Raw genomic sequence first — 57,671 nt, 5'->3', positions numbered from 1 at the left:
ACGTTATTAACGGATGATGGTCAATGGTCACACCGTATTACGTCACCACGTCATGTGTGTGAAAAAGTGTATTTGGTAGAAACCGCTGATCCTATTGTTGCTGAGAATATTGAGCAATTTAAAGCGGGTGTACAATTAAATGGTGAAGAAGGACTTACTCGACCTGCTAAATTAGAGATAGTCGGTGAACGTGAGGGTGTATTAACCATCACTGAAGGTAAGTATCACCAAGTGAAGCGTATGTTTGCAGCGGTAGGTAACCACGTTGTTAGTTTACATCGTGCGCGTGTAGGTGGGCTTGAATTGGATGAAGATCTTGAACTTGGTAAATACCGCCCATTAACAGCTGAAGAGATTGCATCATTTTTAGCTAAATAATCTTAGCGATTGTTTTAAATACCCAAAAAGCATAAATTTTATTATTTATGCTTTTTTTATAACGATTATTATTCTCTTATATTAAGATAATTTATATTTCCTATTAGGAAAGAATGATTACCATTTTTTAGCGTACAATGGATTATTGTTGTTATTTTTATAAAAAGAATATTTATGACTCAACCCGCTTCATCTAAATTGAGTTTACAGCTCATTCTCATTCTTGGTGCGATTGCTGCTTTAACCCCTTTTGCTATTGATATGTATTTGCCGGCAATGCCTGATATTGCTAAAGATTTTTTAGTGTCTCCGAGTGCTGTTCAGGTAACACTAACTGCTTATACGGCAGGTTTTGCTTTTGGTCAGTTAATTCATGGGCCGTTAGCGGATAGCTATGGTCGACGTCCAATGTTGATCGCGGGCACTATCAGTTTCTTGGTGTTAACCATTTTAGGTGCGTTGAGTACCAATATTACCGAGTTAACCATTGTGCGTGTAGCGCAAGGTTTTGCTGGTGCTGCGGCTGCCGTTATCATTGGTGCACTTGTGCGTGATATGTTTGAGCGCGAAGAGTTCTCTCGCACCATGTCATTTGTGACGTTAGTGATGACTATCGCACCGTTAATAGCCCCTGTTTTGGGTGGTCATCTTTCAGTTTGGTTTGGTTGGCGTGCTGTCTTTTGGGCGTTAGCTGTTTTTGCCGTCATTGTTTTGATCTCGATTTTATTTAAAATTAAAGAAACACTGCCGAAAGAAAAACGGATCCCGTTTCATGTATCATCAATTATTAAAAACTATAAACGGTTATTATCAAATCCTGTTGCCTTTGGCTTAGTGTGTTGCAGTGGTTTTTCTTTTGCTGGCATGTTTACGTTCTTAACCGCAGGTTCGTTTGTATACATTGATATTTATGGTATTAGTGTTGAGAATTTTGGTTACTACTTTTGTTTAAATATTCTTTGTATGATTTTATTTACTAGCATCAATGGTCGTTTTGTGAAGCGAAAGGGCACTCATTGGATGTTACGTTTTGGCTTAACTATACAATTAGTTGCTGGCATACTGCTACTTATTGGGCAATGGTTAGATCTAGGGTTGTGGGGTGTTGTTATTCCTGTGGCCTTGTTTATTGGTACACTGTCCACGATTGGTAGTAATACCATGGCGTGTTTATTATCGAGTTATCCTCAGATGGCGGGTACGGCTTCTTCTTTAGGTGGAACGTTCCGTTTTGGGATTGGTTCGATTGTTGGTGGCCTTGTTGCGTTAATGCCAGATGGTAATGCATGGCCAATGGCGTTGACGATGGCGTCATGTGCTATATTATCAGCTGGTTTTTATTGGTTCCTTGCACGCACAGCTTAGAGGCTGTGTTGTGGTTTGATATTTTTGGATTGTTTGAAATAAATCATGACCATTTTTTTTAATGAAATTTACAATGTAGTTAGTAGTGGGTTAACCGCTTTACAAGAAGCGCAAGCAACAGGTAAAGCACAAAAAAACCCTGTCAGTGAAAGTATATTTTTAAGTGCTTGGGTAACAAAAGTACTTAAACAACATAGTTTTGATCGTTGCGTAGTGAAAACATTACAAGAATGGCAGCAACAATCACGTACTATGGGTAAAAATGCACAACTAAAACTGCATTTTGAGCACTTAGCTGAAACCTATGCCAAAGTGACTGATGACAAAGGACTATCAACGGTTATTACACCTGTTGTAATGACAACGTTTTATGCGGCATTAGAGCAGCAAGATTGGCTAGTGACTAATGAATACGAAGTGAATCGTAAAGTTAGCCACCATACTGATGGTAAAGCATCGTTAGTGGTCTGTTCCGCTCAGTATGCTGCGTCAATGAATGAGGATGGCGAGCTAGCAAAACCATTATCTTTATATATCCGTGGTAATGTGCAGCAATTTATTGATATTGCTTATCAACATGGAATCTTGCTGTATAAAATAACTGATTATAAATCGAAAGTTAAATTTCATGGGGAATATATTATTTACCCATCAAATACAGGTACTCACTTGCCAGAGTTACCGACTCGAATGTTATAACTTACGTTGAATTACACACTAAGCCGCATTATTGCGGCTTAGTTGTATTTGATATAGATAAAAGGGGGTATAGATAGCGTTAGGTTGTTATGGTGATCGCTTTATTGACGTTGTTTATTGACGTTGTTTATTGACGCGATGAAAGAACGTTAGTGTTATCGCAAGGATGGCACAGACTAAAAGTGTGAGACCAAGATCGCCCACGATTGCTGCTTTATGTAAACCCGCGCCAATGACGAGATAATAAAATAACCCCAGTAATGCACCCGCACTGCCTAAATGATCACGATAGTTATTTAATGCGGTACTTAACAAGTTAGGTAAAGCTAAACCAAATGACAATGATATAAAGATCATTGGCAAGAAAAACCAAATAGAGGTTTGTAATAGATAAACGCCAACACTACTCATGAGCAGTATGACCGATGCAATGGTGATGATAGTTTGTGACATGACGTGTCGACGCAGTAATCGCATATTAAGCATTGCGCCAAGGATTGAGCCTAAGGCCAGTACAGCGCTGGTATAGCCAAATAATTTAATGCTGACATGTAATTTTTCAAACATAAAAGGAGCAAGGCTGTAATAGGAAAACAATGCAATATTAAAGATAGCAACCATCAACATGATGTACCAAATATGAAGATCTTTCAGCATTTTAATACCAACAGAGAGCAAACTATCTCGTTGGGTTTGAGTCGGTTTTGTTTCGGGTAATTGCAATAAGCTCCAGCAGAGTAATCCACTGGTTAGTATTATCATGCCGATAAACACCCATTTATAGCCGCCATTAACGGTTAACCAACTGCCTGTTATCATGCCAATAATAGGACTGATCCCAATGGATGTGCCAATAATAGAAAATACCCGTCCCAGCTCTGCACCTTGGAAACAATCACGAAGGATAGTTTGGGTACAGACTGAGCCAACCGCCGCACCAAAGGCACAACAACCAAAGCCGATAAGAAGTAAGGTAAATGTTGATGCAAATAAAGTGAGAATAGCGGAGCCAATAAAAACGATTAACCCAATAAGTGTGGCATAACGTCGCCCAATGATGTCGCACATTCTGCCCCAAAAAACGACCCCAATAGCAAAGGCGATAAAGAAAACAGACATCCCTTGCGCTGCGGTTGAACCAGTGACGCCAAAATGGGTTTTAATGGAGGTTAATGCGGGGCTATACATGGTTTCGATGATCTGTGGAAACATTAATAATGTCACCGCTAATGGTATTGAAATTTTATTAATATTGTTATTCATATGATTTTTTATAAATTCCATGATGTTGTTCTAAAAATAGAAGATAAAACTATTCTTTTTATTAATGAGTTGTGTGGTTAGGGTGAATATACGTATTGTTTCATCATGGTAATTATTATAAGGTGCTCATTTTTGAACTTATATTAATATAAAGACTATATATATTAAATTAAGGACAGGTGGCGTGAGTAATGGCATATATTGAACATGGTCAACAATTTTGTCCCAATAACCTTGACGGTTTAGTGATTGGCCTTGCGGCTGATGTTGGTGATCATAATTCTGGTGAGCATCGACACGATAAAGATCAGCTATTATTCTCCCATCATGGTTGTATGGTGATCACCCTTGAAGGGGTTAAGTGTGTTTTACCCCCCATGCGTGCAGCTTGGATCCCAGCAGGCATGTTGCATAATGCGCAGATGACCAATGTTACACATTACCGTTCGTTGTATTTTGATCCATCATTACAGTCACAACTTAGTCGTGAAATGAAGATTATTGATATTAATCCATTGATGGCGATACTGCTTGAAAGAATGGCGATGTGGGCGTTTGATAAGCCCAACAAAGAACAACTAAATTCAGTTAACTTATTGATAGAAGAACTTAATTCTGCTACTGAAAGTCATTTTAATTTGCCGTTGCCTAATGATGCCAGATTAGCTAAGTGGCTTGAAGAGATTAATTGTCCCGATTTTATCGCTCCGACGTTAGCTAATCTTAGCCTGTTGGTGGGGGCGAGCCAGAAAACGATCACACGTATTTTTAATAAAGAAACGGCAATGCCATATCAAAGTTGGCGTCAACAATGGCGGTTGTTAGCTGCAATTGAATTATTATCACAACATCAGCGTATTTCTGATGTTTCATATCGATTAGGTTTTGCGAATGATAGTGCTTTTATTAGTTTCTTTCGTCAAAAAACAGGATTTACGCCGCTTAATTTTATGATTGAATTTAAATCGTAATTTTTAAACACACTATATTTTAATAATAACTGCTATAAGGTGAATATTTGCGCTAATTAATACATTGTTTATCGAAAATTTAACTTCGAATAAACATTTAAATAACCAACAATATTGTAGAATATATATTCTATGTAAAGCTCTCATCTTGATATTTTTTAAGTTGAATATTCATATTAATAAGTCATGATAGGCTTAGTAATTACTACAATAACGCTGTTAATACTGAGATAGCTATTATTGTTATTATGAGGGAGGAATAACAGATTAATAGGGACATCTATGCCTGTTTGTTGTACTGAACATCAGTCTACTCATATTTCAACACCATTGATCTTATCGTTTGATGAGACATTGACTTTCTTTCCATTTGTTCTGGAATTTTACGATTGGCGAGATGGTCTTATTATGTACCGCGCTTATCGTGATGGTCACCGTGAGTTATTAGAAGGCAGTTGTTCGTTTTATATCGAACATATTGAATCACTGGCTGGCGGCAAGGCGTGGATTGAAAGTATTCCTGTCGGGTTAGTTGATAAAGCCCGTGCTTACGCTGATCTTGGTGTGTATATGCTCAAGATGGCAGCGATGAGTGATAAAGCTCGCCATTTATTAGCCCAACGACCAATATTACTTTACCTGATGTGCGAACGTTATCCATTAGATCAGGAACAGGTGTTAGCTTTATGCGAGCTAGGTCAACGTCAAATTTTAGCTCATTTAGGCTTAGCATCGTGTCGATCTGCATTGCGTTTTATTGATCGTATTCAAAGCGATTTTTCTACCCGTTCAGTGATTATTGTTATTCATCGATTATTAGATCCAGAAACGATGATGTTTACCTTATTTCGCCATTATTCAGTAATCACTACCGTAACGTTACAAGTTTATTTACAGTGGCCAACATTAACAGGCACAAAATTAGGCTTTTATTTAATTAAAGCGTCACCGCGAGAACGACTGCGAATTAATCAGATATTATCGGATGTATTTCAGTTAGGTTATCGTGTGCTTGATGTTGATTCAGTGCGACGTATTCATGCTGTTACATCGTATGATGAATTGAAAAAGTTACATGATCGATGGCTAATTGCTCAAAAAACAGCGAAATTTGTTCCTGATCCAAGTTGTGATAAGGCGTATGACATTCCTTTTGAAGGTAATAGTAATATTGTACCGATTCGAAATTATCAGCAGCTTGAGCTTGAAGGAATTGAACAAAGTCATTATGTTGCTATTTATCATCACCGGATTATTAAAGGTGAATATTTAGTGTATAAAATGCATATGCCAGAGCGCGTCACCATAGGGTTAAAGCGGCACTATTTAGCCAATGGACGTGCAAGTGAAACGTATACTGTCGATCAAATTCAAGCGCGAAATAATCGTTTACCGTCTTATGAAACCTTAGAAACTGTGTATAGCTGGCTTGATCGCGTTAGAAAATAATGCTGTGATTATTGTTAGTATATTAACCAAGAGATTTAAATCGCATATCATTTTATTGTGAATATGCGATTTAAGATTTGGGCCGTTGATTTTTAATCAAGATCAGAGCATTTCAGTATCAAGTTAGGATTGGGGCAGTTACGTAGGTAAAAATCTAACTCAGCGGGATCAACAACGCCAATATAGTCGTCAGTGTTGGTTCCCATATCCTCAATAATCTGTAAATGAAGATGCGGAGCCCAACCGCCATTTTCTGCTGTGGTGCCGATTGCCGTAAATTGTTGACCTGCTTGTATATGATCGCCCACGTGCAATTGCGTATGTGCGGCTTGGTGAAGATGACCATATAAAGTAAAAAAGGCTATTCCCTCAAGCTGGTGGCGTAAAATAATAGTGGGGCCGTAGTCTCCTTCACCTTGGTGATTAGCAATACTATGTATTTCGCCATCAAGCGGTGCAAAAACCGGTGTTAAAGAGGGAACACCTAAATCGATTCCCATATGAACGGTACGATTTTTACTGTTACTAAAATTCGCTTTATCTTGATAAATCAGCCGTTGTTCTGCATAACGACCAATCACTATTTGTGCGTTCATTGCTGTTGCCTGATAGGCTATTTCATCAGCAAAATTGTGGGTTGACGTTACTTTATTCCAAAGCTCACTAGCAGGGGAAAGATCAACAATGAGCCCGCGACCAAATTGAAGCGGTTCTGGAATCACTGCATGAAACTGATGAGCTTGAAGTACACTGGTTAATGGTGTCATGTCTGTTGTCCTATTCATCATTTTAATTAGCCGCCGTAACGAGCGTTGCTGCCTTTTTAGGGACGATAATCATCGCAATTACATAACCGATGGCAGCAATCGCTGTCGGTAGAATTAAATCAATATTGACAAATACACTGGTTAAATAGCCACTTAATGTCCACGCTAAACCCACCATGGCACTCGACATTGCCATAACCCAACCTTGATCCGCTTCACTGGCTCTATCTGATAATGCCGTAATATAAAAAGGAAAGGAGATCGCCACCATAACGGCGGTAAAAATCATCGCGGCAATGTGAGTGTTTGGCGTTGGCGTGATCGCTAATAAAATCATTCCAATAGCAGCAAATAGGGTTGTGATCCGTAATGCTGATAGTACATTAATACGCGCTAGAATCAGCCGAGGAAGCAGTAATAGCGAACAGATCATCACCACGCCAATCGCCATCATAAAATATTGGTAGAAGCTGCTTTCTACACTAATGCCCCATTTTTGAGGGAAAATAAACGCGATATTTTGAAAGTATAAACTCCAACTAAACTGACAAATAAAAACGATCGCTAAACAAGCCAATAAGCCCGGTTGGCTCCGTTTTAATGGGGCAACAAAAGAGAGTGGATTTTCATTGTGTAAGGTGATTTGCGGCGGTAACCGAACAAGATTTAGTAGTATTAAACAAAAGATAGCAATAATAAGACAAGCATAAAATGGTGCTTGAGTGCCATAGGTTGCTGATAATTTACTGCCTAATGCTGGACCAAATGACATGGCAGCTGTCATTACGATTGCCACCATACTCATTAATGTCGCTTTGGTTTTGCCTCGGCTATTATCAGCAAGAATCGCTTGTGCAATCGGCTGGCTAGCAGAGCCAAGGCTATTGATCATGTTACCTGCAAATAATAATGCAATAGATCCGATAACAATGGCATAAATTGGCATCGCAAAACCAATAGCGGCAATAATTAAACATAGGACCATAGTTACTTTACGGCTAAAGCGGTCAGCAAAACGGGCAATGAGGGGGGTGAAAAACATGGAGATAAAAGGAGCGGCTGACATCACCGTACCAAACAAAGTACGTCGTTGTTCTATTGGCATATTTTGTGCAATGGCAAGCGAGTGATCAGTTAGAAATAAACTCACATAAGCGGGAATAGTAATAAAAAACCCGGCAGAGCCAAGGAAGATAATACTGTAAAGGGTAAATAGGGTAGTGGGTTTTAACGCCAAAGGTTGGGTCAAGGTTGGCATGAGGTGTGAAGTTCCTGTCGACGATAATAATCGACTATTTTAATCAGGTATTATCATGAATCAAGTTATTATACGTTATGTCACGATAGCAGGAGGTAAATAGGAACGGTATTATCACATTATGATTTACATCATGCGATTATAGATAAAGAAACGCCCTGTGTTAACACGTTGGTAGTCTACACAAGGCATTACTTTAGTTTTTAATCAGCATCATAAGCTGATTGTTCTAGAACAATGTCAGTCTCAAGATTTTTTAATGCCATTTTCTGGATGTTAATACCAAACATCATCAGAATCAGACACCAGTTTAAGTAAGGCATTTTACCGAGACGTAAGCTTTCATTAAAATAACCAGAACTCCAATTATATAGCTCTGAAAGGCTTTCAGTCGTCATTTCTTCAAATAAACCACTATTAATTAACTTAGCAAAATGGCTACTTGTCGGGCAGATAAATGTATCTTGGGCACCGAATGCAGAAGGCTTAAATAAATGTAATATTTGCTTAATTTCTTCCACTTCAATTACTTTACCGTTGGTTGCGATATTTAATCGGCCAACGAGGGCTGAAATAAAGCACCAGCATGGGTAAGGGATTGTAGAAACCTCTAATGGTTCTTTTTTATACTTCGCTGTCCACTTACAGATATTTTTTTCTTTTAAGCCAGTAGCTAATGTCAGTTTTTTGGTGTCATAACCGTTATTTTTCAATAAATTAATTACTTCAGCAACTTCAGAAACTAAAGGTTTTTCCCAAGATGCAAATGGGGTAAATACATTTTCTCTAATCAAAATGTTATTCCAATTGACAGTGTTATATAGGTGTTTTGCATAACTAATGTTGCTGATCATACGTATTCGGTGCTGTATGTCTATTAATATCCGTCGTTATAAATGAGATAGAAAGAAGATATTTATTACAAGCCGTAACGACGCTATTTAAAATAATGGAACACAAGACTAGACGACTGGTCTAGTCGAGTTTATAGTTATCGCATGAAAATAAAAACAAACGATACACGTCAGCATATTTTAGATATTGGTTACCAACTTGTGGTGACCAAGGGATTCACAAATGTTGGCCTGTCTGAAATTTTAAAAACAGCAGCGGTACCAAAAGGTTCTTTTTATCATTATTTTAAGTCAAAAGAGCAATTTGGTGAGGCGTTAATTCAACACTATTTTGAACAATATTTAGAACACGTTAGCGCTATTTTAGTACAAGGTACTGGAACGGGTTTTGAGCGTGTAACTGATTATTTTTCACGTTGGTTAATCATCGATAATGGCACTTGTAATGCCAATAAATGTGTTGTTGTTAAACTCAGTGCTGAAGTCTCTGATTTGTCTGAACCGATGCGTGAGGCATTACGAATAGGGGCTAATAGAATTGTTAGCTTACTTGCAAACTGCATTGACGATGGTATTAAAGATGGTTCAATTACGATAACCGATAGTCAATTAACTGCACAAACGCTGTATCAATTATGGCTTGGTGCGAGTTTGTTTTATAAGCTTAGTCAAGATTTAAACGTATTACAACAAGCGTTAGTAACAACAAAAGCTCAGCTACAACCCGTGGTCTAGTGGTGGTTACTTATTAATTATCCCATTATTTTATGATGGGATTTTTTAAAGCCCTAAGCTAGACGACTGGTCTAATGTTTAATAAAAAAGAAAAGGATAGCTCAATGACAAACGTAAACCGCAAAATCGTATTAGCATCTCGCCCTGTTGGTGCTCCAACAGCTGATAATTTTCGTTTAGAACAAACCGCTATTCCAACGATAGCTGAAGGGGAGATTTTACTGCGTAGTGTGTATTTATCATTAGACCCTTATATGCGTGGTCGTATGAGTGATGCTAAGTCTTATGCTGAGCCTGTTGCGATCGGTGAGATTATGGTTGGTGGTACGGTATGTCAAGTTGAGCAGTCTAATCATGTTGATTTTGCACAAGGTGAGTGGGTGTTATCTTATTCAGGTTGGCAAGATTATGCCGTTTCAAATGGTGACGGCTTAATTAAATTGGGTATGCAGCCAACACATCCATCTTATGCGTTGGGTGTGATGGGAATGCCAGGTTTCACCGCTTACATGGGTTTGCTTGATATTGGTAAACCTAAGCAGGGTGATACCATTGTTGTAGCAGCAGCAACTGGCGCTGTGGGTTCAATGGTGGGTCAAATTGGTAAAATTAAAGATTGTCGCGTTGTGGGTGTTGCTGGTGGCGAAGAAAAATGTCGCTATGCCAAAGACGTGCTAGGTTTTGATGATTGTATTGATCACAAAGCTGATGATTTTGCGGTACAGCTAGCAGCTGCTTGTGATAACGGCATTGATATTTATTATGAAAATGTCGGTGGTAAAGTCTTTGATGCAGTATTACCACTACTTAATACGGGGGCTCGAATTCCACTATGTGGTTTGATTTCTCAATATAATGCCACTGAATTACCCCAAGGGCCTGATCGCATGTCGATGCTAATGGGTACGCTATTAGTTAAGCGTATTAAGATGCAAGGCTTTATTATCTTTGATGATTATGCTGATCGTTATGATGAATTCGCAATAGAGATGAGCCAATGGTTAGCGGAAGGTAAAATCCATTATCGTGAAGATTTAGTGCAAGGATTAGAAAATGCACCTCAAGCGTTTATTGGCTTATTAGACGGTAAGAACTTTGGCAAACTTGTTATTCAAACCAATCAAGCTCAATAATACGGCAGGTATATTATGATCACACTACATCACTTAAATAAATCACGTTCAAAACGCATTATTTGGTTATTGGAAGAGCTTGGCTTAGCGTATGAGGTTAAGCCTTATTTACGTGACGCGGTCACTTTTTTAGCGCCGCCAGAATTGAAAAATATCCACCCGCTTGGAAAATCGCCAGTTATTGAAGATAATGGGACGGTGATTGCTGAATCTGGCGCTATTACTGAATATTTAATTCAGACCTATAACCCTAATTTAGCACCTAAAGCAGGAACGCCTGCTTATATTGAATATTTACAATGGCTTCATTTCGCTGAAAGTTCGGCTATTCTACCGTTATTATTAAAGATGTTTGTTGCTAAAGATGGCGCGAAAACTAATTTCTTAGAAGGCTATGCTGACGTTGAAGCTGAAAAGGTTATTGGTTATTTTGAGCAGAGCCTTGAAGGCAAAACCTATTTAGTTGAAGAGCGACTTACTGGTGCTGATATCATGATGTCGTTTATTGCTGAAATACTGCAAAATAACGGCATGATCGTTAATTATCCGAATATTCAACGTTATCAAGCTCAATTAGCAACGCATGATAAGTTTATTAAAGCGGATCAGATTGAGCAGCAATTGGGTTAATTGTTATTATGGTTTATTAAAGGTCACTTTCGAGTGGCTTTTTTTTATAATTGTTTAAAATTGTGATCTTATTAATCGTATGATTTAGACCTTACTTTTGTTTCTGTATTGAGATATATTTATTCTTCATATTTAAAAGCAGACAGATTATGCATTTTAAAGCCAATATTATGGGGTTTGATACGGATCTATACCCACAAAAGGTACTAGCATTACGGGTTGTAGGTATTGAAAAAGAAGAAGAAGCGCCATTCCACCAGCACCATAAAGGCCAATTAGTTATGCCGTTAACCGGGTTTGCTAAATGCTATATTGATGATGCTGTGTGGATGGTGCCAGCGCATTGCGCCGTTTGGATTTCAAGCCAGATTCCACATAGTATCTGTATTTCACCCGATGCCGATGTATGTATGCTGTTTGTTGATCAAGATATTATTGGAATGCCTAATAAAGCGTGCACACTTTCTATCACACCGTTATTGCGAGAATTAATTATTCGTCTGGCACAAGAACGTCAAGACTATGATAAAGATGGCGCGGTAGCACGTTTAGTTGATGTATTGGTAGATGAATTGATATTAATGCCAACTGAACAGTTTGATTTTCCCATTCCATCCGAGCCGCGATTACATCAAATTGCGCAGCGTTTATTAGCTAATCCTGGTGATAGAAAAACCGTTAGTGAGTGGGCGACACAATTTGCGATGAGTGAACGTACGTTAGCACGTTTGGTTAAACAAGAAATTGGATTAACCTTTGGTCGTTGGCGTGGGCAGCTACATATTGTTGTTGCATTACAAAAGTTATCAATGGGTGAATCCGTACAACGAGTAGCCGAAGATTTAGGCTATGAATCTGTCAGCGCGTTTATTTTGTTTTTTAAAAAAACGTTAGGGAAACCGCCAAAACAATATATGAAAGAACGAGAATAAACTTTGTTTACGATGGTGATATGTATCAACAGTGATATGTATAAATAAGTAGGCGGTAACGAACAATATAAGCATAGAGATCACGTCTAGTGCGTGATAAATTAGGTTACTTATTCAGTCTATGTGTTTTATTAAGTAAGGAATATGCTATGTCCCGATGGTTAGCCTATCATGGTGATAGTATCTATTTGGATGAATTGATTTATCAACCTGAACATTCATTAATTCAGCAAAGTGTCGAATCAAATAAAAAACGCATCGTTCGAGCTAATGGTGATGGTTTTGGTTTAGGGTGGTATTCGCACCGTGCGTTACCCGGCTATTATCATGATATTTTACCCGCATGGGGTGATGAGAATTTACGCTCGCTAGCGCATCATATTAGTTCACATCGTTTTATGGCACATATTCGTCAGTCAACAGGCTCGCAGGTTTCACGAGTCAATTGTCATCCGTTTGTACTTGATAATTGGATGTTTTTGCATAATGGTCAAATTAGTGGTTTTGATCAGGTAAAATTCACGTTAGTACGTCAATTAACTGAAGAGTTATTCTTAAAGCGGGTCGGAACAACCGATAGCGAATTGATCTTTTTAATGATGATCAAAAATGGTTTAAGAGTCGATCCTATTGCTGCTATTAATCAGACTTTGTATGAAATTGAACAAGCAATGGAAGATAAATCTATAACTGGCCCATTAAAAACGTCACTTTGTATTTCTGATGGTGAGCAATTTTGGGTGGTTCGCTATAGCTCTGATCATCAACCGCCACCGGTATTTATTCAGTGTTCAGCACATAAGACGATCCTTGCTTCTGAACCTTTAGATCATTCTGATTCATGGCAAAAAATCCCTCGCCAAACTATTACTCACATTGTGAATAATCACTGCACTCAATATGATTTAATTATTGATTAACCTGTAGTGTGTAATATTGAAAAGGCAGCCTTTAATAGGCTGCCTTTTTAATATCTGCGGTAATCATAACCAGCGATGTTTGCTGTTCTATTCTATTTTCTGTTTTTCGCTATTATAAATAATCAATAGCGTTAATTAAGCACCTTTGAATGGGTAAGTTGCATTGGTGTCTGATGTCATCTTGGTAATAATTCTATTTTGGAGATTACTTGCTGTTGCCATTGCTTGATGAGTAACAGTTAATTCAAAATTGTTTAATAGCGCCTGTGCTTTTTGAGGCTCAGTTTTATAGATTGCTAAATAGTTTTTTTGCGTTTGTGCCATGAGTGCGGTTTGTTTCTTTTCAAATTCGGCATAAGCTTTTTTCACCATTGGCGCAAACTGATTATAGTCAGTCATCGCAAGGGTTTGTACTTTACGTAATTGCCAATAGGCTGACGTATTATCGGCCATGGTGCCGACGCCTGTTTTATAAATAGCAGGAATTTTCGCACCCTGATAAAACGCGATATAAGGGGTAAGATCGGTCATGCCCCAACCTATATAAGCAATTTCTCCAATAGCTTGAGGTAATGTGGGTTTAATTTGCAGAATATGAGATTGGTAGGTTCTAAATACAGAGATTGGACGATAAGTTTCTTTAGGGTTGACGTTCGCATAAGGGTCATGTGAAGAACCTTGATAATGATTTCGTAATCCTTGTTTTACATCATTCACCGATAACTTATGAGTTGGAACCGCAAAGACAGGGAAAGCTAATGGATTGGTTAAGGTTGTTTTAATACCATTACTGTACATGTGTTGTAAGGTATAAACGCGTGGATAATTATAAAAACGATCGTTGCTGTTATCGATGGAATAGGCGTTATGAAAATTAAACTCACCGTCTTGTTTTGGTTTGTATACACCCTGAGCAATAGCAAAACTGATTAGTGTTGGGCTTGAAAGATATTTATCAGTATTGTTAGCATCAAAATGTTGTAATCGCCCTTGATTGGCAGAAACAAAATAATCGTTATTATCGAGTTTGGTTGCCATCCATTGGTGACCACTGCCTGTTTCTAAATACCAGATCCCTGTTTTATCAACAAAAGCGACCCCAAATCCTTCTGCTGCTCCTTGTTTTTCAATAATGTTACCTAAGAGTTGAACTCCCTCTTTGGCTGAGTGCGCCCGCGGTAAAATAACATTAACAATCGAATCTTCATTGATGCCTGTTTGTTCATTATAAGGATCGACCGCAAGTATCACGGGATTATTATAAATAGATTCAGTGGCAGACATTCCAATACCAAGTTCATTAAAGCCAGCAGAACCAAAAGAAGTATCATGTGTTTTTGCTTTGGAGAAGCTGCTATAAGCAAGGCTGGTTGCAGGTAACGGGTAAGTAAAAGCATTGCTGTTAGATGAAAACTTACCTTTAGTATTAGTTTGATGAGGGTGATTAAACCAATGAGGATTAACTAATGGGCTATGATCTGCATTTCTCGCAATAATATAACTGCCATCGGTTGTGGCTTGATTACCAACTAAAATAGTGGTGCAGGCTAAAACTGATGGGGAAAGGGTGGCTGCAATCGCAGCATAAATTAACGTGGACTTCATGGATACCTCTATAATGCAGTTAAAAATCGGCTATTACTATAGGGCATTGAAATAGGGGTGTTTGCGTGAAATGTCACACTCGTTAATGTGTATAAAAGAATAAAGTGATAACTAAGTTTTCAATAGTTAATCTTAATATTGTTTGTTCAGTAACTATTTTTTTAAGTGTTAGACGAGAAGGTTAATGAGTAAATTTAATGGTTATGATTATTTTTATTTGTCGTTATTGGCTTTTGTGTGACAATTTATAAGTTTTTGTTTTCAAATTATAAACCAATGAAATCGTATGTTTATTTCCTTTTTTATTGAAAATCATAGAGAAAATTTAACTAGCGTTAAAGTTTACATGCTGATAGTGTGTCTTCCCTCACACACAGCGTGAGACATTTATGCAACGCAATACAAGCGAAATTAGTAATAATATAGTACCGAACATAGTTATGGGACTTAAAGGTTTAGATAATAAACTCGTTCCAGCTCTAACGATTGGGTTTATCACCTTATTCGTTCTTTCTGCTTTAATTGATATGCCCGCATTTAGCGCAATGATTCAAACTTCTTTTAGCTCTGCAGCAAAAACTTTCGGTTCAAGTTGGCAGTGGCTGATGCTGATTAATTTCGTCCTAGCATTAATTGTAGCGATTAGTCCGCTAGGTAAAAAAGTGATGGGTAGCGTTGCTAAACCAACGATTGGCACATTTCGTTGGTTAGCTATGATCATGTGTACGCTGCTTGCTGGTGGTGGTGTTTTTTGGTCTGCAGCTGAACCTATTTATCACTTTATGACACCATCTCCATCATTTCCTGGTGTCGAAGGCGGCACGCTTGCTGCTGTTACTCCAGCATTAGATCAAGCCTTTTTGCATTGGGGCTTTCTTGCATGGGCTGTATTAGGTACGCTCTCTACTATAGTGTTAATGTATGCCCATCATGAACATGGGATTAAATTACGTCCACGTGCTTTATTATTTCCACTTTTTGGGCATCGCTTAGAAAATCATTGGCTAGGTAGTGTGATTGATGCATGTTCAATTATTGCTGTAGCAGCGGGCACGATTGGTCCGATTGGTTTCTTAGCGTCACAATTAGGCTATAGCTTAGAATTATTAACGGGCCTAGAAAATAATACTCAATCTCAGTTGGTTATTTTAGCCATTGTTGTTGCTATTTATTCGGCTTCAGCCGCATCAGGTATGGATAAAGGCTTACAGTGGTTATCTCGCCTTAATGTTATTGGCGCATTTGTACTTTTAGCCGCTATGTTAATTTTAGGTCCAACGACATTTTTATTAAAAGAATTTGGATCTGCTTTTGGCAGTTATTTACAGAATATGGGAACGATGAGTTTGACTACGGCTAAGCCTGAGTGGAATTTATGGTGGACATGGTTCTTCTGGGGCTGGTTTATTGGTTTCGCCCCTATGATGGCTATCTTTATTGCCCGTATTTCAGAAGGTCGTAGCATTCGAAGCTTAATCTTATGTGTAGCTGTTGGCGCACCTATTGCGACAAATTTTTGGTTTGCTGTATTAGGTGGAACGGGTATTTCATTAGAGCTAAATAATCCTGGTATGATTTCAGGTCCATTGCATGATGGCGGATTGCCTTCAGTATTATTAGCAACACTGTCTAATTTACCATTGAGTTATATTTTATTACCTGCATTTTTAGTGTTGACCACAACCTTTGTGGTAACGACAGGTGATTCAATGGCGTACTCAATTGCGATGGTGGTTTCTGGCGATAATGAACCTAGTAGTAAGCATCGTTTATTTTGGGCTATTACCATGGGTGTAGTGGCTGCGGTCTTATTACTTGCTGGTGATGGTGGTTTGAAGGCTCTGCAGTCCTTTATTGTTATTACCGCAGTACCTGTTTCATTGCTGATTGGATTAACACTATTAAGTGGTCCTATTGCGGCATGGAAGATGACATGTGCATCTAAAGCAGCCAAGGCGGCTTAATATATGTGATGTGATTTTCACATTCAGTTAATAATATAAAAAACCGAAAGTGCCATGCTTTCGGTTTTTTTTATGTCTCTATTTTGATAACTATCTAATCATCATCATATTGATAATAGCGATAAGTAATGTGGTTGATAATTAGATAAGCCGTATTATTTTGTTTCGATATTGCCTTGTTGTATTTTTGCTTTACAACGTTTAACTAAAGCATGGGTCATGCCACGGAAAATAAATAAATGCGCTGGCATCATTGCAAACCAATACAGTAGTCCCATAAAGCCTTTAGGGTGCCACCACGCACGAATGTCTATAGTACGATGATCACCACAATCTTCAATGGTAAATTCTAATCGACCTAAACCCGGGGCTTTCATACCAAATAATAACGATAGGAAGTGATTTTTTTCAAGGCTGATCACTTTCCACGAATCAATTTTATCGCCTAGTTGTAATTGCTGAGGATCACGTCGATAACGCTTGAGGGCATTACCACCAATCATGGCATCCATCCATTCTCGCACTAGCCATAATCCATTGGCATAAAAATACCTTTCTTCACCGCCAATCAGCTGTACTTGACGCCATAAGTCTTCACAACTGGCATCTGTTTTAAGTGTGTAACCTGCTTGTTTAGGGTAATAGCCATAACCTGTTTGCCAGCGTAATAGGGCATCTGGATCAAATCCCCAAATATCACTTTTAACCACTTCGGTATTCATGGCTAATGCTTCTTGGATCGCTTCTTCATAATTGATTAAATGTTGAGGAATACGTCGTTGAAGTTCACTGCCATCTGCGGGAAGATCACAACTTAATCCACCAATAAGTGCTCGTGCAATATTGGTTGGAACGGAGGTAATAAAACGGAGCCAATAGGTCGCCATTTTGGGACTTAACCATTTTAATGGGATGACGCGAATATTTTTACCATGCACTTTACTTAATCGGACCATTTGATCTCTATAAGTCATCTGTTCTGGCCCTGCGACATCTAAAATAAGGTTATGATCTGGCGGGCATTCGATAAGTTCTGTTAGGTAGTAGAGTAGGTTGCGTAATGCAATCGGTGAATTACGAGAAGTAACCCAACTTGGGGTTAACATTACAGGTAAGTGATAAACAAAGTCTTGCATGACTTCAAATGCTGCAGAGCCTGGACCGATAATAATACCTGCACGTAACTCGGTAACGCATTTATCACTATTGCGAAGAATATTTCCCGTTTCTTTGCGGGCACTTAAATGTTTTGATTGGCTAGTTTGTGACTGTAAAGCACCTAGATAAACAACATGTTCAACATCACTATGGCGAAGGTAATGGCTAAAGTGACGGGCGCAATCAAGTTCAAATTCAATAAAATCATGGCCATGATTCATGCCATGAACGAGAAAATAAACAGTATCGATATCTGTAAACAGATCAGTTAAGTCTTGGTCAATGTCTAGATCTAATTCAACTAACGTTAGATTATTAATATTTCCCCAACCACGTTTTTCTAATAGCTTAAGGTTCCGTCCTGTTGCGGTTACGTGATGGCCTAAGTTTAGTAAGTTAGGCACGAGGTGGCTGCCAATGTAACCAGAGGCGCCGACGACAAGAATATTTCTGCTCATTAAGTAACCACTCTAAATTCCGTGTTGCGATATAAAGATGCAAAAAATTCCGTTCTTAAAATTTTTAATATCGCCTTTAAAGATAATGGCTTTTTATTGATTAAAAGCAATAATAAACTACAAAAGATGATAGTTTTTGCTGGTTAATATGATTATTATCACCACGTTTATTATGGGTTTTTATGCATATGCGGAAGATAATTCCATAATAATAAAATGCAGATGTCATTTATCTAAATCAAATCAAAGCTTAAACCGTGAGTATGGTTGTTGGTAAATTATATATGTGACTTTATCTCATAGTTATTAAATTCAAATATAAAGACATGAAAATTGTTTCTTAATAGTAGTTTATTATGCCTAGTTGGTAGCTATTTGTTGTTAAAGAAGAATATCTCAACAAGATAAGTATAATAAATAGTAATACTTATATGGCTAAGCTGTTATATGAGGAATAAAATAGGTAATATTGAATAATTATTTATTTTAATTGGATGAATATTAAAATAAATAGTGATTAACTTGTCATGTAAGCAAACGTTGGTGATTGAACATGTTACGACTATCTAAACTCTGCAAAGGGTATCTAGACGGTACCGAGTTTCATTCTGTGCTTCAGGGCGCTAATTTATCTTTAAATTCTGGAGAGCAATTGGCTCTCATGGGAGAAAGCGGCTCAGGGAAAAGTACATTACTGAATTTAATTGCGGGGCTTGATAAACCTGAATCAGGTGAGATATGGCTCGGGGATACGGCGATGCATGCAATTTCTGAACGTGAGCGAACGGCTTATCGTCGTAAAAATATTGGTCTTGTTTTCCAGCAATATAACTTATTACCGACCTTAACCGTGGCCGATAATATTCGTTTTTGCCGTCAGTTAAAGGGATTGCCAGATGATAAAAAATTATGGTTAAAGTTGGTTTCTGCCTTGGATCTGATGTCATTATTATCACGTTATCCTGAAGAAATTTCAGGTGGTCAACAGCAACGTGCTGCTATTGCGCGAGCTATTTATATGGAACCTGCACTGTTATTAGCAGATGAACCGACAGGTAGTCTAGATGAACGTAATGCAAGTGCTGTTATTCGATTACTTCTTTCTTTAACGAAACAACTTCATTGTACGTTATTAGTTGTTACCCACAGTGAGAAGGTTGCGTCGTATATGCAGGGATGTATTCGCTTACAAGGAGGTCAGTTACATGTTACGCCCCGTAGCTAGTGCGCTTTGGGGACACTATCGTCGTCACCCATTACAAATTGTTTTAGTGTGGCTTGGATTAACATTGGGTATTGCATTACTAGTTGGTGTAATGGGTGTTAATCAGCAAGCAAAAGAAAGCTATCGTAAAGGCGAACAACTTTTTTCTAATCCTTTTCCTTATCGTATACGTCATGTTCAAGTTGGTATGAATGTACCGCAAGGTTTTTACATTCAAATGCGTCGAGCAGGGCTTAAAACCTGTGCGCCATTAGTTGAACATCGCATTATTACAGAAAAACAACGTGATTTTCAACTTTTAGGCATTGATCCTGTTGCGATTTTGGGCGCAGTACAAAATAACGTAATTGATGAAAGTAAAATCAACTTATTACAATTAATGCGACCACCGTACCCGATTATGTTAGGTGAGCATTTAGCTAATTATATGGGTCTCAAAAGCGGAGATATGCTGACGCTTAATTCTGGGCGTAAAATTGGCCCGATGAAAGTAGTTAATGATAGTCGTATGAATGATTCTCGTATGATTGCAGACATGGCTTTGTTACGCGAATTACAACCTAGTTCTGGTTTTAGTGCGGTTGTTTGTGGTGAAATGAGCAGTAAACAGTTAATGAAATTGACGCATATTTTACCGCCAGGGTTAACGCTTGAACGGCAACAAAACGCAAAATTAGAGCCATTAACGAAGGCCTTTCATTTGAATCTGTTTGCTATGGGAATGCTGGCGTTTGTGGTTGGATTGTTCATTTTCTACCAAGCAATGTCGCTTTCTTTAGCGCAACGACAACCATTAGTTGGCATTTTACGTCAATTAGGTGTTAGCGGTACCCAACTTGCTGGAGCCCTCATCGGTGAATTGTGTTTATGGGTATTAGTTGGACTGGTTGGCGGTAATCTTATTGGATTGCTATTAGCACAGCAATTATTACCATCTGTTGCTGCATCATTGAATGATTTATATAACGCCAATGTTGGCTTACAAGTGCACTGGAATTGGCAGTGGGGTGCTGCGAGTTTAGCGATTGCGATTTTTGGATGTGCCTTTGCCTGTACATGGCCAGTTGTACGTTTAATTAAATCGCCACCCGCGCGACTAGCGACACATTTGTCTTTAGTGCGTTTTAGTGGTCGAGAATTTGCATGGCAAGCCTTGTTTTCTTGTGTTTTTATCATTGGTGCTGTGGTTGTTTATAAGCTTTCTCATGGACAGTTAACTGGCTTTGTTTTAATTGCCTTTATTCTTATAGCCTCTGGCTTAATGATGCCTTATTTGCTTTGGTTGCTGTTCCATTTTCTCGGTAATATCAGCAGTAAAGCACGTATGCGATGGTTTTTCTTTGATGCTGCTGCAAGTTTAAGTTATCGCGGTATAGCAGCAATGGCGTTTATGTTGGCGTTAGCTTCTAACATTGGTATGGAGACTATGGTTGGCAGTTTTCGTAATACAACAGAAAACTGGCTTGAACAGCGTTTAGCTGCGGATATTTATATTCGTCCATCAATGAATATGGCCCCTCGTATTTCAAAATGGCTTCAACAACAACCTGAAGTGGATCAAGTGTGGTGGAGCAGACAAAAAGCCACTCGCTCAAATAATGGCACAATCCAAGTTATGAGTATTGGTCAAACCGCAGGTGAACAAAAAGCCTTGTCAGTAAAAGTGGGTCTTAATAATTATTGGCAGCAACTGCACCATGATCGTGCGGTAATGGTCAGTGAGTCTATGGCGCTGAAACATCATTGGCAACCAGGAGATATTATTAATCTTCCTGCTCCCATGAATCAAAAATGGCGAGTGGTGGGTATTTATTATGATTATGGTAATCCTTATGGACAAGTCCTAATCTCACAACAAAAATGGCAGCGTTTTTGGCCTCATTCTGGACAAGTAGGATTAGCGATTCATTTGAAAAAAGGAGCAAAGTCAGAATTGCTATTAGCAAAATTAGGTGAGCGATTCCTTTTGCAACCAGAGCGAATACGTAATAATTCTGCGTTAATGAAACAAGCGATGACCGTGTTTGATCGTACGTTTGTCGTGACATCGACATTAGGTAATTTAACGTTATTTATTGCTGTTTGTGGTCTGTTCTTCGCGACTATCGCGGGAGAGATTTCTCGGCAACGACAATATTCATTATTACGTTGCATGGGAATGACAAGCATTGAATTATCGTTATTGGGTGGTGGTCAATTGTTGGTTATAGGACTTATGACTGCATTGATAGCATTGCCATTAGGTCTACTTTTAGCGCAATTATTAATTGATGTTGTGTTGAAATATTCTTTTGGTTGGACAATGCAAGTTCAATACTTTCCTTTCGATTATTTTATGACGTTAGGTACGGCTTTATTAGCACTGCTTGTTGCTGGAGCGTGGCCTGTATGGCGTTTGGTTCATCGATCTGCAATTTTATCTTTACGAGAGTCATTTTAATGAGAGTTTCAATTATGCAATCTCGTTGGTATTTGCTTTATTTAACTATAATGTTATTTGGGACGATGGTATTGAGTGGTTGTGATCAGCAACCTATTCGCAGTAATTCAGTGAAAATATTAACGCAATCTCAAAATTTCGTGTTTGAACCCGTCGTTAAAGGCGAGGAAATAACATTTCCTAAAGATCATGGCGAGCATCCTGAATATCTTGCAGAGTGGTGGTATTTAACAGCTAACCTTAAAACAGAAACGGGCAAAGAAATTGCGGTGCAATGGACGATATTTCGCATGGCAACCAGTGATGAAGATTTGAGTGGTTGGAAAACACCCCAGATGTACATGGTGCATGCGGTAATAACAACAAAAGAGAAAGTTTGGGCGGCGGAAAGATTTGCTCGTGGTGGAATTGGTCAAGCAGGGGTAAGTCTTAATCCTTTTCATGCATGGTTAGATAATTGGTCATGGGATGCAGCAACCAGTGATCCTTTTCCTGGGCGGCTTGAGTTTTCAGATGATCACATGTCTGCGCGATTAAACATCAAGCAAAAAGGGGCCATTGTTTTACAAGGTGATAAAGGATATAGCAAAAAACATCCATTACTGAGTATTGCTTCTTATTATTACAGTGTTCCATTTTTAGATCTTGATGGGACGATCACTCTGGATGGAAAACCATATAAAGTGAGTGGTCGTGGTTGGTTTGATCGTGAGTGGAGCAGTAGTATGCTCAGTGCCAAACAACAAGGTTGGGATTGGTTTGCAATCCACCTTAATGATGGCAGTGCTTTGATGGTATCGCAATTACGAGAAGAAGGACAAAGACCCTATTTTATTGGTTCGCGTTCATGGCCTGATGGTCGAGTGGTTAAATTAGATAATAATCAAATTCGAATGAAACCTATGCACTTTTATAAAGTGAGTGGAATTTCATTTCCATTAAATTGGTTAATTGAAGTGCCATCACAAGGATTAAAGCTCCAAACAAGTGTTGTCCGTCAAGATCAATGGCTACATTTTATATTTCCCTATTGGGAAGGGCCAATTAATGTCACAGGGACTCACAGTGGAAAAGGGTTTATGGAACTTACTGGTTATGAAGATAAATAAGGAATATTGATAAATGTTGAGTAAAAAAGCCCAACGTATAAATAATCAAAATAATTTTTTCTACTTAACCTTAGCATTGGTCTTTTTATTGATTAGTGCATCATTAGACAAAGTGATTACGTCTGGTTTTTTGCAATATATACTAGAAGTTTTCACGTTTATCACTTTTGGCATTTGTTTATTGAGTTTACGCTTTGATAAGAATTGGTTCCGTTTTTTATTATTATTAGTGGTTGCATGGCTGATAGCGGTGATTACTCGAACGGTGTTAGGCATTGAAGAAATAGAAATTATTATGCTGTTATTGATGTTTACTTTCTTCTATGGCACATTTTGCTCAATTATGCGCCAAATATTATTCACGGGTTCAATTACTGCCAATAAAATCATTGGTTCAATGGCATTGTTTTTGTTGCTTGGTTTAATGTGGGCCATTGGATATTTGATTTTAATCCATTTTTTACCGGGATCATTTCAAGGCATTAATAAAGGGCCGTGGCATGAGAATTTTGCTGATGCCGCTTATTTTAGTTTTGTTACTTTAACGACATTAGGGTATGGCGATATTTTACCAATATTGCCCATTGCTAAAGTTCTTGCTTATCTTGAAGCGATTGTTGGCGTATTTTATATGGCAATTGTAGTTTCAAGTTTAGTGAGTTCAAGTCGAGAACAATATTTTATTGAGCATGTGGATGATTAATTTGTAGTCATTGACTCTGATTACTGGCTTATAAATAAGAGAATAATCATTAAGGTTATTCTCTTTTTTTCATTTAGTGCTATTTTGCTAGTATTGATTAAATAGCCATATGTGCAGATTTGATGTATGGCTTGCTTGTTATTTGCGATATGAAGGTAATATGAATCGCTTCTTTAAGAAAATTTACCAATATATAAATCCCTCTATGAATCCTGATTTAGCCCCAGCGTTTGATGAATGGCAGAAACATATTCCAACGTTATGGCTGTTAGGTAAAACAGGGGCAGGAAAATCAACTATTATCCAAACGCTTACTGGGAATAGTTTGGTTGAAATAGGCAATGGTTTTCAGCCATGTACTCGTACCGCGCATCATTATCTCTACCCTGCAGAAAATCCATTAGTGTGTTTTTTAGATACACGAGGATTAGGTGAGGCGGATTACGATCCCATTGAAGACATTGCAATGTGTAGTGGTAAAAGCCATGCATTAATGGTGGTGATGAAAGCGGAAGAGCCAGAACAATCTGGGTTATTAACGGCACTAAAACAAATTAAACGTAGCGGTGCGATCAAACATTTATTGGTTATTCATACTGCCGTGAACAGTATTGTGGATGCTCAAGAACGCCAACGTGCGATTGAATATAATCATCAGCGAGTGATGGATGTGTGGGGTATAAAACCAGCCCAGTGGCAATCAGAAACGGCTACCACCTATCAGCCGATTGTGGTTGATTTTATTCCTGAGGATCAACAGTTTATTGGTGTTGATATCTTACACCATGCTTTAACGGATGCGCTTCCAATGTTGAGTTTGTTATCTAATCAACAAGCCCATACTAATCGCGAAGAACAAAATTTTTACCAGTTACGTCAAGAGGTTCTCTGGTATGCAGGGGCAGCGGGGGCGAGTGATGCCATTCCTGCGGTTGGGTTATTCAGTGTGCCTGCTATTCAAGGGAAAATGCTGCATAGCCTTGCGAATCAATATGGCGTTAGTTGGAATAAAAAAGATTACGCAGAATTTGTGGGTATGTTAGGTTCTGGCTTTTTGTTGCAATATTTATCTAAATTGGGGCTTAACCAGTTAGTTAAATTTATTCCAGCATACGGTCAAACGGTGGGGAGTGCGACCGCGGCTGCGATGAGTTTCTCATCAACTTATGCGATTGGTCGTGCAGCTTGTATGTATTTATATCATCGTAGTAAAGGTGAGTCGATTTCAAAAGACCAAATTAAACTGGCTTATCAACAAGCATTTAAGACGGTAAAGCAGGTTGCTGATCGACAGCAGTTAAGTAAATCGGCACCTAAAAAGGATCACGAATGAAACGGGTGAATAAAAGTTATCAGCTAATTAATCAACTTTCTGAAGGTTTCTTACCATTATTGATGTTGGCAGTGTGTTTGCCCATTATGGTATTGGCGGGGTTTGGTGTTGTTGATCTGATTCAACAAGGGCAGTGGCTATTATTTTTCGCCATTATTGCTGGTGGTTGTTTATTGGCTTTCCTACCTTATTGGTGGTTACGTCGTAAACGTGTCGTGGCGGATGCTGTTATGGATGATATTGCACCATTACATGTGGCAGCTAATCCACAGTGGAGTGAGCACGATCAGCAAGTCTGGCAACAAATGGCATTGGTGATTGATAAACAGTTAGCCGAGGATGCTGCATGGGAAAGCCTACAAGCACATGCTTATGTCTTGGTTGCTGATGTTGCTGCGCAGTACCATCAACAATCGAGCTCGCAAAAATTGGCTTTTACTGCGCCTGAATTTTTAATGATGGTTGAAGAGGTAAGTCGTCGTTATCGTCACTTTCTACAACAACATGTTCCTTTTTCTGAGAAGATCACGCTAACGAGCCTTAAACAAGGTTACGCGATTAAAGATAAGATGGGATATGCAAAAAGTGCTTATGATGTCTATCGATTATTCCGCATAGCCACACCGACAGGCTGGTTAGCCGAAGTACGCGGTTTAGTTGTCGGTAAGTTGTTTGATGATGTTAGTGCTGAAGTTCAAAGCAAATTAAAAGCGACGTTATTACAAGAAGTCGCATCAGTAGCGATTGATTTATACAGTGGTCGCTTTAAGCTTGATGATGCAGCAGTTCCACACAGTCAACTTCAAGATCACGATCAGCAAGCAACCGCCATTGCCGTAGAACCATTGCGGGTAGCCGTTGTTGGTCAAGTGAGTGCGGGTAAGTCATCGGTTATTAATGGGTTATTGGGTGAGATTGCAGCTGAAGTAAGTGCGTTACCATCAACAGACAAAGCTACAACCTATAAATGTGAAGTTGAAGGGCTCGATTTAATCAATCTGATTGATTTACCCGGCATTGATGGCAGTGCTGAGACTGAGAAAAAATTACTGAAACAAATGACTGAAAGTGATGTGGTTATTTGGATATTGAAGGCCAATCAATCGTCACGCCAATTAGATGTTACTCTAAAATCGGCATTTGATTTGTTTTATAAGCAACCTGAAAATCAGCAACGAAAAGCACCGAAAGTGATCATGTTGGTTAACCAAGTTGATAAACTTAAACCGGTTGATGAATGGTTACCACCGTATGATCTTGAGTTACCACAAACGGACAAAGGGCAAATTATTAGTGATGCAGTGAAGTATAACCGTGAGGTAATGCACGCTGAGTATATTCTGCCATTTTCCGTGAGTAGTGATCGTATTCCGTATAATCTTGATAGCTTGCAATCACAGTTACAACAGGTATATCAAGATGGGATCAATACCCAGTTAAACCGTCGTCGCGCGCAAGGTGAAACGATTGATTATAGTGAGCAAGCAAAACGGTTATATCGCTTAGGTAAACTGGTGTTTGATGCGGCAACGAAATAATAGTTATTGCTAAAATAATTAAGCCCTTATGATTTAGTGATTATAAGGGCTTTAAATTATTAGTTTAACGTACTAGATATCTTGTTATTGATGTTTTACGTAGACAACGAACGATTATTATCGAAACGGTTAATACTACGGGCACCGCAAAAAGGCTAGCAATAATCGGATTAATATTCAAAATACTGATGATATTGAGGTAATAAATCACAATAAGTAAATGGCAGAGATATATACCCAGAACATCTTTGCTTAATGAGTGAATGATTTTATAGTTACCTAAGTTAGGTTTTGCTAATAAAATAAAGAAAATACCTAATGCCCATAACGGTGTACCAAATAGGAAATCGTGGAAAAAAGTTCCATTTTCTTGCAGTGAAAGGTAATTAGCTTCACCGATAAATAAGCCAAATCCAACGAGCATCATTATTATGCTGTTTTTCAGACTAACGCTAATATTACGGCGGCGAACTTCAAATCCAAGCATGATCATAAAAGTACTGAAAAATGGACCATTACGCGTAAAAATCGGTGAACTTAATTCTGTTATTTGAGCATAGCTACCTGCCATTAAGCCAAAAATAAATAACAGAGTAGCCACTGGAATAATTAAGCGAGATAACTTCAAACGAAGTAAAACGGTAATGATAGTTAAACCGCTGAGTAACCCTGGAATATACCAAAGATGTACTAATCCACCTTCAAATAAGGTATTTAATGGTGCTGTAAGCAGTTTTTGCCAATAAAAAAGACGTTCAGTAAAATATCCTTCAGTTGCCACAATATGAAAGTTAAACGGTAAAATTAAGTAAATAATGCTCCATGATACCCACATGATGAGTAATGGGCGAGCATAGCGCCATAGATAAGGGATCCGTTCGGTTGTTAAACGTGGTTGAATAAAATAACCCGCTATAATAAAAAATAACGGTACTGCAAACCGACTGACTTGATTGAGTCCCATGCCTAACAAGGGTTGATCATCAAATAATGGCGCTTGCATGAATATTTGGCTATGCAAAGCAATAATGGCAATCGTGGCAATAACTCGACCAAATTCAAAGCTGGCGATACGATGTTGAGACATGACGATAAACTCACAAACGAAAGTGGTGTCGAAATTATATGGAATTAAGGATTTTGTAAATTGTATTATGGAAGTGAATTATGTTATTGATCACAGAATTAAATTTATGATCAATAAAAGTAAATACTTTAATTAAGAATGGAAGGTAAAGAGGTAACAATATGTGTATTAAAGTTACCTAACTATTCAAATTAAGGCTGCTTTTACAGTCCAAGTTGATCCAGTAAATCTTGATTGGCGTGATTGTTTTCTGTGTTTTTATTGAATGAAATTACTGGGTTTTGTTGTTGTTGAGCGTCATAAGCCGTTTCAAAAATAGCATCAGGATCTTGCTCATCAATCTCAAATTCTTCTAATTGAATAAATTCAGTTTTATCCATTGCTAATTCAAGATAGAAAATATTATTTTTTGCAGTTGTAAAACTAACACGACGTACTTGAGGACGATCAAGATTAGTATCAACAGAAAGAATAATTTGTTTATGCAGAGCGAGCATTTTTGGCTGGTTTTGGGTAATTGAGATGTTTAATTCTCTGCCAATTTTCCCCGTAAAATCACCAACAACTTGATTCATTAATTCACCTAAAATATTAGCGACATCATCAGCAGTATGATGAATAGCAATATCTGTGTCAGGAAAGCCCATTCTGAGCATATAATTTTGATAAAGTTCCATTGCGGCAGTAGCGGAAAAATTAGTGACGACTAATCCTGTGAAGCCACCATCAAATAAAACAAAGCAACCAATATCAGGTTTTAAGCTTGTTTTATTGATTTTTTGTACCATAGGAGAATATTTAATGTGGCTTTCTGTTGCACGTGATAATACATCAGCTAGAGAGTGACATAATTTAATTAAAATATCGTCGGTAGTTATCGTATGATTTTTTTGCATATACAGCCCTGTAAAACGTATTTGTAACCAATAAATAAAAATTCAGTAGTTAAAAGCCGATAGCTAGGTCGCTTTTATACTACAACTTTAAAGTGTAATAAAAGCTATCGGCTTATACGGTAAGGACTTAAATGGTTATTTGAGTTTATTGTGTGAATTATTGGTGATCTTATGCGAAACGTTTATCTAAGTACGCAATAATATCGTTTGATTCATACATCCAAGTCACTTGGCCATTTTCTTCAATACGTAGGCAAGGTACGGTACGTTTTCCACCTTGTTCTAATAGTTCTTGACCCCATGGTGAAATTTTTGCATTACGAGTTGCTAGTGGGATATTTAGACGTTTAGCATGGCGACGTACTTTTACACAAAACGGACAGGTTTCAAATTGATAAAGTTGCATATTAGCGACAGCAGTATCAATTTCTTGTTGAGCCGTTGCTGACCGCTCTATACCACGCGGAGAAAATAGTGAGTTAAGTAAAAGAATGATTTTACCTACGAACCAACGAAGTGCTTTCATGTTTTATCCTATGGCTGATTATAAAAATTATATCGTGATTCTATTATAAAAATGTCAGCGGGTAACTATATTGTAAGATATATCGGTGGGTTATTACCTTGCATTAACTGTTAGAAAGATTATCAGTACATGTTAATCAATCGATATTGATGGTTAATAATACGATTTTATTTTTGTTTTAGTGATAATTAGTGGAACTAAGATCAATATTTAGATGTATGTCACTGAATGCATAAGTTTAAGGTGCGGCATAATGTTGCTTTGCTTTATACTTGATTAAGGTTTGGTGGGTAAGTGATTAATCTGATGATTAATAATATAAATATTCTCATTTGTGATGATTCAGTATTAGTTCATAAATCAATTACACGTCTATTACAGTCATGCAGTAATGCGACTTTTTTCTATGCCGAGAATGGAAAAGAGGGCCTTGATTGTCTAAAAAATAGTGATATTGATATTATGTTTTTAGACTTAACTATGCCTGTAATGGATGGTTTTAGTGTAATGAAATCCTTACCTGTCCGTGAATATAACACCACGATCATTGTATTATCCGCTGATGTACAATTAACCGCTGTGGAAAGAAGCCTAGCATTAGGCGCTGATTATTTTTTATCTAAACCATTTAACCATGATGAATTAATAGAACTATCGCAACGGTTAGGATTGATTTTTGATCGTACTCAATTACCGTTATTAGATTCGCATTTAGATAATAATCCTATTGAGAGTATTCGTGAATTAGCCAATATCGCTTTAGGGCGAGGTGCGGCAATTATTTCTGATCATCTTGGTGATTTCATTAAAATGCCATTACCGAATGTTGCATTTATGACAAGCAGTGACTTATCAATGGCGATTGCAGATGTTCGTAATGATCATGGATTAATTGCTATTACCCAACGTTTTGTTGGTGGTGGGATTCACGGTGAGGCCTTAGTTGAATTACATGGTGATGATATTTATTTGTTTGGTGAAAAACTTGGGTTTAGTCAAACGGATGAATATAAAAATGAAGTGATTATTGATATTGCTAATTTAATGGTTTCTTCTTTTTTAGTGGCGTTATCGGAACAAATTTCAATTCCATTTTCTGTGCGTCAGCCGATTGTTTTAGAAGAATATATGAACTCACATAGTACGGATTGTGAGATGCAGACTTTTTTTACCATTGAATATACCTATAAAGCTGAAATATTAGACGTTGAGTGTGAAGTCTTATTTATTATGGATAGTCATTCTCTAGCAATCATGAATAACAAAGTGATGGAATCATTAAATTGAACGAAATATCTTTAGCTGATTTTTATTTGACAATGCAAGTATTAGATAATCTTGATGCGGGTGTTGTTATATTAGATGAAAACTATAATGTTTGTGCATGGAATACCTTTATGCAAGCTTATAGCAGTATTTCTAATGTTGAAATAATAGGGAAATCATTATTTGAGGTTGTACCTGATTTACCAGAATCATGGTTACAGAGTAAAATAAAATCGACATTTAAATTACGAATGCGATCATTTTCAGCATGGGAAGATCGACCATGGGTATTTCGGTTTTTGAATTTTTGTCCAATTTCTGGTAGTTCAGATATCATGTTTCAAAATATGACTTTAACACCATTACGTTCATTATCTGGTGAATATAAACATATTTGTTTAACGATCACTGATGTTACTGATATCGCTAAAAATAAAAACCATCTTCATGAATCAAATAAACAACTGACATATTTAAGTATTACTGATCGATTAACACAGCTTTATAATCGAGGTCATTGGGAAAACTGTTTAGCGGATGCTTTTGATTATTGTCATCAAACACAAATACCAGCTACATTGATTATGTTTGATATCGACTATTTTAAACGTGTTAATGATACCTATGGTCATGTCGCGGGGGATGGGGTCATTAAAGTGATTGCTGATGTATTACTGCGCACTAAACGTCAAACCGATATTGCAGGACGCTACGGTGGTGAAGAGTTTGGTATTATTCTTCCTGGGACGTCTGCTGAGTTAGCCGGGTATTTTACGGAAAGATTACGCAATCGTATTGAACAAGAAACTGTATTTGATGATCAGCGGGGTGTTATAAAAGTCACGATTAGCTTAGGTGTCTGTGAGTGGAATTCGACCTTAACTGATTATAAGTCGTGGCTAGAGAAATCTGATTTAGCTTTATATGAATCAAAGAAAAGGGGCCGTAATACGACCACCATTATTAATAGCGATAATTGTTTTAAAAACAGTAAAGGCGAGTTTGTTTTATCGAATAACAATGAGCATATGCCCATAAAATAGGCAATAGTTAGCTGCCAATCTGATAATACAGATAATGACTGTATGTTTAGTGGGGGTTTCGGTAACATGCTGGCGTTTTCCTGTTTTTAGGTCAGTCGCTATGCGCATTCATGTTATACATACTCTTTATGAGGAACGTCTTGCACGTTCAACTCGTCCTTTTCTTGCCCGTGGTTCTAAAGTCCAACGTTGTCGTCAGTGCATGTTGCGTACGCATTTGTGTGTTTGTGAACATCGTCCATTAGCGACATCAAATGCGGCTTTTTTGTTGGTTATGTTTGATGATGAGATTCTAAAGCCAAGTAATACAGGGCGTTTAATTGCCGATGTATTTGAAGATACTTTTGCTTATATTTGGTCTCGAACTGAACCTAATGCAGAAATGCTAGCATTATTAGATGATCCTCAATGGCAACCCTATGTTGTTTTTCCTGCTGAATATGCACCGGAGAGAGAAGTTACGACGGTGACACTTGAGGCTGGAAAGCGTCCATTATTTATTATGCTAGATGGTAGTTGGGCAGAAGCAAAAAAAATGTTCCGTAAGAGTCCATATCTTGATCGGTTCCCATTATTATCAATTAATCCAGATAAACCGTCTCGGTATAAAATGCGTGAAGCATCAAAGGCAAATCAATTAGGAACTGCTGAAGTTGCAGCGCGTATTATTGATTTATTTGGTGAGCACCATAATGCTGAATTATTAGATTTATGGTTCGATGTTTTTCGTGAAAATTATATCGCAGGTAAAATGAATCGCCAATTACCTGAATACTCATCGTTATCTATATTAGAAAAATTCATGTTATCCGATGATGCTGCATTATAAAAATGTGATGTTAATTGGATAATATTAAAAGCCATTTGAACAATAACTGATGAATTGAGTCGTAGATCACAGTCATTTTTAGTCTAAATGTGGATAATTTTGAGTATATTTAATGAGTTATAGACTCATAGTGTGGTTAAACATTATTTGTAGGAGAATCGGATGTACTACGGCTTTGATGTAGGCGGAACCAAAATTGAATTTGGTGCATTTAATGAAAAACTAGAACGTGTAGCAACAGAGCGTGTACCAACACCGAGTAATGATTACGATAAACTGATTGATACTATTGTTTCAATTATTACTGCGGCAGATATAAAATTCGGTTGTGAAGGTTCGGTCGGGCTGGGTATTCCTGGAATTGAGGATGCACGAGATGGCACCGTATTAACATCAAATATTCCTTCCGCTAAAGGTAAAACCTTACGTAAAGATTTAGAAGCTAAGCTAGGTCGAAGTGTTAGCCTTGATAATGACGCAAACTGTTTTGCTCTGTCTGAAGCGTGGGATGATGAACACAAAGATGCGCCATCAGTCTTAGGCCTTATTTTAGGCACTGGTTTTGGTGGGGGAATGATCTTTAATGGTAAAGTTTTCGCAGGCTTAAACCATGTAGGTGGTGAATTAGGACATATGCGTTTACCGTTAGATGCATGGTTATACATGGGTGAACAAGCACCATTGTTTGATTGCGGCTGTGGTCAAAAAGGCTGTATGGATAATTATTTATCAGGCCGTGGTTTTGAGCAAATTTATGCACATTATTATGGTGAAAAACTAAAAGCGATTGAAATAATTGAACGCAATGCTGCGGGTGATAAAAAAGCCCAGCAGCACGTTGATCGTTTTATGGAAGTGTTAGCAATGTGTCTTGCTAATTTATTCACTGGTATTGATCCTCATGTTGTTGTATTAGGTGGCGGTTTATCTAATTTTGAATTAATTTATGATGAACTACCAAAGCGTTTGCCTAAATATTTATTGTCCGTTTCACAAGCGCCTAAAATTGTAAAAGCCAAACATGGTGATGCAGGTGGTGTTCGTGGTGCTGCATTCTTGAATATTAAACAGTAGTTATTATATAAATAACGAAGATTTATGTTGTAACAAAAAGCACTTCATGACGAAGTGCTTTTTTTTTGTGTTAGAATTCGCGCTTGTTTTCTTATACCGATCTATTGGTATAAGCGTATTTATTGCTAGGAATACACTATGTCGTTTGAAACGCTCGGCCTTCACCCTAAATTATTGCAAGTTGTGACAGAGTTAGGTTATGAACAACCAACAGATGTGCAACTACAAGCAATCCCATTAGCATTAGCTGGGGATGATGTGATGGCAGGGGCACAAACGGGTACCGGAAAAACAGCAGCATTTGCGCTCCCTATTTTACAACGTTTAATGACATTACCGTCATTAGCTGAACAGGAAACTGAAGACGCTAAGCCTCAACAAGGTGCCAAAATTCGAGCTTTAGTTATTACACCTACTCGAGAATTGGCACAGCAAGTTTATGATAGTTTTGTTGCATACAGTAAATATAGCGAGTTGAAAGTAGCGGTCGCTTATGGCGGCACCAGCATGAATGTTCAAATTAAAGCATTAAGAGCGGGTGTTGATATTCTGATTGCGACGCCTGGACGTTTACTTGATCATGTTTTTGTCGGTAATGTTTCGTTAGCAAATGTTGAAACATTTGTACTTGACGAAGCTGATCGCATGCTTGATATGGGGTTTATTGTTGATATTAACCGTATCATGAGACGTATGCCGGCAGAACGTCAAACCTTATTCTTTTCTGCTACTTTTTCAAAGCAGGTGAAAAAATTAGCCTGTACTATTTTAACTGAACCTAAAATGGTAGAAGTAACACCTAAAAATATTGCTGCCGATACTGTTCAGCAAATGGTATATCCAGTTGATAAAAAGCGTAAATCTGAATTGTTGGCTTATTTAATTGGTTCACGTAATTGGCAACAAGTATTAGTGTTTACTAAAACTAAACAAGGCTCAGATCAATTAGCTAAAAGTTTAGGTTTAGACGGCATTAAAGCGGTATCTATCAATGGTGATAAGAGTCAAGGTGCTCGTCAGCGCGCGCTTGATGATTTCAAGGCGGGTAAAGTTCGTGTGCTTGTCGCAACAGATATCGCTGCTCGTGGTTTAGATATCCAACAGCTAGAGTATGTTGTTAATTTCGACTTACCGTTTAATGCTGAAGATTATGTTCACCGTATTGGGCGTACAGGTCGAGCAGGTAATACGGGTTATGCCATCACGCTAATGAGCCTTGATGAAGAATGGGCATTAAAAGCGATTGAAGAACTATTAAATACACGCTTACCACAGCAATGGCTTGAAGGTTATGAACCCGATCCTAGTTTAATTGAAACGACATCTGTTCATCGTGGAGCATCGGCAGAAAAACGTCGTGCTAAAGCCAAAAATAAGGTACATCAAAATCGCGGTAAGAATACTCAACGCCGTCGTTAAATAAGCGTTATTATTAACTCAAAATGATCATAAACACCGCCGATAACGCGGTGTTTTTTATTGATATGAAACTAATTTAAAAATATTTTATTTTAACTGTAAATCATTAGTAAAATTAGTTGTTTAACCTAATGTTGTCTGTTATTTTGTCGCCCTTGCTTGTAATATTTCGCTTTTATTTTTATAAGCTCTGATGTTGTTAGAGGGATTTATGACAGGGTTAAATAAAGGGCTTCGATTCATTGTTTTATTCTTAGTCTGTTTTACTATTGCCACATATGGGTGGTTTATTCTTGGCGGTGCAAAAAAGGAGTATATTGTTGCCCCTACAAATAGTACATATAAAATTATTGATGATTCTGGTCAAAATGGAGCGTCAACAACAAAGCTAAATATTCATAAACGAAATATATTACTAGAATGTAACCTTGTTAATAAAGCAAAGTGGCCATTTTGTGAAATTGCGATAGCATTAACTGATTCGATTGATAATGGCATTGATTTAAGTTCGTATCATTCTGTTGGGCTTGATATTGATTATACAAGTCCTCTTAAAGGGGAAAGAGTACGTGTTTATTTGCGTAATTTTGATCCTATTTATGCTAATGTTAATGATCCATTATCATTGAAGTTTAATGCGATTGAATATTCCCCAGGTACTGACCAAGGATTACAAATATTCCCATTACGCTCATTCCAAGTATTATCTTGGTGGATCGCAGAGAATAACATTCCTGTAAATAAAGCAAATCGCCAATTTGATAATATCTCAATCATTGAAATTGCAACCGGAAGTTATGTTAAAGAAGCATATTATGCTATTAAGTTAAATCGCTTAGTCTTCTATGGTGATTGGATAACAGAATCAGCTTTAGTAAAGTTATTATTATTATTATGGGTAACAACCGCTGTTGTTGTTATTTTTGTTGAACGTTTTCTTCTTAATAAAAAAATAAAAACATCAGAAGCGCATAGCCAGCACTTACGAGATGCTAATAGGTTGCTTTATAATAAAAGTTTGAAATTTGAATATTTAGCTTGTACCGATCCATTAACTCGTATTCGAAATAGACATACTGTAACTGAATGGTTAGAAGAAATAATTATTCAGACAAGAGCAAATAATATTCCTTTTTCAATGATTTTTATCGATCTTGATTATTTTAAATCAGTTAATGATACCTATGGTCATAATTTTGGTGATGAGGTTTTAATTAAATTCACCACGACTGTTGAGACATTAATACGTAGGTCTGATGTATTTGTTCGCTGGGGTGGGGAAGAATTTGTTATTTTCTGCCCTGAAACAAATATGAAAAATACGGTTGAAATTGCTGAACGTATTAGAGAAACAATTATGATGAAAAAGTGGGAGTTTGATAAAGACTTTCACTTAACGTGCAGTTTAGGTATTGCTGAATTAGTTGATGAAACGAGTGAAGATTTGATCAAGCGTGCAGACTTAGCGTTGTTAAAAGCTAAAAAAATGGGACGTAATCGAACTGAAATAAGTTGGGAACACCACTTAAAATAATAACATAATAAAAAGCCGTGATTTATATACTTTTCTTAATTGAAAGTATATAAATACACGGCATTTTGCTACTTTAATAAATTAGCTCTCTAATACAATATGCCCAGTGGCCACCATATAAACAGCAAAAATAGCTAAAATAATCAGTAGGACAACAAAAATACGTTCTTTACCCACAAAGTAAGGTTGGTTTAGTTCTTTCTTTGCTTTTATAAAGAAATACAGACCAGGTAGGTACAGTAGAGAAGCTAATAATAAGTGGCTTAAACCTGAGGCATAAAGTAACCAGATGCCATAAATCGTAGCGCCTAAACCAATAAACAATAACATACCACGGTTTTTATTTTTGATAGCAAGTTTAAGGGTATACGCAGCCACAAGGAAATAAGGTACTAAAATCATTTCAGAGGCAATAATTAATAAAGAGTTATAGGTGCCACCAGCATAAATAACCACAAATAATGAGATTTGAATACAAATAATAGTAAGGTTCAGAGCCTTAATCGATGTACCAGCACTATTTTCTTTAGCATAAGCTTTTGGAAACATATTATTTTGTGCTGCAAGCAATGGTGCTTCTGTCGCTAATACTGTCCAACTTAAAAATGCACCACTGACCGAAACTAATAAACCACAGCCAATAATAACTGAACCCCATGGGCCAATAACATGTTCCAAAACAAGTGCCATTGATGGATTTTGGAATTTTGCTAGTTCAGGTGTAGAGATGACTCCCATAGACAGTAAAGTAACGAATACATAAATAACAAGGGCTGTTAATAGACCTAGAATCGTTGCTCGACCAATATCACGACGATTACGTGCTCGTGAGGAGACGATAACTGCACCTTCAACACCAATAAACACCCATACAGTAATAAGCATGGTGCTTTTAACTTGATTCAGTAGATCATGCTGGGCACCAAAGTGTAATCCAGTGAAATCAAAAGTGAACGTATGCCATTTAAATGCAATCAAGGTAATAAAGATAAAGAGGACTAATGGGATTAGCTTTGCAACCGTTGTTATTGCATTAATTGTTGCTGCAGTTTGTACGCCACGTCTTACAGAAGCATAGACGAGCCATAATAAAACCGAAGCACCAACAATCGACTGCCAAGTATTACCCATGCCAAAAATAATATGGCCAGGTTTGTCAAAAAACATACCAAGAGTACTGAATACAATCACTAAATAGGAAACGTTAGCTAGCATAGCGCTAAGCCAATAACCCCATGCAGAACAAAATCCAACAAAGTCGCCAAAACCGGCTTGTGCGTAGCCAAAGACGCCGCTATTAATATTTGGTTTTAATAATGATAAAATTTGAAAAGACATTGCAAGGAAAATCATGCCAACACCCGTAATGGTCCAGCCAATTATGACGGCAGCCGGACTTGCAACAGCAGCCATATTTTGTGGCAAACTGAATACTCCCGCACCTATCATTGAGCCGATTACAAATGCAGTTAATGCACCAAATCCGAGCTTATTATCCATTCTGAAACCTAGTATTTAAATTTGAATTTCCTTGATTATATGGATTTTCATTATACGTAAAAGCTATTTCTACTATTTTTAATAATTAATTAAGCACGATTTTAAATAAAAATACTTTTTTTGTTTGTATCCCATTATTAACTTTATATAATAATAAGGATACAGCAACTTAATAGCAACATTATAGGTTGTAAAGTGACTTAATGGAATGTTAATTGAGCTTTAACATTTTGATTTAGTACAAACGCTAATGTTTTACTTTGTTTTGCTGCCATTGTAATTATAGTGGTATTAAACGTTTCAATTTCACCCGAAACAATCACTGCAGAACAATTACCCATTTCTAATGCTTTTACCACTAGTAAATGTTTACTTTGGTTTTTTATGTTTTTAAGTAAAAGCACTTTATTTAGATCAATACCGGCATTGATTAATAAGCGCTTATCTAATAATGCATCTTGGCCGATAAACATTATCCAACGGTTTTCTTGATTCGCTTGTTTAAGTAAACGTAAGAAATATGCTAATTGGGCTTGTTGCTGTTCGCTATAGCTGACTTCAATTGAAATAACCCTTGGCGGAGATTGATAAATGTCTGCATGAGAACTCAATGTCGCTTTATAAGCATCAGAAGCTGTAATAGATTTTTGAGTATGCATTAGTGATTTCATAGTACCATCTCCGATAGTGGTTATATATACATGCTGTATGTACATACAGTAGTTTTAATTGAGTTTGGATGCAAGCATTATTTATCGATGTTTGGTTATTGAAGGCATACTTATCAATGGATAATATTTGACATGGGGTTTCTACTAACATGTTGTTAATTAATGAATATATTGCATTACTTTGTATTTTAACGTTGTGGTTTTCTAGCGATAATTAGAATTTAATAAAGTTACATTATAAAAATATGCGGTATCTCACGTTCAATATATACAGTGGTTTTACTGAGTATTTGATGATTGATACAGTACTGTGAATACGATTTTTTCTCAGTACTATTTAATCAAATGAACCAGAAAAAATTACAAATAATGAATTGTTACTGATTCAGCGTTTAACGTATTAAAAATTGTATCAACAACCATGGTATGACAAGTAGAGGTATACCGTGAGCGTTACTTAGGTGTAAATTCATGGGGGTATTATTGGAACCTTTATTGGCAGTAACAGCAGAGGTCAAGGGTGTATCATTTGTTATTTCAAGTTACGTTTGAGGTTGAAAAACAGAAAGGGGATGAAAAACTGTTTGCTTATGTTCGTTGTGATAATGAGCGAGCGTTGGCCGTATATCATATGGTCGACATCTTCTTAAGGTTTCAGCCATGTCATGCCAAAAAATATTTAAGATTTTTATACGCTAAAATATACTCGTAAGTTACCGTTAGTTTATGAAAAATAATAATTATGTTTTAGAGAGCGTTGTATTATCTCTAAATAGATATAATAAAAAAAACAATCAAATAAGGTAATCCAATGTTAAATAATCCAATGATTTCATTAATGGTTAATTTTGTTGATTTACAATCAGATCAAAATATTTTACCAGCAAGAAAGTATATTACAGGTGATAGCTTATCTTATTTACCTAAAGTGGGTGATGTTTTAGCGGTGGAAATTGATATTAATAGTCAGCTGGCTGTTTCTTTATCTATTAATGATTTACGTTTTTTCAATGATACCCATGAACAACCTCAAGTTCCTGCTAAATGTTACGTTGTAAAACAAATAACAACAAAATTAATGGTCAATGATGCTTGTGATAACGTTGATTATTTATTAGAAGAAGTATCTTTTGTTGAGGCAAGAAAAATGTTCATTAATAAACAGTAAATAAAATAATACTGTTTATTATCAAGAAGGGTTTATAATTTTTGAATTGTAATAATTTGAAATATTCATTAACCAATGAGTAAGTTATTAGAATAGAGCTGACTCATTGGTATTTTCATACAGTAAAAATTATAATCTAAAGAGTTCAACACGAAGGTGGCTTTCATCTTCATATGCAATTACAGATTGAAAATAACCACTTTGATCTATTGCAGCAGAAAATATATCTTTATGTTCAGTGCTGCCAATGAATAAAAGTTGAGTTGATTTGATCATTAGTCCATCATCATCAAAACTAGACGTTAAATCTTCATCAACCACACACACCAATACTTTACCAAAACGAGCATTAAGATTGATATTATGTGCGAGTGAATATTGCACTTGGGTATGCAATTGAGCTTCAACATCTTCAATGAGGTCAACAAAACGATAAAGGTCTGTTGAACTGGTTTGCAAAATTCGCTCTCGATCATTATTAAGTATTGATTCTAAACAGACACCTACTTTTCTACCGCGCAATAACCAACTTTTCGTCGATTTCTTAACCGTACGATATTTATCATTCTTGATGATTTTTTTTAGGTACTGAACAAGTAGATTATTTTGCTCAGTCTGTGTCAGCCGTTTATCAAGCTTTTTAAATTCTAGATGTAGTAGAGCATTAGTACTAATATCGAGTAGTTGTTGAGACTGGTTCATTGGTGTACCGAATTGGAGCGGGTTAGATGATAATATCATACTATTACTGATGTAAGATAATAGATAAATGCGTTAATTGTAAATTATAGAAATTAGCGCAATCATTTGTTTCCTTGAGTGATATTACTCCTTTTACTCTGATTAAGCATACTTTGTTTTTCTAATAAACCTAAGTGACATGTTGCATTTTTATTGGTTTTTTATTTTTGGTTGCTGAAGATAAGGGTTATTTGAGGGTTAAGTAGCAATTAAGAGCCTCAAATAAGGTGTCAATTTCGTTAAAGGTATTGTAATGCATGCACCCAATACGGATAACACCACCATTATCGATAAGGTTTAATTGTTCACATAAACCTTGAGCATAAAAATGACCATGCCAGACGCAGATATTTTGTTTTCCTAATGCGATAGCAACGTCTGCTGGTTGGATGCCGTTAATACGAATAGCAAAGGTGGGAGTGCGATGTTGCTCATGCGGTAAGCCAAACAATTGCACATTATTATAACGATGTAATTTATTAATAAAGTAGTGGCTTAGTGTTTGTTCATAGGTTTGGTAAGCGTCAAAACTTCGACTTAGATGCTGGCGTAATGACAATGCTTGTGTGTCTAAAGTTCGACTATAAGCGGCTAAATAATCAACGGCAGCAATAAAACCCGCCAAACTTTCAAAATTTTGCGTACCTGTTTCAAACCGTGCCGGTCCATTATTTGGGGCGGGTTCAACTTTATAAGGGCGTAATGATTGAATCCATTGCGGTGCGATATAAGCAATACCAAGGTGAGGCCCAAAGAATTTATAAGCTGAGCAAACTAAAAAGTCACAGTCTAATGCTTGTACATCAATTAATCGGTGTGGTGCGTAATGCACAGCATCCACATACACTTTGGCACCGACGGCATGAGCTGCGGTGATAATGCGTTGCACGTCAATAAGTGATCCTGTCACGTTTGAAGCGTACGTTACTGCCACTAATTTAGTACGAGGTGTGAGTAGGGCGTTGAAATGCTCATAATCTAAATCACAGGTAGTTTGGTTGATACGTACTTGATGTACTGTTGCACCTTTATCTTCTGCGGCCTGTTGCCAACTTGAAACATTAGAATAATGATCGAGTGCCGTAACAATTACCTCATCACCTTTCTGCCAATCACGACTAATCGCTCGACTTAATTGAAAGGTCAGTGTGGTCATATTCGCGCCAAAGATCATGTTGTTTATTGAAGGGGCGTTAACTAATGTTTGCGCCGCATGACGCGCTGTTGCCATTAATGTGGATGTTTCAATACTAGAGAAAAAAACGCCACCTAAGTTTGAATTGAAATGACCTAAATAGTGACTCATGGCATTTAAAACTGATTGAGGAACCTGCGATCCACCGGGTCCATCAAATAAACACACTGGGCGGTTATTAATGCGTTGATTGAGTGCTGGAAATAATGATCGAATGGTCATGGGATCAAATGTCATGTTGGATCTCCTTGGTGGTCAATACAAAGACATCCCAATAACCTTGTTGATGTTTTTTTATTGCTTTAATAGGGTGAGCGTTATGCCACAAGATATTATCAGCCAGAATTGCCATTTCACCGTGTTGTAATGTGGTACATAGAAAAGGCGATGCGGTTTTATCTTTATAAACTAAGAACTCACCACCTTTAATGTTATGACGATCAATCCCAATGACGGCAATATGTTCAAAACCATCTTGATGAATACCCTCTGGTGAAGTCGGTGTTTCGCCATTGAGTACTGCTATACGTATTTGATGAATCTCAATGGGTTGACCATCAGGTAAGGCATTGGCTTGTTGAAACAACTCACACATTTCTAACATGCCATCACAATAAATCAGATCATCATCTAGGGCTTCAAAGTGACGTACGACGTTACCCTGAAAATGATTAATATCATTAGACTGTACAAAGTCAGTTGGCGGTAAGTGATCTATTCTGCCGTTATGAATACGAATAATAGAATAGCGACGTAAACGGTATTTTCCATCAGCATGTGCGGTTTGAGGTAGATGTTTAAAGGAGGGGGCAAGTTCATTCACTGCATGATCACTAAGTTGCGTTAATTGTAAATTACATATTAGTGGTATGTTCATTTTACCTCTCCTATATGTGTATCACTTACAATTAGGGTTAGCTAAAAAACTGAATATTACAAATTTAATCGACTATTTATTCAATAGAAAATACAAAAATGAAGTATAAATCTATATTCTATGGTTATGTTGAAGTTTTAAGATGTTTCTTGTGATTAAGGATTAACACCCCATACTGCTTTTATAAGGTGTAATAAAGTAAGTCGACGTATTTTATGATGAATAAGAATAATCAACCAATGAATATACATAGTCATTAGTTGATTATTTTTTATAAATAAGGTGATTAAGTTAATATTTTATTTATAACAGAGTTACGTTTGACAAGTATTGGTGAAAAAACACGAGGTATAGTATTTATATTATTATCATTAATTAAATTTAACGCTAATTTTGTGGCTTCTTCAGCCATAAGATAGATCGGATAGCGAATAGTGGTCAATTGTGGACGTACATACCGAGCGATTAAACCGTCATCAAAACCTATTACAGAAAGATTATCGGGTACTTTAACCCCATTATCTTCAAGAATATTAATTGCACCTGCTGCCATATTATCGTTGTAGGTAACAACGGCTGAAATGGGTAATGATTTTGACAGCAAGTTTGTCATTGCTTGTTCACCACCTTCAATATACGGTTCGGTGGTTTCTATGTAACTTTCATTTAGCTCTATATTATAGGCGGCTAGTGCGTCTTTATAACCTTGTAATCGTTGGGTTGCATCTTCTATATCGTGTGATGAGTTGATATAAGCAATATGTGTATGACCGTGACGAAGGAGGTATTCAGTCGCAATATAAGTACCTTTGGTATTATTAAGTGAAATACAACGATCTGCCAGTTCAGGAATATAGCGATTAATTAAAACCAAAGATTTTACTTGTTGTGCATAATCAATGAGAGCTTGATCTGAAAGTCCCTTTGAATGAATAACGAGTGCATCACAGCGGCTGTTTATAAGTAAATTGATGGCTTTTCTTTCATCCTCCGCTCGATGATAACCATTACCAATTAAAAGGTTTTTACCATTTTGTTGAGCGATAGTGTCAACGGCTTTTACTAATGTACCAAAGAAAGGATCAGAGACATCACCGACCAATACACCCACCGTATTTGTATGATGGCTAGCAAGAGCCCGTGCTGCAAGGTTAGGTTGGTAATTTAAATTGGTAATTGCAGTCGTTACCGCGAGAACAGAGGCTTTACTTGCTTTAGGTGAGTGGTTTAATACACGTGATACCGTTGCTACAGAGACGCCAGCCTCACGAGCAACATCTTTAATTGTTGCCATAGATGCTCTCAAATTAAATGTCACTATTGTGTGGATCAATCTTGGTGACAGATAATATTGTCGTTTATTATAAAATGAGTTTGTTATTATAAAGCTATCTTATTACATATCATACTGAATTTTAAAAGATTAACAGAAAAGCATATTGTAAACGAAATCAAAAAAGAAAAAGCACTGCGGCCAGTGCTTTTAGGGAATATGTTGAATTTTAATTATTGAATCTGAATGTGTACCTAAGACACCTATTTCGTAACTGAACTTAGTTTTTAAACTAATAGATTGTGATGACATAGTGTGTAGGGCCTTATTTTATTTTTTATTATTACTTGATATTTAGGTCCTAACTGTGATCCACTACAAATTAGTGGAAGCGGTTACATTAAATATTTCGTTTTGAAATATAGCGCACAAAAACAAGCGTATTTTACTTAGATTACTAGCAAATAATTACGCGTAAATGTAATGTTAAAAGTGAGATGGTTTGAATTTTAGAGCAAATTAATAGAATTATTGAGGTGTAAATGATTCGTAGTGGTATCGGTTACACTTAATTGTTTTGTGATTATCGTTCTATTAATAACGTTTAAAATTGATACTAATTAAATAACAATAATATTGTATTTTTGAGTGTCTCTTTTAATAGGTAAATAGCGCTATTATGGTATTAATATTTTTGTATGATGAATCTAACTAAGGATAATTTATGAAGATTTTAGCGATACCTGGGAAAATGCCAATTACTGAATCATGGTTATTAAAAATAATATCAGCAACCCAGTGGCGACAGGAAACGGTTGATATGCATCGATTTGTCGCATGGAAGAATGAGCAAGCTTTTAGTGTTGATAACGAAATAAGTTATCTTCCATCTGGGCATTTTGATGTTGTGATCACCAAATCTATTGGATGTTTAATTACCCTTAAGGCACAAAAGGCCATTACTTGGGATCGGCTAGTATTGATTGGTGTTGCGTGGAGTCTATTTTCAGAGTCAGAACGTGAATTGCTACCTACACTTGAAAAGAAAAGTCAGCCGGTATTAATTATTCAAGAAAAGCACGATCCTTTTGGATCTTATGCTGAGATTGCCGCAGAGGTTGCAGGTAAACATAATATTCATTGTGTAGAAGTCGGTGGAGATAGGCACCAGTATACGGATACAGAAGCTATTGGTGAGTTAATTAATCATTGGGTCAAAGAAACGGGTACTGTGGCTACATTATAAATTGTGTTTGTTACACATTAAGTAAGTATAAATCTGTTTTTCCTTTGTCATTATTGATCGGGTACTAATATACATTAAGCCTTTTATTGTTAATGACAAAGGATATTGGTATGAATAAAAATATAAACATCGCGATAATTCTTTTTGTTGTTGGGCAGAAGCGCATTAAGCCATAATAAACGAGTGTGGATTGGAAGGTTAAGGTATAAAAAAAGCAGTCTAATTTAGACTGCTTCAGTATTTATATAATACATCTTAAAAAGCTATTTACTTTTTACTGTCGCAATTCGAGAACATACTGGAATATTAGTCGCATCAAGACCTGGCGCTGTATTATGAAAATCAAATTCAAGCTCAACGTCTGGTTTGAAGATTAAGCAATGTGTAGAGCCACCAAAGTGGAACATACCTAGTTCATCACCTTTATCAATATGTTGGCCTTCTTCTACAGTAACAGCACAAGAAGATACTTCAGCCATACCAATAGCAATGAAACACATTAAGCCAATGTTAGGATTGTCTGATTCAATAAAGATCACTGCGCGTGTTGCAACAGCAGTTAAGAAAGGCTGCGAATTATTTGGTGCGCTATCATCAGCGCCATCAGGATTACTAAAGCCTTGGTAGCGATTGCCTAAGTAGTATGAGCCGTTAACCATGTAAGTCTTTTTAACTGTACCACTTACTGGGCTGTTCCAACGGTGGTAGCTTAATGCACTAAGGAATGCTTGATAAACCGTACCACCTACAAATTGCTCTGCTAGTGGGTCAAAAGCCATCATGTTTTCTAATGAATAAGGTTGACCTTTAAGCCAGAAATTTGAAGATTTAGCGACGTTGGTAACAACTTGTAATGGTGCTGACTCACAGGCGTTAGCAATAATATCATCACCTTCAGCAATAGGTCTTACGCCGTCTTTAAATGTACGCGTAAAGAAGTCATCCCATGATTTAAAACCATAGTGTTGATCTGTTGGATCACAGTTAAAGAAATGCTCAAACGGCTTATTATAATTTTCTGAATCACTTGCTTCTGCCTGACAAGCAACCGTAACCATTTCTTTTTGTGCGTTATCACTTAACCAACCAAAGACTTTTGGTGTGCGATCTGGATGGTTTTCAATTAATACTGATCGTGATGCTGGAGATGAAAGGTACAAACTCCAGTAAGTAAGAATCTTCTTAAATTGTTGGTTAACAAGTTCGTTAGCAAAGAATGCATAACCTGAATCTGTTGCCATTGGCCAATCAAGTAGCGCATTAATAGGGAAACCAATTAAACCACAAGGTTCAAGTGCACCTGTTTTAGGATCTAAAAACTCAGTGCACTCGGGAGCTTGCGTCATTATATGGTTAAGAAGAACTAAAAATTCATCAAAGTCGTTAACTTCAGGGGTTTCTAATGGCGTTAATTCTTTGTGGCTTTTCGCTTCACTAAACATATCTTGTGAAAGACGTAATAACGTCGGATCATTTTCAACTAACTCTTTAAAATCTATAATCGGTTGAGCGATTGAGTTAGATGTTAAATGCGTACGTGTTTTTAAATCTTTAATCCAAGCAGCAATATGTGCTTTGTTTTTAGGAAGCCAATTGCCTTTTATTAGAGGGTATGTCTGATTCATAATTCTATACCAAATGAGAAATTAAATTTAAAAACGCTAAAGCATAAACAACATATTTAAAGATATATGTTGCATTTACATTAGCGGTACTAACTATTTAAGTCATTATCTAAAATCTAAAGGTTAAAACTCAAAATTACATAATCAATTATTATAAATAGGTAATTAAATAAGATTTAAATAGTAGTGAGATAAAACATAGACCAAATTAATCATTTAGATCTAATTATTAGGTATATATTTTTTTGGTTAAATAATAGTGATTAAAAAATGACATTTTGTCTGTAATATAAACGTATCTATAATTTATGGCTGTTATTTGCACGAAACAAGGGGCGTTTGTGCTTGATTTGACAGCAGTTATTAAATTGGGTGTTAAGTGTTATGATTTTAAATTGTGATCTGCGTCACGTTTTGTTTTTTAATTTAGGTTCATGTTAATAACACAAACAATAAATAACTTAATAAATTATTGGTGGAAAATATGACTTTAAAAGTAATTGCTAAAGGTTTTGAATTACCTGAATATATGGAAGCTCACATTGAATCTGAGTTTGCTAAATTTGATAAATTCCAAGTGGCTTTTCATAGCCGTAATGTATTTATGAAGCTAGAACCAGGCCGTCAATTTATTGTCGAAATTGCGGTTAAGACTAGTGTTGGTGATATTGAAGCATCAGCTGATGAAAAAGAATTAAGCGAAGCACTAAGCGCAGCATTTGCACGTTTAGAGCGTCAAATTATCAAGAAAAAAGAAAAACCATTAGCTCACCGTTCTGAATCAAACGATCGTGATAAAGAAAATTTTCTTAAAGAAGAAGAAGCTGCCGCAGAAGCTGCTGCTGATGTAGTTATCGCTGAAAACGACAAATAATAGTGTTGGCTTAGTAGGGTGCTATAAAGGCTCTCTATTAGAGTAATATTAATTGTTAAGCTGATGAGGCCTCGATCAATGTATGTTGATCGAGGCTTTTTTTATGCCGCCTGTTGGCTGGTAACAGTATTTTCTTTTTTTACACACACAAAAATAGCATTACCTGATTGGCCATTCCACGGTACGATTTTATCGTAGCTGTGTTCGAACATGGTGACATCAAAAAATGGCGCTAATAATTGTTGTAATTGAACAAAGTTTATTGCCACCATTGGGTGATTATCACGCCAAGATTGCGTTACATTGTCACTTGTTTTCTCAATATGAAGTTGTAATTGTTGATGCTCACCCTCGCCACTGTAATTCCAGCCTGATTGAAACATAAAATGGTTATCTTCAAATTCAGTTGTGTGGCGTACAAAAGAGCGGTTATCGATTTTATTTTTATCAACGGCATTGAAACAAAAAACGCCATCCTGAGTTAAGGCATTAAATGCACTTTCAATACATTGCATCAATTTTTCAATATTGGCGTTGTAGTGCAATGAATATAAGAAGCAAGTAATTAAATCTAATGGCGCATCAACTGTGAAGTTACACATATCGTGTTGGATAAACGTTGCTTGAGGGCAACGCTGTTGAGCAATGTTCAGCATTGGCTGATTAATATCTAAGCCACTTGCTTGATAACCATAACCCATAAAATGTTCAACATGAGGACCAGTACCACAAGCAAGATCAAGGTAACGAGTGCCTTGATTACCAAATAGCTGGTGGAGTCTGCGGACACAATTACTTTGTTCTTGGTAATCGATATCAGCACACATTAAATCATAGTAGCCAGACAAATCAGTGTATAAAGCGTTATAAGACATTGTTAACCTAATGATTATAAAGAAATTATGTTGGTTATGGTAATCGTACTATTACCAAAGTTGCGCGATATTAGCCTAGCTTTATTATTGCGACAAACAATATTTAGTAAATTAATAAAATTATTGAGATAGATCTCATTTAATACCTTTTTGGTATATGTGTTGATGTTCAATATTAAGCCGTTGAAATAAGCGTCATTTGTAAGATTAATTGGTAGATAAAGGCGTTTATTGATGATGATCGGATAAGCATTGAAAGTGGATAGATTAAATCTAAGTCTAGTGGTTGCTTATTATTGACGGACAAGGATAATAATCGCTTTATAAATAGCGATGTTTCTATGCGTCTTGATAAATTTGTTTGTAAAAGTACGGCATTCACAAAAGCGCAAGCCATTGCTTCTATTACTCAAGGTGATGTTCAGGTTAATGGCACCGTGATCACCGATATTTCGGCTCAAGTTCATGAAAATAATGATGTGACTCTTGTTGGTGAGCAACTTTGTTCACGTCCATTTCGTTATCTATTAATGAATAAATCATCGCAAACAATTTGTTCTAATATTGACGAAGTTTACCCATCGCTATTTAACTATATTGATATAGAACGCCCACAAGAGCTACATATTGTGGGGCGGTTAGACGCAGATACGACAGGATTAGTCCTTATTACTGATGATGGTCGATGGTCGTTTAATATTACCTCTCCTAATAAATTATGCCCTAAAGTGTATCGAGTACACCTTCGTCAGTCCATTGATGTAAGTGCTAAGCATTTGTTTGCTCAAGGAATTAAGTTGCAAGGTGAACCTCAGCTGACTGCGCCTGCAATATTAACTATCGTTGATGATAAACAAGTGTTATTAACGATCACTGAAGGTAAATTTCATCAAGTGAAACGTATGTTTGCTAGTATTGGCAATAAAGTAATGGGCTTGCATCGAGAGAGTATTGGATGCGTGACTTTAGATGTTGATGAGGGCCAATGGCGTTATTTAACGGTTGATGAAATCAAGTCATTAGGCCAATTATAAATATAATTTGTACTGTGATGTATTTGTCTAAGTAGATATCACAGTATATAAAATAAAATGAGGATAAATCGGTGAAAAAAAGTCAATTAGGTTTTCTTGTGGTAGCGGCAACAATGTTATTAGCAGGCTGTAGTGAGGCAACGGTTACAGCATCACCTATTAAAAATGTTGATACAGTGTCGGTTACATCACCTGATGATATTGATGTGTTTTGTCCAACAGGTATTTGTACCTTTGAATTATCAACGACGGCACCGACTAAAGTCACGGTTACTATGCATTATGACTACACTAAGCTTTACACTAAAATTGAAGGGGTGAGTGTTATTGGTGACGGTGCTAAAAATGCTAAAGTGGTTGATGAAGATCAATTTACTGTTGAACTAACGAAAAAGAATACACCTGTAAAAATTGAAGTAATTGATTTTTATCGTAATTAAATAGATTATTACAAACAATATCATTATGGAAGCAGTCTTTATTCTTTAAGGACTGCATTTTTATATCTGCTTTTTTGTCTATTATTCATTGTTTAATAACGTTTTTCTTTTTTTATGATTAGATATCATTTCTTTGTTTAGTACCGGTATTGCTCTTTTATCCTTGATAAGGTGTTTGATAGCCATAATAGGATGTTTAATTAGCATTTTTGGGCCAGAATAACGCATGATTGTCTGTGACTTTATCTTTTGTTGTGGTTTATAACAATGAATAGGGCACTGTTTACAGCTGGGTTTATCTTCACCATAAGGGCATCGATCGAGACGTTGTTTTACATAGATCCTAAATTGCTCACAGTCATCACAGAGTTGAAATTTGTTATTATTGATTTGATGATGTTTTAAGCAATAAAGATCGATCATTGCCGTTATAGTCCTAAATTCATCATTAAGTTGACCAAATAGGTGAAAGTCGTCTTTTTTATCCATGTATTGTTACCTGTTATAAGTTAAAGGAATTATTCTAACGCTTACAAAGATGTATTTTAAATAAAACTTTTCAAAAGAGTAAAAATAAATAGAAATACGATTTTTTGTGGTAATAAGTGTTAATAATGTTATTAGAGTGAAAAATTTAATGATTAAACACAAGAAACATGCGGAGATGGCTTGATTTAACGGGAGTTGAGCAGTAGTATCCACGCCTCGATTTTTATGGTGGTGTATATGAGCAGATTTGAGTGCCTTGAAAGAATTGTCGACGAATATCGTAAGAAAGTTCGTGACGCAGAGTTTAACCGTCAGAACGATAGCGAAGTGGCTAAAGTTCTAGTTTTATTAGTCGGTAACTCAATGTTCAGTCTGGCTGATGAATTTGCTGATTGGGTTAATCGTGGCGGTGATCGTAGCTATGGCGGTAAGTTTTTTGTTTCTAAGCAACTAATGACGTTGTTAGAGCCAGTAACTTTCCGTGGCGTAACGGTTCGTCGTGATTCGATTAAACTATTCAGAATTTCATAACCTGAGTGGCTTCCAATCGTTATTCAATGACTCTCCGATAGAAAAATTGAAAAACAGATTTTTGATCTAGCTATCAGCGTGGTCAATAAAAAGGGGATGCTATGGCATCCCTTTTTTGTTGATTATTATAAAGTGACATGTTCACCTGCATTACCTTGTTTATCTTCTCTTCCTGCACTTTCGATTTTTCCTATTCCTGCTGTTTTCCTGTTTCTTCTGTACTTAACCCTTGAGTCTCAATAGCGACTTATGGTCAACTAGCATCAAATAAAAAATATATAAAGAAAGAAGGTAATACATGGACGCTGAATTTTGGCATAGCCGTTGGGCTGAAGATCGTATCGGGTTTCATTTAACCGACGTTAATCCATTATTAATAAAACACTGGTCACAGGTTAATGCTCAACGTGATGATCGTGTGTTAGTACCAATGTGTGGCAAATCAGAAGACTTAGTTTGGCTTGCGGCGCGTCATAATGATGTGGTTGGGATTGAACTGAGTGATATTGCTGTAAAAGCTTTTTTTGCTGAGAATCTTTACACGCCATTAGTCATCGGGATCGGCTGTGAGCATGTGTATTCATTTGATGAGATCACAATTTATCAAGGGGACTATTTTACCGTTCCTGTTGCACCGGTTGATGTGGTGTATGATCGTGCGGCATTAGTTGCGATGCCACAATCAATGCGTGAACGTTATGTTGAGCGTTTATTGCAGTTGATTAAACCCGGTGGGCGTATTTTATTAGTGACCTTAGATTACCCTCAATCACAAATGGACGGGCCTCCATTCTCCGTGCCTAAGGCTGAAATAGAAGCGTTATTCAGTGGTTGTAAGATCACCCATTTAGAACGTGATGAAGCTGATGCAACCCATCCTCGTCGTCAACGTGGTGTCGAGCGTTTCGCTGAAGAAGTATGGCTAATTGAAGTTTAATAAACTCACAATAGCGTAGCTGAAAAAACAAAGGCGTCTATGTGACGCCTTTATTGTCTTTATTGCACCGCTAAGGCTACAGAATGACGTTAACATCTGCTGCCGTAGCAATGGCATCAGTAACAGCTGTGTCAATGTCATCACGGCGTGTAAGCGCAACCCCAAGACGGCGGCGACCATTGATTTCAGGTTTGCCAAACAGTCTTATTTGCGTTTGTGGACGAGATAACGCAGCGGTTAAATTATCAAATCGAATATTGGTAGAAATACCTTCAGCAAGAATAACCGCAGAAGCTGATGCACCATACTGTGTAATCGTGGTAATTGGCATGCCTAAAAAGGCACGGACATGCAATGCAAATTCAGATAACTCTTGAGAGATCAGGGTTACCATTCCTGTATCGTGTGGGCGAGGGGATACTTCGCTAAACAGCACTGTATCGCCTTTAACGAACAATTCCACCCCAAATAGACCATAACCGCCTAATTCGTTTACAACCTTCTTAGCAACGTTCTCAGCCGCTTTTAAGGCTGCCTTTGACATTTGCTGTGGTTGCCACGACTCGCGGTAGTCGCCATTCTCTTGACGATGACCAATTGGCGCACAGAAATGCACACCATCAACCGCGCGTACTGTGAGAAGTGTGATTTCATAATCAAAATCGACAAAGCCTTCAACAATGACTCGGCCTGCGCCTGCACGTCCACCTTCTTGTGCGTATTGCCATGCTGATTCAATGTCTGCGGTAGTTTTAATCACGCTTTGACCTTTGCCAGATGAACTCATGATCGGCTTTACAACACACGGCATGCCAATGCGATGCACTGAGGCTTCAAAATCGGCATATTGATCAGAAAATTCATAAGGCGAGGTTGGAATGGCTAAGGTTTCAGCGGCAAGACGACGAATGCCTTCACGGTTCATGGTCAGTTTAGTCGCGTTAGCGGTGGGTACGACATTGACACCTTGGCTTTCAAGTTCAACTAAAGTATCTGTCGCAATTGCTTCAATTTCAGGTACAACAAAGTGGGGTTGTTCAAGGGCAATAATATGTTTAAGTGCATCACCATCTAACATATCAATCACATGGCTACGATGTGCTACCTGCATTGCTGGCGCATTCTCATAACGATCAACAGCAATCACTTCAAGCCCAAGACGCTGACACTCAATAGCAACTTCTTTACCTAGCTCACCAGAGCCAAGCAGTAATACACGGGTTGCATCAGAACAAGTAGCGGTACCAAACATTGAAATTCCTTACGATTTGTCATTAAAGGTGAAATCTGTCGCTAATAATACCTTATTTTGATGTTTGCGCAATCGTTTGCTTTTGGTGGGTGTTTGATAGAAAGATCATAATTGAAGAACGTGAAGCGAAAAAAAACCGCTTATCATAAGCGGTTTTAATGTGGTTATTTTTTACGATTTTCCCAATGGGTAATAAAAGCAACGGAGAGAATAATAATCCCAGCACCAAGCCATAATCGTCCGGGTGGTGCCCAGCCAAAGACTAACCATCCACCTAATACGTTTAAAGGTAATTTAGCATGATCAAAAGGTTGGACAAAAGAAGCATCAGCCACCGCATAGGCTTTAGCGATTGCCCATTGTGCTAACCCAGTTAATAAACCTGCCAGAATTAATAACCACCAGCCCAAACCGATTGTTGGCATGGTAAAATCAGGCGCAGCTAAAATAAGATTGAATGGCGTCATTAAAATAAGTAGATACATCACGATGGTTGTGGGTGATTCATGGCTAGATTGTTTTTTCACCATCAATGAATAAGCTGCCCAGAAAAAGGCTGCACCTACAGGCAATAATGTCGCGATGTTAAAATCTTCAGACCATGGCTCAAGAATAATCATTGCACCAACAAAACCACCTAACGTTGCTAACCAACGCGCTTTACCGACAGTTTCTTTAAGAATGAGCCCTGAACCAATGGTTGCAAACAGCGGGGAAATCATCAGTAATGCAATACCTTGCCAAATAGGAACAGGGTAGGCTAATGCCCATAACCATAACTGAATACCAATAACTGCAAAAAACACCCGTAAGCAGTGTAACCAAAAATGATTAGTTTTAAGCGATTGACGAATGCCTAACTTGCGTAGCCAAGGCAGCATTGCGATCAATGCAATAAAGTATTGGATCAACGCCACAGAGGTGGAAGGAACATGCATTTTGATACTAAGGTACTGAGCTAAGCTATTTACTACGGCAAACGCGAGCCCGGCAGTTAGCATCCATGCTGCGCCTCGCAGAGGATTATGTGTTTGAGACATTGTCATTGGCTTCTAATAATTAGGTGGCAAGATGATACGCTTTTGGTGTTTGATAGCCAACATTGATCAAGTTTAGATAACAAAAAACCGCCACTTAGGCGGTCTCTTCAATCTTTTTAAATCAATTGCAGACTTAATAAGCAACATACGTTAATTGTATATCGGGATTAAGTGCATCTAACAATGCTTGTGTACGCGCTAATTGACTAATTTTACTTTCAGCACTTTCTACCAGTGCCGCTTCTGCAATTTCAGATAATGAATAGTTAGACATATTCATATTAATTAATGCAACTTGCAGAGGCGGTAAGCTTGGGTTGAATGCCGCATTTTCTGCATACATTCCTTCAAAGATACGACCATCTTGTGCTTTTAATGCCACACCACTGAAATTCTTTGAGTAAGGTGCATGTGAACGGTTGGCTGCATTACACGCGCTAATCGCAAGCTCTGAATTTTCTTCAATACGAATACCATTATTCAAATCACTTAATAGACCCTCTTTAACCCCTAAATCTAGCGGGCCGAAAGAATCAGGTAGGTATTGTTGCAGCGTCATTGGTTCGCGTTGTGGCAGTTGGATGATCATGTCGTTAGCAGAGGTTAATTCATTCATAAACTGACGGCAGTGACCACAAGGGCTGTAGTTAATAGTGACATCTTTAATGCCCACTTCGCCCTTGATCCATGCGTGGCTAATAGCCGATTGCTCAGCATGAATAGTACAAGCCATGCTTGCGTTTTCAAATTCCATATTAGCGCCAAAATATAAGCGGCCAGATGTGCCACGTACAATTGCACCAACATAGAAATTAGAAATAGGGACTACAGCATAGGAAGCAGCAAGAGGAAGGAGGGCCAAGCGAAGTTCAGTATCAGTCATGTGCGTTGTTGATAATAAACATTCAAATTGCTCAGGACTGATAGTCGAATCGAAATCTGAAGCTTCAATAATAGGCTTTAAAGCTGACGCCAATTCAGCAGGTAATAAGCTTAATGCTTTTATAACACGTGCGTACATTGGGTGTTACTCCTTCATTGTTTATGGCAAAACATTCTATGTGAATCACAGTACGCTGAGAGTGATCTTGATCACATTATTTACTTTGCTATTACACCTATTACATTATTGAGAGTGGCGTCACACTTGTTTCTGTAATTAACAAGACATTATTTCAATGACTTGTTGAAATTTTATTATTTTGATTACTTTATGTTCGATTACGTGTTGCGCTACGAAGCATGACCAAACAAGTGTAAAAGCAAAGGGAACATCAGCGGGGCTAATAGGGTTGTCATAATGCCGCAAATAACCAAGGCTAACGAACTAAATGCCCCTTCTTGATAGTTTTCTTCTACAGCTTTGGCTGTGCCTAATGCATGTGAAACCGTACCAATCGATAAGCCTTTTGCTAATGGGTGTTTTACACGGAATAGCTTCATGATCGGATAACCTAATACCGCGCCAAATAACCCGACAATAATCACCATTGCAGAAGTGATCGCAGGAATACCACCAATTTGTTGAGAAGCCGCCATTGCAAGGGGCGTAGTGATAGATTTAGGTAAAATACTTGCCGCAAGTTGAGCATCCGCACCCATTGAAAAAGCAATCGCAGTACCAAAGGTCATTGATAACACGCTGCCAACAAAACATGAGGTTAAAATGGTTTTCCACTTACTACGAATAAGTCCAATTTGTTGATATAACGGGAAAGCTAATGCAACAACGGCCGGGCCTAACAAATAGTTGATCACTTCATTTTGAGCAAAATAAGTTTGGTAAGGCACTTCCAGCCATTTTAGTGCCAGAATCATGATAATAAGGGTGATCAAAAGAGGGTTGAAAAAAGGGTTTTTAATGTTCATCGCTAAATAACGTGCAGAATAAAAACAGACTAAAGTTGCCACTAGCCAAATCATGAATTTTTCTCCTTATGGTGTACTGCTAACCCGATTACAATTAATACAATAGTGGTGCTACCAAGAGTACTTGCAAAAATAATAGCGGCATTATTTTCAATGATGCCTAAGTAATTCATTAAACCGACACCCACGGGAACAAATAACAGTGCCATATGTTTAATTAATAGATTACAGGTACTTTCAACCCATTCAGCACGACAAATTCCAGTAACCAGGCCGATAAAGAGGATAAATAAACCAATAATACTGCCAGGAACCGGTAATCCAGAAAAATGCTGAATGCCTTGCCCTAAAAAGAAACAAGCCATGACGATGGCAAATGAGCGGATGTAATTCATGTGTAGAATAACTCTTAAATGTTTTATTCATCATACAAATTAGCATGACAATTGTCACACTAATTTTTTAAGATTAACGGACTATATGAGTTTTCGTTGATAAAACAAGCGATAATGTTAATTAATCGTAAATACATACAAGCTTATTAGTAGTGTGAATGTAATGATTATTGTTGTAAGAATAGTTGCATAATTAGTCTTTATCACTAATGAAAAAGGTTTTCTGGTGTGTTTTTTTGCGATGTTTGACCATGATGGCGTTTTTTTTAATACCGAGGTTTCATTGCGTACTGCTGCGGTATTGGGTAATGACACGCGAAAGCCATAACTAGGGATAATATAGATAGGTATAGCCATTTTTCCATGACGAAATAATTTTTTAGACAGTGATAATAATAGAATATTGAGATCATAATGATGATCACCGCTATCTTCGAATGCATTGGGATAGATAAAGGTATAACGGTACACCGACTCAATACTGACAACTTCACCAGCAAGATGACAAAGAGAGGCTAAAAAACGGGATTCGTCATCAGTTAATAGTATTTGTTGATTATCATGCCATCGAAGTAGCCTATCTTCAGGAATAAAATCAATACCTTCAAAGCGATAACATTTTATTGCCGTTTTCGTTGTCATTATTCCACCCATTTGTAAACGCCTCGAACACAACCTCACTCGATAGCATTAAGTGTTGACGTAATTGCGACAATCATCAAATAACAGGTCTTATTAATAATAAAAAAGCCCATCACATGATTATTATGATGAGCTTATTGTGTTTTTAAATGTGTAACACCATGAATTACATTAACTTATTAATATAGTCATATAACGACTTCATGATCTTCATTTTATTTTCATTGGATTGGCAATCGAGCGCAGCTGCTTCAAAGCTCTCCATGTACTTAGTCATGTTCTGTTCAAAGAAATCTTGGCAATGATGCTTCCAACGCTGCTGTTCTTGATAGGTAAGCGTTAATGGGTAATTTCGTGCACGATAACGGAACAACAGCGGTTTAATACGTTCATCTTCAACATTGATTTCTAATGTTGCCAGTGCATCAACCTCAGT

Annotated in this window: 55 protein-coding genes and 1 pseudogene (2 of these 56 cut by a window edge); 31 read left to right on the top strand and 25 right to left on the bottom strand. The window is 37.2% G+C overall.

The window, feature by feature from the left end; genetic code table 11:
* From rsuA to CIK00_RS08290, 3 genes are all read left to right on the top strand, one after another.
* Nucleotides 1-378, top strand: the 3' portion of a protein-coding gene (gene rsuA, locus CIK00_RS08300) for a 16S rRNA pseudouridine(516) synthase RsuA (protein WP_101768420.1). Its footprint begins 321 nt before the window's first position; 378 of the gene's 699 nt are visible here — the last part of the coding sequence; the start codon falls outside the window, past its left edge; its stop codon occupies nt 376-378.
* Between the two features lie 174 nt (nt 379-552).
* Nucleotides 553-1,743 carry a Bcr/CflA family multidrug efflux MFS transporter gene (locus tag CIK00_RS08295; RefSeq protein ID WP_101768419.1) on the top strand — a complete coding sequence of 397 codons (1,191 nt, stop codon included), beginning with the start codon at nt 553-555 and terminating at the stop codon, nt 1,741-1,743.
* Nucleotides 1,744-1,788: 45 nt separating this feature from the next.
* Nucleotides 1,789-2,442 carry a DUF2913 family protein gene (locus CIK00_RS08290; RefSeq protein WP_101768418.1) on the top strand — a complete coding sequence of 218 codons (654 nt, stop codon included), beginning with the start codon at nt 1,789-1,791 and terminating at the stop codon, nt 2,440-2,442.
* Nucleotides 2,443-2,556: 114 nt separating this feature from the next.
* On the opposite strand, the gene CIK00_RS08285 is transcribed toward CIK00_RS08290, so the two are convergent.
* On the bottom strand, nt 2,557-3,705 hold the full coding sequence (locus CIK00_RS08285; protein WP_101768462.1) for an MFS transporter: 1,149 nt from the start codon (nt 3,703-3,705) through the stop codon (nt 2,557-2,559).
* 191 nt (nt 3,706-3,896) lie between these two features.
* Here CIK00_RS08285 and CIK00_RS08280 point away from each other — a divergent pair, with 191 nt between their 5' ends.
* Both CIK00_RS08280 and CIK00_RS08275 read left to right on the top strand, forming a co-directional pair.
* Nucleotides 3,897-4,676: an AraC family transcriptional regulator gene (locus CIK00_RS08280; RefSeq protein WP_101768417.1), complete on the top strand. Its 780-nt coding sequence runs from the start codon at nt 3,897-3,899 to the stop codon at nt 4,674-4,676.
* A gap of 282 nt (nt 4,677-4,958) precedes the next feature.
* Complete coding sequence (locus tag CIK00_RS08275) at nt 4,959-6,125, top strand: PcfJ domain-containing protein (protein ID WP_101768416.1); 1,167 nt, start codon at nt 4,959-4,961, stop codon at nt 6,123-6,125.
* 92 nt (nt 6,126-6,217) lie between these two features.
* Here CIK00_RS08275 and CIK00_RS08270 read toward each other — a convergent pair whose 3' ends face one another.
* The 3 genes from CIK00_RS08270 to CIK00_RS08260 form a co-directional block, all read right to left on the bottom strand.
* Nucleotides 6,218-6,892, bottom strand: coding sequence for a peptidoglycan DD-metalloendopeptidase family protein (locus tag CIK00_RS08270; protein ID WP_101768415.1), 675 nt, complete (start codon nt 6,890-6,892; stop codon nt 6,218-6,220).
* A 22-nt stretch (nt 6,893-6,914) separates the two neighbouring features.
* Entirely contained in the window at nt 6,915-8,150 is a 1,236-nt protein-coding gene (locus CIK00_RS08265; RefSeq protein WP_101768414.1) for an MFS transporter, read from the bottom strand.
* A 203-nt stretch (nt 8,151-8,353) separates the two neighbouring features.
* The gene (locus CIK00_RS08260) at nt 8,354-8,944 is read right to left on the bottom strand and encodes a hypothetical protein (protein ID WP_101768461.1); all 591 of its coding nucleotides are present in this window, start codon (nt 8,942-8,944) and stop codon (nt 8,354-8,356) included.
* Between the two features lie 204 nt (nt 8,945-9,148).
* Here CIK00_RS08260 and CIK00_RS08255 point away from each other — a divergent pair, with 204 nt between their 5' ends.
* The 5 genes from CIK00_RS08255 to CIK00_RS08235 all read left to right on the top strand — a co-directional run bounded on the left by CIK00_RS08255 (nt 9,149) and on the right by CIK00_RS08235 (nt 13,354).
* The gene (locus CIK00_RS08255) at nt 9,149-9,739 is read left to right on the top strand and encodes a TetR/AcrR family transcriptional regulator (RefSeq protein WP_101768413.1); all 591 of its coding nucleotides are present in this window, start codon (nt 9,149-9,151) and stop codon (nt 9,737-9,739) included.
* A gap of 104 nt (nt 9,740-9,843) precedes the next feature.
* Nucleotides 9,844-10,872, top strand: coding sequence for an NADP-dependent oxidoreductase (locus CIK00_RS08250; protein WP_101768412.1), 1,029 nt, complete (start codon nt 9,844-9,846; stop codon nt 10,870-10,872).
* Between the two features lie 15 nt (nt 10,873-10,887).
* Nucleotides 10,888-11,502: a glutathione S-transferase family protein gene (locus CIK00_RS08245; protein ID WP_101768411.1), complete on the top strand. Its 615-nt coding sequence runs from the start codon at nt 10,888-10,890 to the stop codon at nt 11,500-11,502.
* A 149-nt stretch (nt 11,503-11,651) separates the two neighbouring features.
* Nucleotides 11,652-12,434: an AraC family transcriptional regulator gene (locus CIK00_RS08240; protein WP_101768410.1), complete on the top strand. Its 783-nt coding sequence runs from the start codon at nt 11,652-11,654 to the stop codon at nt 12,432-12,434.
* A 149-nt stretch (nt 12,435-12,583) separates the two neighbouring features.
* The gene (locus CIK00_RS08235; protein WP_101768409.1) at nt 12,584-13,354 is read left to right on the top strand and encodes a class II glutamine amidotransferase; all 771 of its coding nucleotides are present in this window, start codon (nt 12,584-12,586) and stop codon (nt 13,352-13,354) included.
* Nucleotides 13,355-13,489: 135 nt separating this feature from the next.
* Here CIK00_RS08235 and CIK00_RS08230 read toward each other — a convergent pair whose 3' ends face one another.
* Nucleotides 13,490-14,959 carry a C69 family dipeptidase gene (locus CIK00_RS08230; RefSeq protein WP_101768408.1) on the bottom strand — a complete coding sequence of 490 codons (1,470 nt, stop codon included), beginning with the start codon at nt 14,957-14,959 and terminating at the stop codon, nt 13,490-13,492.
* A gap of 440 nt (nt 14,960-15,399) precedes the next feature.
* Between CIK00_RS08230 and CIK00_RS08225 the strand changes: the two genes are divergently transcribed.
* On the top strand, nt 15,400-16,923 hold the full coding sequence (locus CIK00_RS08225; RefSeq protein WP_227990240.1) for a BCCT family transporter: 1,524 nt from the start codon (nt 15,400-15,402) through the stop codon (nt 16,921-16,923).
* Between the two features lie 155 nt (nt 16,924-17,078).
* On the opposite strand, the gene CIK00_RS08220 is transcribed toward CIK00_RS08225, so the two are convergent.
* Nucleotides 17,079-18,539 carry a DUF2867 domain-containing protein gene (locus tag CIK00_RS08220; protein WP_101768406.1) on the bottom strand — a complete coding sequence of 487 codons (1,461 nt, stop codon included), beginning with the start codon at nt 18,537-18,539 and terminating at the stop codon, nt 17,079-17,081.
* A 553-nt stretch (nt 18,540-19,092) separates the two neighbouring features.
* Here CIK00_RS08220 and CIK00_RS08215 point away from each other — a divergent pair.
* The 6 genes from CIK00_RS08215 (at nt 19,093) to CIK00_RS08190 (ending at nt 26,887) form a co-directional block, all read left to right on the top strand.
* Nucleotides 19,093-19,764, top strand: a complete 672-nt coding sequence (locus CIK00_RS08215; RefSeq protein ID WP_101768405.1) for an ABC transporter ATP-binding protein — start codon at nt 19,093-19,095, stop codon at nt 19,762-19,764.
* Entirely contained in the window at nt 19,745-22,204 is a 2,460-nt protein-coding gene (locus tag CIK00_RS08210; protein ID WP_101768404.1) for an ABC transporter permease, read from the top strand. The genes CIK00_RS08215 and CIK00_RS08210 overlap by 20 nt, the downstream gene beginning before the upstream one ends.
* On the top strand, nt 22,204-23,313 hold the full coding sequence (locus tag CIK00_RS08205; protein ID WP_101768403.1) for a lipocalin-like domain-containing protein: 1,110 nt from the start codon (nt 22,204-22,206) through the stop codon (nt 23,311-23,313). Before CIK00_RS08210 ends, CIK00_RS08205 begins: the two co-directional genes overlap by 1 nt.
* A 13-nt stretch (nt 23,314-23,326) precedes the next feature.
* A complete protein-coding gene (locus CIK00_RS08200; protein ID WP_101768402.1) occupies nt 23,327-24,016 on the top strand; it encodes a potassium channel family protein in 690 nt (229 codons plus the stop codon).
* A gap of 160 nt (nt 24,017-24,176) precedes the next feature.
* Nucleotides 24,177-25,349, top strand: a complete 1,173-nt coding sequence (locus CIK00_RS08195; RefSeq protein ID WP_101768401.1) for a YcjF family protein — start codon at nt 24,177-24,179, stop codon at nt 25,347-25,349.
* Nucleotides 25,346-26,887, top strand: coding sequence for a GTPase family protein (locus CIK00_RS08190; protein WP_101768400.1), 1,542 nt, complete (start codon nt 25,346-25,348; stop codon nt 26,885-26,887). The genes CIK00_RS08195 and CIK00_RS08190 overlap by 4 nt, the downstream gene beginning before the upstream one ends.
* Nucleotides 26,888-26,951: 64 nt before the next feature.
* Here CIK00_RS08190 and CIK00_RS08185 read toward each other — a convergent pair whose 3' ends face one another.
* From CIK00_RS08185 to CIK00_RS08175, 3 genes are all read right to left on the bottom strand, one after another.
* Nucleotides 26,952-27,974, bottom strand: a complete 1,023-nt coding sequence (locus tag CIK00_RS08185) for an acyltransferase (protein WP_101768399.1) — start codon at nt 27,972-27,974, stop codon at nt 26,952-26,954.
* A gap of 203 nt (nt 27,975-28,177) precedes the next feature.
* A complete protein-coding gene (locus CIK00_RS08180; protein ID WP_101768398.1) occupies nt 28,178-28,870 on the bottom strand; it encodes a DUF3334 family protein in 693 nt (230 codons plus the stop codon).
* Between the two features lie 169 nt (nt 28,871-29,039).
* Nucleotides 29,040-29,396 carry a glutathione S-transferase N-terminal domain-containing protein gene (locus tag CIK00_RS08175; protein WP_101768397.1) on the bottom strand — a complete coding sequence of 119 codons (357 nt, stop codon included), beginning with the start codon at nt 29,394-29,396 and terminating at the stop codon, nt 29,040-29,042.
* Nucleotides 29,397-29,690: 294 nt separating this feature from the next.
* Between CIK00_RS08175 and CIK00_RS08170 the strand changes: the two genes are divergently transcribed.
* From CIK00_RS08170 to CIK00_RS08145, 6 genes are all read left to right on the top strand, one after another.
* On the top strand, nt 29,691-30,683 hold the full coding sequence (locus tag CIK00_RS08170; protein WP_232615587.1) for a response regulator: 993 nt from the start codon (nt 29,691-29,693) through the stop codon (nt 30,681-30,683).
* Nucleotides 30,680-31,705: a sensor domain-containing diguanylate cyclase gene (locus tag CIK00_RS08165; protein ID WP_101768396.1), complete on the top strand. Its 1,026-nt coding sequence runs from the start codon at nt 30,680-30,682 to the stop codon at nt 31,703-31,705. Before CIK00_RS08170 ends, CIK00_RS08165 begins: the two co-directional genes overlap by 4 nt.
* 100 nt (nt 31,706-31,805) lie before the next feature.
* Nucleotides 31,806-32,534, top strand: a complete 729-nt coding sequence (locus CIK00_RS08160) for a tRNA-uridine aminocarboxypropyltransferase (RefSeq protein WP_101768395.1) — start codon at nt 31,806-31,808, stop codon at nt 32,532-32,534.
* 162 nt (nt 32,535-32,696) lie between these two features.
* Nucleotides 32,697-33,608 (top strand): N-acetylglucosamine kinase, encoded by a 912-nt coding sequence (gene nagK, locus CIK00_RS08155; RefSeq protein WP_101768394.1) that lies wholly within the window; start codon nt 32,697-32,699, stop codon nt 33,606-33,608.
* 138 nt (nt 33,609-33,746) lie between these two features.
* The gene (locus tag CIK00_RS08150) at nt 33,747-35,027 is read left to right on the top strand and encodes a DEAD/DEAH box helicase (RefSeq protein ID WP_101768393.1); all 1,281 of its coding nucleotides are present in this window, start codon (nt 33,747-33,749) and stop codon (nt 35,025-35,027) included.
* Between the two features lie 211 nt (nt 35,028-35,238).
* Nucleotides 35,239-36,561: a GGDEF domain-containing protein gene (locus CIK00_RS08145; protein WP_101768392.1), complete on the top strand. Its 1,323-nt coding sequence runs from the start codon at nt 35,239-35,241 to the stop codon at nt 36,559-36,561.
* An 81-nt stretch (nt 36,562-36,642) separates the two neighbouring features.
* On the opposite strand, the gene CIK00_RS08140 is transcribed toward CIK00_RS08145, so the two are convergent.
* Complete coding sequence (locus tag CIK00_RS08140) at nt 36,643-38,061, bottom strand: basic amino acid/polyamine antiporter (protein ID WP_101768391.1); 1,419 nt, start codon at nt 38,059-38,061, stop codon at nt 36,643-36,645.
* Nucleotides 38,062-38,261: 200 nt separating this feature from the next.
* Nucleotides 38,262-38,732, bottom strand: coding sequence for a SulA-like leucine-rich domain-containing protein (locus tag CIK00_RS08135; protein ID WP_232600980.1), 471 nt, complete (start codon nt 38,730-38,732; stop codon nt 38,262-38,264).
* Nucleotides 38,733-39,202: 470 nt separating this feature from the next.
* Between CIK00_RS08135 and CIK00_RS21525 the strand changes: the two are divergent.
* Together CIK00_RS21525 and CIK00_RS08125 are read left to right on the top strand one after the other, a co-directional pair.
* A pseudogene (locus CIK00_RS21525) lies at nt 39,203-39,360 on the top strand (N-acetyltransferase); the annotation flags it as partial.
* Between the two features lie 183 nt (nt 39,361-39,543).
* Entirely contained in the window at nt 39,544-39,900 is a 357-nt protein-coding gene (locus CIK00_RS08125) for a hypothetical protein (RefSeq protein ID WP_101768390.1), read from the top strand.
* A gap of 129 nt (nt 39,901-40,029) precedes the next feature.
* Here the strand turns inward: CIK00_RS08125 and CIK00_RS08120 are convergent, their stop codons facing one another.
* The 4 genes from CIK00_RS08120 to CIK00_RS08105 form a co-directional block, all read right to left on the bottom strand.
* Nucleotides 40,030-40,602, bottom strand: a complete 573-nt coding sequence (locus CIK00_RS08120) for a DUF2913 family protein (RefSeq protein WP_101768389.1) — start codon at nt 40,600-40,602, stop codon at nt 40,030-40,032.
* Nucleotides 40,603-40,828: 226 nt separating this feature from the next.
* Nucleotides 40,829-42,073: a cysteine desulfurase-like protein gene (locus CIK00_RS08115; protein ID WP_101768388.1), complete on the bottom strand. Its 1,245-nt coding sequence runs from the start codon at nt 42,071-42,073 to the stop codon at nt 40,829-40,831.
* Complete coding sequence (locus CIK00_RS08110; RefSeq protein ID WP_101768387.1) at nt 42,063-42,713, bottom strand: 2OG-Fe dioxygenase family protein; 651 nt, start codon at nt 42,711-42,713, stop codon at nt 42,063-42,065. The genes CIK00_RS08115 and CIK00_RS08110 overlap by 11 nt, the downstream gene beginning before the upstream one ends.
* 286 nt (nt 42,714-42,999) lie before the next feature.
* Nucleotides 43,000-44,007, bottom strand: coding sequence for a substrate-binding domain-containing protein (locus CIK00_RS08105; RefSeq protein WP_101768386.1), 1,008 nt, complete (start codon nt 44,005-44,007; stop codon nt 43,000-43,002).
* A gap of 703 nt (nt 44,008-44,710) precedes the next feature.
* Here CIK00_RS08105 and CIK00_RS08100 point away from each other — a divergent pair.
* Nucleotides 44,711-45,232: a hypothetical protein gene (locus CIK00_RS08100; protein WP_101768385.1), complete on the top strand. Its 522-nt coding sequence runs from the start codon at nt 44,711-44,713 to the stop codon at nt 45,230-45,232.
* A 263-nt stretch (nt 45,233-45,495) separates the two neighbouring features.
* Here the strand turns inward: CIK00_RS08100 and CIK00_RS08095 are convergent, their stop codons facing one another.
* Nucleotides 45,496-46,857: a phosphatidylserine decarboxylase family protein gene (locus tag CIK00_RS08095; RefSeq protein ID WP_101768384.1), complete on the bottom strand. Its 1,362-nt coding sequence runs from the start codon at nt 46,855-46,857 to the stop codon at nt 45,496-45,498.
* 484 nt (nt 46,858-47,341) lie between these two features.
* On the opposite strand from CIK00_RS08095, the gene hpf reads away from it, so the two are divergent.
* A complete protein-coding gene (hpf, locus tag CIK00_RS08090) occupies nt 47,342-47,731 on the top strand; it encodes a ribosome hibernation-promoting factor, HPF/YfiA family (protein ID WP_101768383.1) in 390 nt (129 codons plus the stop codon).
* Between the two features lie 101 nt (nt 47,732-47,832).
* Here hpf and CIK00_RS08085 read toward each other — a convergent pair whose 3' ends face one another.
* Nucleotides 47,833-48,606: a class I SAM-dependent DNA methyltransferase gene (locus CIK00_RS08085; RefSeq protein WP_101768382.1), complete on the bottom strand. Its 774-nt coding sequence runs from the start codon at nt 48,604-48,606 to the stop codon at nt 47,833-47,835.
* A 341-nt stretch (nt 48,607-48,947) separates the two neighbouring features.
* On the opposite strand from CIK00_RS08085, the gene CIK00_RS08080 reads away from it, so the two are divergent.
* Together CIK00_RS08080 and CIK00_RS08075 are read left to right on the top strand one after the other, a co-directional pair.
* Complete coding sequence (locus CIK00_RS08080; protein WP_101768381.1) at nt 48,948-49,640, top strand: pseudouridine synthase; 693 nt, start codon at nt 48,948-48,950, stop codon at nt 49,638-49,640.
* Nucleotides 49,641-49,711: 71 nt separating this feature from the next.
* Nucleotides 49,712-50,080 carry a spore gernimation protein gene (locus tag CIK00_RS08075; protein WP_101768380.1) on the top strand — a complete coding sequence of 123 codons (369 nt, stop codon included), beginning with the start codon at nt 49,712-49,714 and terminating at the stop codon, nt 50,078-50,080.
* Between the two features lie 81 nt (nt 50,081-50,161).
* On the opposite strand, the gene CIK00_RS08070 is transcribed toward CIK00_RS08075, so the two are convergent.
* Nucleotides 50,162-50,569, bottom strand: coding sequence for a nitrous oxide-stimulated promoter family protein (locus CIK00_RS08070; RefSeq protein ID WP_101768379.1), 408 nt, complete (start codon nt 50,567-50,569; stop codon nt 50,162-50,164).
* A 237-nt stretch (nt 50,570-50,806) separates the two neighbouring features.
* Here CIK00_RS08070 and CIK00_RS08065 point away from each other — a divergent pair, with 237 nt between their 5' ends.
* The gene (locus CIK00_RS08065) at nt 50,807-51,100 is read left to right on the top strand and encodes a hypothetical protein (protein ID WP_005367981.1); all 294 of its coding nucleotides are present in this window, start codon (nt 50,807-50,809) and stop codon (nt 51,098-51,100) included.
* A 298-nt stretch (nt 51,101-51,398) separates the two neighbouring features.
* On the top strand, nt 51,399-52,037 hold the full coding sequence (locus CIK00_RS08060; protein WP_101768378.1) for a thiopurine S-methyltransferase: 639 nt from the start codon (nt 51,399-51,401) through the stop codon (nt 52,035-52,037).
* A 76-nt stretch (nt 52,038-52,113) separates the two neighbouring features.
* On the opposite strand, the gene purT is transcribed toward CIK00_RS08060, so the two are convergent.
* The 7 genes from purT to sbcB form a co-directional block, all read right to left on the bottom strand.
* Nucleotides 52,114-53,289 carry a formate-dependent phosphoribosylglycinamide formyltransferase gene (purT, locus tag CIK00_RS08055; protein WP_101768377.1) on the bottom strand — a complete coding sequence of 392 codons (1,176 nt, stop codon included), beginning with the start codon at nt 53,287-53,289 and terminating at the stop codon, nt 52,114-52,116.
* 164 nt (nt 53,290-53,453) lie between these two features.
* The gene (locus CIK00_RS08050; RefSeq protein WP_101768376.1) at nt 53,454-54,329 is read right to left on the bottom strand and encodes a DMT family transporter; all 876 of its coding nucleotides are present in this window, start codon (nt 54,327-54,329) and stop codon (nt 53,454-53,456) included.
* A 133-nt stretch (nt 54,330-54,462) separates the two neighbouring features.
* A complete protein-coding gene (gene cdd, locus CIK00_RS08045; protein ID WP_101768375.1) occupies nt 54,463-55,350 on the bottom strand; it encodes a cytidine deaminase in 888 nt (295 codons plus the stop codon).
* 212 nt (nt 55,351-55,562) lie between these two features.
* Complete coding sequence (locus CIK00_RS08040; RefSeq protein WP_101768374.1) at nt 55,563-56,252, bottom strand: CidB/LrgB family autolysis modulator; 690 nt, start codon at nt 56,250-56,252, stop codon at nt 55,563-55,565.
* The gene (locus CIK00_RS08035; RefSeq protein ID WP_101768373.1) at nt 56,249-56,593 is read right to left on the bottom strand and encodes a CidA/LrgA family protein; all 345 of its coding nucleotides are present in this window, start codon (nt 56,591-56,593) and stop codon (nt 56,249-56,251) included. The genes CIK00_RS08040 and CIK00_RS08035 overlap by 4 nt, the downstream gene beginning before the upstream one ends.
* Nucleotides 56,594-56,710: 117 nt before the next feature.
* Nucleotides 56,711-57,235: a hypothetical protein gene (locus tag CIK00_RS08030; protein ID WP_144043154.1), complete on the bottom strand. Its 525-nt coding sequence runs from the start codon at nt 57,233-57,235 to the stop codon at nt 56,711-56,713.
* Between the two features lie 166 nt (nt 57,236-57,401).
* A protein-coding gene (gene sbcB / locus CIK00_RS08025) for an exodeoxyribonuclease I (protein ID WP_101768371.1) crosses the window boundary here: on the bottom strand, nt 57,402-57,671 show its 3' end. It continues 1,152 nt past the right edge of the window; 270 of the gene's 1,422 nt are visible here — the last part of the coding sequence; its start codon lies beyond the right edge, outside the window; its stop codon occupies nt 57,402-57,404.

Origin of the sequence: Photobacterium carnosum, assembly GCF_002849605.1 — a bacterium.
Taxonomy (GTDB): Bacteria; Pseudomonadota; Gammaproteobacteria; order Enterobacterales; family Vibrionaceae; genus Photobacterium; species Photobacterium carnosum.
The sequence above is the reverse complement of the archived record's forward strand: the minus strand, read 5'-3'. Positions and strand labels throughout refer to the sequence as shown.

Coding starts and splice junctions, on each gene's coding strand:
- purT (WP_101768377.1), bottom strand. CDS start 53,289: ATGTTTGGTACCGCTACTTGTTCTGATGCAACCCGTGTATTACTGCTT.
- CIK00_RS08225 (WP_227990240.1), top strand. CDS start 15,400: ATGGGACTTAAAGGTTTAGATAATAAACTCGTTCCAGCTCTAACGATT.
- CIK00_RS08110 (WP_101768387.1), bottom strand. CDS start 42,713: ATGAACATACCACTAATATGTAATTTACAATTAACGCAACTTAGTGAT.
- CIK00_RS08150 (WP_101768393.1), top strand. CDS start 33,747: ATGTCGTTTGAAACGCTCGGCCTTCACCCTAAATTATTGCAAGTTGTG.
- CIK00_RS08250 (WP_101768412.1), top strand. CDS start 9,844: ATGACAAACGTAAACCGCAAAATCGTATTAGCATCTCGCCCTGTTGGT.
- CIK00_RS08030 (WP_144043154.1), bottom strand. CDS start 57,235: ATGACAACGAAAACGGCAATAAAATGTTATCGCTTTGAAGGTATTGAT.
- CIK00_RS08060 (WP_101768378.1), top strand. CDS start 51,399: ATGGACGCTGAATTTTGGCATAGCCGTTGGGCTGAAGATCGTATCGGG.
- CIK00_RS08080 (WP_101768381.1), top strand. CDS start 48,948: ATGCGTCTTGATAAATTTGTTTGTAAAAGTACGGCATTCACAAAAGCG.
- CIK00_RS08180 (WP_101768398.1), bottom strand. CDS start 28,870: ATGCAAAAAAATCATACGATAACTACCGACGATATTTTAATTAAATTA.
- CIK00_RS08175 (WP_101768397.1), bottom strand. CDS start 29,396: ATGAAAGCACTTCGTTGGTTCGTAGGTAAAATCATTCTTTTACTTAAC.
- CIK00_RS08085 (WP_101768382.1), bottom strand. CDS start 48,606: ATGTCTTATAACGCTTTATACACTGATTTGTCTGGCTACTATGATTTA.
- CIK00_RS08185 (WP_101768399.1), bottom strand. CDS start 27,974: ATGTCTCAACATCGTATCGCCAGCTTTGAATTTGGTCGAGTTATTGCC.
- CIK00_RS08210 (WP_101768404.1), top strand. CDS start 19,745: ATGTTACGCCCCGTAGCTAGTGCGCTTTGGGGACACTATCGTCGTCAC.
- CIK00_RS08295 (WP_101768419.1), top strand. CDS start 553: ATGACTCAACCCGCTTCATCTAAATTGAGTTTACAGCTCATTCTCATT.
- CIK00_RS08135 (WP_232600980.1), bottom strand. CDS start 38,732: ATGAAATCACTAATGCATACTCAAAAATCTATTACAGCTTCTGATGCT.
- CIK00_RS08220 (WP_101768406.1), bottom strand. CDS start 18,539: ATGAGCAGAAATATTCTTGTCGTCGGCGCCTCTGGTTACATTGGCAGC.
- CIK00_RS08190 (WP_101768400.1), top strand. CDS start 25,346: ATGAAACGGGTGAATAAAAGTTATCAGCTAATTAATCAACTTTCTGAA.
- CIK00_RS08120 (WP_101768389.1), bottom strand. CDS start 40,602: ATGAACCAGTCTCAACAACTACTCGATATTAGTACTAATGCTCTACTA.
- CIK00_RS08115 (WP_101768388.1), bottom strand. CDS start 42,073: ATGACATTTGATCCCATGACCATTCGATCATTATTTCCAGCACTCAAT.
- CIK00_RS08145 (WP_101768392.1), top strand. CDS start 35,239: ATGACAGGGTTAAATAAAGGGCTTCGATTCATTGTTTTATTCTTAGTC.
- CIK00_RS08235 (WP_101768409.1), top strand. CDS start 12,584: ATGTCCCGATGGTTAGCCTATCATGGTGATAGTATCTATTTGGATGAA.
- CIK00_RS08095 (WP_101768384.1), bottom strand. CDS start 46,857: ATGAATCAGACATACCCTCTAATAAAAGGCAATTGGCTTCCTAAAAAC.
- CIK00_RS08245 (WP_101768411.1), top strand. CDS start 10,888: ATGATCACACTACATCACTTAAATAAATCACGTTCAAAACGCATTATT.
- CIK00_RS08105 (WP_101768386.1), bottom strand. CDS start 44,007: ATGGCAACAATTAAAGATGTTGCTCGTGAGGCTGGCGTCTCTGTAGCA.
- CIK00_RS08050 (WP_101768376.1), bottom strand. CDS start 54,329: ATGTCTCAAACACATAATCCTCTGCGAGGCGCAGCATGGATGCTAACT.
- CIK00_RS08230 (WP_101768408.1), bottom strand. CDS start 14,959: ATGAAGTCCACGTTAATTTATGCTGCGATTGCAGCCACCCTTTCCCCA.
- CIK00_RS08140 (WP_101768391.1), bottom strand. CDS start 38,061: ATGGATAATAAGCTCGGATTTGGTGCATTAACTGCATTTGTAATCGGC.
- CIK00_RS08125 (WP_101768390.1), top strand. CDS start 39,544: ATGTTAAATAATCCAATGATTTCATTAATGGTTAATTTTGTTGATTTA.
- CIK00_RS08035 (WP_101768373.1), bottom strand. CDS start 56,593: ATGAATTACATCCGCTCATTTGCCATCGTCATGGCTTGTTTCTTTTTA.
- CIK00_RS08290 (WP_101768418.1), top strand. CDS start 1,789: ATGACCATTTTTTTTAATGAAATTTACAATGTAGTTAGTAGTGGGTTA.
- CIK00_RS08280 (WP_101768417.1), top strand. CDS start 3,897: ATGGCATATATTGAACATGGTCAACAATTTTGTCCCAATAACCTTGAC.
- CIK00_RS08070 (WP_101768379.1), bottom strand. CDS start 50,569: ATGGATAAAAAAGACGACTTTCACCTATTTGGTCAACTTAATGATGAA.
- CIK00_RS08100 (WP_101768385.1), top strand. CDS start 44,711: ATGAAGATTTTAGCGATACCTGGGAAAATGCCAATTACTGAATCATGG.
- CIK00_RS08285 (WP_101768462.1), bottom strand. CDS start 3,705: ATGAATAACAATATTAATAAAATTTCAATACCATTAGCGGTGACATTA.
- CIK00_RS08195 (WP_101768401.1), top strand. CDS start 24,177: ATGAATCGCTTCTTTAAGAAAATTTACCAATATATAAATCCCTCTATG.
- cdd (WP_101768375.1), bottom strand. CDS start 55,350: ATGTACGCACGTGTTATAAAAGCATTAAGCTTATTACCTGCTGAATTG.
- CIK00_RS08255 (WP_101768413.1), top strand. CDS start 9,149: ATGAAAATAAAAACAAACGATACACGTCAGCATATTTTAGATATTGGT.
- hpf (WP_101768383.1), top strand. CDS start 47,342: ATGACTTTAAAAGTAATTGCTAAAGGTTTTGAATTACCTGAATATATG.
- CIK00_RS08265 (WP_101768414.1), bottom strand. CDS start 8,150: ATGCCAACCTTGACCCAACCTTTGGCGTTAAAACCCACTACCCTATTT.
- CIK00_RS08240 (WP_101768410.1), top strand. CDS start 11,652: ATGCATTTTAAAGCCAATATTATGGGGTTTGATACGGATCTATACCCA.
- CIK00_RS08275 (WP_101768416.1), top strand. CDS start 4,959: ATGCCTGTTTGTTGTACTGAACATCAGTCTACTCATATTTCAACACCA.
- nagK (WP_101768394.1), top strand. CDS start 32,697: ATGTACTACGGCTTTGATGTAGGCGGAACCAAAATTGAATTTGGTGCA.
- CIK00_RS08205 (WP_101768403.1), top strand. CDS start 22,204: ATGAGAGTTTCAATTATGCAATCTCGTTGGTATTTGCTTTATTTAACT.
- CIK00_RS08160 (WP_101768395.1), top strand. CDS start 31,806: ATGCGCATTCATGTTATACATACTCTTTATGAGGAACGTCTTGCACGT.
- CIK00_RS08270 (WP_101768415.1), bottom strand. CDS start 6,892: ATGACACCATTAACCAGTGTACTTCAAGCTCATCAGTTTCATGCAGTG.
- CIK00_RS08065 (WP_005367981.1), top strand. CDS start 50,807: ATGAGCAGATTTGAGTGCCTTGAAAGAATTGTCGACGAATATCGTAAG.
- CIK00_RS08200 (WP_101768402.1), top strand. CDS start 23,327: ATGTTGAGTAAAAAAGCCCAACGTATAAATAATCAAAATAATTTTTTC.
- CIK00_RS08040 (WP_101768374.1), bottom strand. CDS start 56,252: ATGATTTGGCTAGTGGCAACTTTAGTCTGTTTTTATTCTGCACGTTAT.
- CIK00_RS08215 (WP_101768405.1), top strand. CDS start 19,093: ATGTTACGACTATCTAAACTCTGCAAAGGGTATCTAGACGGTACCGAG.